Genomic DNA, 52,925 nt, shown 5'->3' with positions numbered 1-52,925 from the left:
CAAGCTGGTCAAGGTCAATGCCGACGACAACCCGGAGGTGAGCCAACGGTTCGAGGTCCAGTCGATCCCGACGCTGGTCCTCCTCGACCACGGCCAGGTGGTCGACAAGCAGATCGGCGCCCTCCCGGAGCATGTGCTGCGCTCATGGCTCGAGTCCAAGCTCCCGACGAGGACGTGATGACTCCCAACCCGACGCGCGTCGGCGCCGACCCGCACCTCGGAATCATCCGACCCGTGCCGCCACCCGCCCGGCGCGTGTGCCCGGAGTGCGTGCAGCTCGCCACGCCATGGGTGCACCTGCGGCAGTGCCTGACCTGTGGCCAGGTTGGCTGCTGCGACTCCTCACCGATGCGACACGCGCGCGCTCACGCCGCCGCGACGAGCCACGTCATCGTGCGTTCGATCGAGCCGGGGGAGAACTGGAGGTGGTGCTATGTCGACGAGCAGTTCGTCTGAGCTCGAGCTCGAGGACCGACCTGAGACCCCCGACACCACCGGCGCCTACCCCCGCCTCACCGACACGCAGATCATGCTGCTCTCGCGGTACGGCGTGCGGAAGTCGCTGACCAGGGGCAGCACGCTGTTCTGCGCGGGGGACCGCGACTGCGGCCTGTTCGTCGTGTTGGACGGCAGGGTCCGGGTCGTCCAGGAGGAAGGCCCCGAGGGAGAGTCGCGAGTGCTCGCCGTCCACGGCCGGGGTCGCTTCGTGGGTGACCTGTCCATGCTGACCGGCCAGGCGGTCTACGTCACCGCCGTCGCGCAGACCGACGTCGAGGTCCTCGAAGTGCTCTACGACCGGCTCAAGGAGGCGATCACCCAGGACCAGGCGCTCGGGGACCTGATCCTGCGGGCCTTCATCCTCAGGCGCAACATTGATGCCGACCTCGGCGCCGGCCTCCGGATCATCGGCTCCCGCTACTCAGCCGACACCCGCCGGCTGAGGGACTTCGCGAGCCGCAACCGCATCCCCTGCCACTGGGAGGACCTGGAGGAGGATCCCGAGGCAGAGGTCACCCTCCGGGCCTTCGACATCCCACCCGACCAGACACCGGTCGTGATCTGGAAGGGACAGACGGTCCTGCGCAATCCCAGCACCACTGAGCTGGCCGACCTCCTCGGCCTACGGGCGGCGCCGGACCGGGCGGCGTACGACCTCGTCGTGGTCGGCGCAGGCCCGGGCGGACTGGCCGCGGCGGTCTACGCCGCCTCCGAGGGGCTCTCGACGGTCGTCCTGGACGCGCTCGCCACCGGCGGGCAGGCGGCCACGTCGTCTCAGATAGAGAACTACCTGGGGTTCCCGGCCGGTATCACCGGGGCGGAGCTGGCCGACCGCGCAGTGGTGCAGGCCCGCAAGTTCGGCGCCGTCTTCAGCATCCCCGGCGAGGCGACCTCTCTCACGCAGGCAGACGGCTATCACGTGGTGGGGCTGGCAGAGGGGGACGACCTGATCGCACACGCCGTGCTCGTCGCCACCGGCGTGCGCTACCGACGTCTCGACCTCCCGGGGACGGACCGCCTCGAGGGCAGCAGCGTCTACTACGCCGCGACGGAGTTCGAGGCCCGGCTGTGCCGACAGGACCCCGTCACCGTTGTCGGCGGTGGAAACTCGGCGGGCCAGGCCGCCTGCTTCTTGGCCCGTCAGTCGCCGGTGGTCAACCTGGTCATCCGACACAACGACCTGGGGCGGGACATGTCCCGGTACCTGGCCGACCGCGTTGAGCGGTCGCCACGCATCAAGGTCTGGCGCCACACCGAGGTGTGCGAGCTCATCGGGGATGAGGCGCTCGAAGAGGTCACGTTGCACGACCTCCACACCGACCAGACGCAGCGCGTCGCTACGACAGCCCTGTTCGTGCTGATCGGTGCGGCTCCCCACACCAGCTGGCTCCAGGGAGAGATCCCGCTGGACGCGAAGGGCTTCATACTCACCGGGCCTGCCGCCGACTGCTCCGAAGCGTTGTTCGAGACCCGCCGCCAGGGCGTGTTCGCCGTGGGCGACGTACGCAGTGGTTCGGTCAAGCACGTCGCCTCTGCCGTCGGGGAGGGCTCGGTCGCGATCCGCCAGGTCCACGAGTTCCTGCAGACCGAGGGACGCCGGTGAGCAGGGACAGGCCCACGAGGTTCGCCGCCACATGAAGGAGCGAGAGCTCGAGGCCAAGGTCATGCGGTTCGTCCGCGAGATCGGCATCGCCCCCGAGGGCAAGGTTCGAACAGTGGGATTCGACCTCACGAGAGGCGTGGTCGTCGTCAACACCGGCGAGGCCACCTACGCGGCGCCCGCCGCGGGCTTGTGGTCTGACTACGCCGACAACGTCGCGCGGATCAGGCCCCGCCATGCCCTGCTGATCAAGTACTCAGATGGACCAACCGAGCCGGGCGCCCTCGCCTCCGGGACTGATCCCGACTGACGCGACGTTCAACAGCGCCGGCCGAACAGCCCCGGATCCACGGATCAGCCGCCGAGCGAACCGACCGCACGCGCGACCAGCAGCAGGGACACCAGGAGTGCGGCGGTCGCCTGGATGGCCATGAGCACCTTCGCGCGGCTGGTGAGCGGCATCGTGTCGGTCGGGCTGAAGGCACTCGAATTGGTCACGGACAGGTAGAGGAAGTCGATGAACACGGGGACCCACCCGGAGAGCTCACTCGACGAACGACTGACTTCCGGGACCGTGTCCTGGTTCTCGTCGTTCGAGAAGCGCCAGTCGGCGGCAGGCATCGTTTCGCGTGGCATGGTCCGACGCGCAACAGGTCCGCCACGGTCCATCTCCCAGAAGAGCAGCGCGAACCCGATGACGTTGGTGACCCAGATCTGCATGGCGCCCACCAGCAGGTTCTCGCCGCTGGGCGCGTTGCTCGAGAGCTCGGTTATGAGCAGGCCGAGTGACAGCAGGTTCGAGACGATGACGAGGAAGGCCAGACCGATCGAGACCGTTCTCGACCATGACGTCTGACGGGTGATCCGGCGTGGATTCGTGACGATCAGGGCCACCAGCAACAAGGCCTCGACGCCGGGGATGACGAACGGTCCGAGGAGCTGCAGCGAGGACGGTAGCAGCGCGTAGACAACCAAGGCGGCCACCACAGCGAGGGCCGGCGGGATCCGGTCCTCTCCCTTGGCCGTCCGCCGTCGAGACAGTTCGTCCTGCACCCCTTGTGACGTCACATCTCAAGCACAGCACGCTCATTGTCATGGGACCCGTCGCCCCGCCATCGGGTGTACCGACGATCTGACAGACGTAGATCGCCAGGTAGCAGATGAGCACCCCAGAGGTGAGAGTCAATGCCGCGCGGCCCTCGACTGCCCAGCAGCGCGGACGCGCCTCTGCCGCTCGGAGAGAGCCACGGGGGTACTGCAGGGCCATGAAGCCCCTCAATGTCGGTCTGGTGGCCGACCCGGCAGCGCCCACGGACGTCGCCCGGCGGATGGGCCTGGACCCGACGAACGGTGAAGGTCACGACCCGTGGGACGTCGAGCTGGTCAGCGAGGCCTTCACCACCGGTTCGGAGGACGTGGACGCCGCGGTGGCAAGGCTCCGGGACCACGCTCGCGAGCACGACTGGGACATTGTGGTCGGCCTGACCGAGCTCCCGCTCCGGGACGACGACGGCCGCTACCTGCTCGTCGAGGCGGACACCCAAGGACGGACGGCGGTGCTTTCGTTGCCCGCCCTCGGTGGGATCCGGACGCATGCGAGGGCCCGGCGAGCGGTGCACGCTCTCCTCAGGGGCCTGGCCGACCCCAGCTCGCAGGACCCGCATCGCAAGCCACTCCCTCGGCGCAGCGGCCGCTGGCGGTTGCTGGTGGGGATGGTGCTCGCCAACCGACCTTGGCTCCTCGTTCCCGGGCTGAAGTCCGCACTGGTGGCGGCGTTGACGACGGGGGCCATCGCCACGATCAACTCGACCGTGTGGCTGCTGGCCGGCTCGTTGTCCATCTGGCGGCTCGTGGTGGCGATGATCGCCTCACTGGCGCTGATCGTGGGGTGGCTCGTGATCGACGGCGAGCTGTGGGACCGCCCAGATGACGACTCGCCGGAGGCTCGACAGAGGTCTCGTCTCTACAACACCTCGACGGTGCTGACCCTGACCGCGGGAGCGCTCATCTGCTACCTCGCTCTCTACGTTGTGAACCTGGCCTGGGGCCTGTTCGTCCTCGACCCGTCCATCATGGGGGGCTACCTCCAGGTGTCGATGACCTACCGCGACCTGTTCCTCCTGGCCTGGTTCGTCGCGTCGGCGGCTACCGTCGGCGGCGCGCTCGGGAGCGGCTTCGAGTCCGACGAGGCGATCCGCGCCGCGGCGTACTCGAAGCGCGAGGAGGAGCGCCGGAGCCGGCTGGCCGACGAACGGAGCTAGCCGCTCCTCGGGGGTCGCCCCCGAGAGGCCGCGGGGCGGCAGGGCGGTGCCGAAGACTCCGACCCTAGGGATGAGGTCCCACTACCGCCCGATCTATGCCGCCCTGCTGGTGGAGCCCTAGCGTGCGGCAGTCGGATAACCCTTCGAGGGTCGTTGCCGGGGGTCCCCGCAGATACCAAAATTCGTGCCCGAACGTGCCCTAACGTGCCCAAAGAACGTGGCATTTCTGGACTGCGCTGGACAACAGTGGACGTGGCACGGTTAGTATTTCCGCAGGTCAGACGCCTATTCACGGTCTGACCTGCACGAATGCTCGAAGCGATTTTCCGCATGGCATGCAGAGGGTCAGGGGTTCGAGTCCCCTCAGCTCCACTCATCTCTGCAGGTCAGACGGGGTCTTCGGCCCCGTCTGATGTCATCTCGGGCTCTCCTGACGCTTCCGTGGGTGGGCGATCAACCGCCGCCTGGCCCAGCGTGGTTGACCACCCACCGCCACCGGCCCAGACCGGTTGAAAGATCACCGCTGCCCGGAGTGGTCCTGGCTCCGTCCGAGGATCAGTCAGGGAAGCCTCCCGCTCGAAGCAGAGCGCCCGGCAGTGGCTTGCTCAATCGGTGCTCCAGCCATGCCACCGTGTCGGTGATTGCGGCGAGGGCCAGGCCGGTGGGGATCCCCATCCGGTCGAACAGGTAGACCAGGTCTTCGGTTGCGACGTTGCCGGTCGCGTTGGGGGCGAACGGGCATCCGCCCGCGCCACCGATGCTGGCGTCGAGGGTGCACACACCGGACTCGACGGCCGCGACAGCGTTGGCCACGCCGGTGTGCCGGGTGTCGTGCAGGTGCAGCCGGAGCGGCGTCTCGAGCCCCACCAGCTCCCGGGTCATCTCGAGGCGCTCCTTCACCTCCGAGGGCACTGCGACCCCGATGGTGTCGGCGAGGGCGACCTCGTCCGGCCCGGCGTCGACCACACGGCGCACGACGTCGCGCAGGCGGTCGAGCGGTACCTCCCCCTCGAACGGGCAGCCGAAGGACGCCCCGATGGTGATGGTGGTGAACACGCCTGCTGCCTTGGCCTCGAGCACCAGTTCGGCCGCGGTGTCGCAGGCCTCCGCCGTGCTCATCGCCTGGTTGCGGCGGCAGAACGTGTCCGTCGCCACGACCACCACGTCGATCTCGTCGACCCGACCGGCCAGCGCGCGGTCGAGCCCGCGACGGTTCATGACCAGCCCGGCGTACGTCACGCCCTCGTGCCGCGGGAGGGCTGCCATCAGGTCGTCGGCGTCCGCCAGCTGCGGCACCCGCGACGGGTTGACGAAGCTGGTCACCTCGATCCGTCGCGCGCCGGAGCGAACCGCGCGCTCGACCAGCTCGACCTTGTCCTCGGTCGACAGGACCCGGTCCTCGTTCTGCAGTCCGTCACGCGGCGAGACCTCGAGGATCTCGACTGACGGGCTCATCGCTGCTCCTCCAGGTAGGTCACGGCAGTGGCCTCGTCGACGACCTCGGCGTACTTCGCCTGGAGGTCGAACAGGTTCGCGTCGTGGGCCTGCGCCGTCCGGTCCCCGACCGCATCGCGCACCACGAGCGGGACGAACCCGTGCTGTACGGCGTCCACGCCGGTCGCGCGGATGCAGCCGCTGGTGCTGACACCCACGACGACGACGGTGTCGACGCCCTGAGCAACGAGGGTGGGGGCGAGCGAGGTGCCGAAGAAGGCGCTGGCGTACTGCTTGATGATCACCAGCTCGTCGTCCTGCGGTGCGACCTCCGGCATGAGCTGACTCATCGGGCCGCCGCCGAACAGCTGCTGCAGCGCGGGCACCTTCTGGACGAAGACACCGCCGTCGCTGCCGTCCTTCGCGAACTCGACCCGAGTGTGGAGGACCGGGACGCCGTTGCTGCGTGCGGCCGCCAGCACCCGTGCCGCCGAGGCGAGGCAGTCCCGGGTCGGCAGGCACAGGGGGCTCGTCGGGTCGAAGTAGGCGCGCATCATGTCGACGGCGAGGACCGCCGGGCGACGGCCCGGGCGGAGCGGGCCCGCGAAGCCCTCGTCGAAGCCGGCCCCGGTGCCCGGGGGGTCGGTCATCGAACGAGGGGCGGCTTCGGCGCGGGCAGGCCCGTTTCCTCCTGGCACCGTTCCAGGATCTCCTGCAGCGGCGGACCCATGTCGAAGGTGGGCAGCGGCTCGGGGCGTCCCTCCTTCAGCTTGCCGCGCAGCTGCTCCGTGCCCTCGGTGTCGACCCGGCCGTCCTCGCTGCACACCACGCCGTACCGGCGGGCGCCGGCGGCCGTGACCAGCCCACGGCGCACCTCGAGGCCGACCAGTTCCGGGTCGCGGGCGAGCGGGTCGCCCCATCCGCCGCCACCCCAGGTGATGAAGTGCAGCAGGTCTCCCACCTCGACGGGGAAGTCATGGACCTTGCTGGGAAGCACCTCGGTGGTGCCGTCGGCCCGCTCGATGACCTTGCGCCCGCGGGTGCCTGGCTCGCCGCCGTTGACCCCCCACGGGTAGGTCAGCCACCGGTCGTCGTGGATCGCGATGGTGCCCGGCTCGAGGAAGCGGTAGGCGACGTCCACGCCGTTGCCGCCGCGGTGCACCCCCGCGCCGCCGGTGTCGGGGATGGTCTCCCAGCGCTCGATCCGCAGCGGGTAGTAGGACTCGAGGTACTCGCAGGGGATGTTCACGAAGGACGGCCACAGCGAGTGCCCATCCGGGCCGTCTCCGATCGGACGGCCTGGGATGCCCCCGAAGCCGATGGAGTAGAGCTGGAACCACTCGCCCTTGCGGTCGCCGGAGCTGTAGTTGCCGGAGTACATGAAGTGTGGCGAGGACGAGAACCCGGCGGCGTTGAGCAGGTCGGGGTTGGTCTGGCCGAGCAGGCCGCCGAACAGGTCGAAGACGCGGCCGATGCCGTGGTTGCGGGCGTTGAGGGCGGCGGGGTACTTCGGCCTCCAGAAGGACTCCTCGGGGATCTCCACGTCCACCAGTGGGTAGAAGCCGTCGTTCCAGAGGATCTGCGGGTCGGCGACGGTGATCATGTAGATCCCGAAGAACATCCGGACCAGGTTCTCGTTGATGAAGTAGTTGACCGGACCCTGCGCCTGCGGGCTGCTCCCGGTGAAGTCCAGCAGCACCTTGTCGCCGGTGCGGGTCAGGCTGAGGGTGAGCTCGTACGGGCCGAAGCCGACGCCGTCGTCGCAGATGTAGTCGGTGAACGAGAGCGTCTTGCCCTCCTCGAACACCATCGCCAGCAGCGTCTTCATCGCCCGGTAGTTGCGGTCCAGCAGGGCATCCAGCGCCGAGGTGTAGGTGTCCACGCCGAAGCGCGCGCACATCTCCTGCACCCGACGTGACGCCGTACGGCACGCGGCGACGATGCCGTTGAGGTCGGCGCGGTTCCAGTCGGGCTTACGGACCTGATTGAGGATGATCCGCAGCGCGTCGTCGTCCAGGACGCCCTTCTTGTAGAGCCGGAAGGGCGGGATGACCACGCCCTCCTCGAAGATCGTCTTCGCATCCGTCGGCATCGACGCCGGCGTCTTGCCGCCGACGTCGGACATGTGGCCGAACATCGACGACCAGCCGACGATGCGTCCCTCGAAGTAGATCGGCATGACGACCAGCCAGTCGTTGGCGTGGCTGATCGCGGCCCCACAGGAGTACGGGTCGGAGGTGAGGAGGACGTCGCCCTCCTCGATGTCTCCGTCGAAGTTCTCCAGGAAGTCGGGGATCGAGAGGCCGAACTGGCCGACGACCATCTTGCCCTCCCGGTCCCCGATCAGCGGGAACTCGTCGTGCTGCTCACGGATGCCGGGCGACAGGGCGGTCCGGAACAGCACCTCGTCCATCTCGTAGCGCGCGTTGCGCAGTGCGTTCTCGACCAGGTCCAGCGTCACCACGTCGACGTCGACGCTGCGAAGGGGCTCGGTCGCGGTCTCGATGAGGCGGGCCATGGCTCAGTGCTCCGTGTTCTGGTCGAGGGGGCGGATGAGGAGGCTGCCGCCCGGGTGCACCGTGGCGGCGTGCCCGGGGAGGATCAGCGTGGTCGAGTCCATCTCGGTGACGATGGCGGGGCCGCGGACGATGTTGCCGGCCCGGAGTCGTCCGCGGTCGTAGACGTTGGCCTCGACCTCGCCGCCCTCTACCCAGATCGGGTGGGTGGTCCGGAACGCGTCGGCCGGGTCCTCGCTGCCCTGCTCGAGCTCGGTCGGGGTCAGGTCCGGGCGGGGCCCGTTGGCCGTGGCCCGGACCGTCACGACTTCGTGCTCGGCGTCGAGGACGAACGAGAACAGCTGGTCGTGCTGGGCGTCGAAGGCCGTGCGCAGGCTCTCGATGCCACCGCCGCTGCCGTCGAAGGCGTCGATGTCGATCGTCACCGGGATCTCGAAGCCCTGGCCGTGGTAGCGCAGGTCGGCCGAGTAGGCCACGCGCTGCTGATCCTGGGGGACGCCCTCGCGGGTGAGGGTCGCCTTCGCCTCGTCGGCCAGCTCGGTGAGGATCCCGGACAGCGAGCCGTCGTCGAGATCGCTGAACCGGCGTACGAGCGTGCGGACCGCCTCGTCGCGCATCACGGTGGTGGCGTCGCCGTAGGCGTTGAGCACGCCGGGCGACGGCGGGATGATCACCGGCCAGGCGCCGGTGAGCCTGCCGAGGGCGTTGGCGTGCAGGGGGCCCGCGCCGCCGAACGCGACGAGAGCGAAGTCACGCGGGTCGAATCCCTGCTGCACCGAGACCAGGCGCAGCGCGCCGAGCATGTTCTCGTTGACGATGTCGATGATGCCCGCGGCCGCGGCCTCCACCGACTCGAGGCCGGTGGCGTCGGCGATCGACTTCACCGCGGCGTGAGCCGCCTCGCGGTCGAGGGTGATCTCCCCGCCGGCGAGCTGCGTCGGGAGGTAGCCGAGGACGACATTGGCGTCGGTGACCGTCGGCTCGGTGCCCCCGGCGGAGTACGACGCCGGTCCGGGTACGGCGCCCGCGGACTGCGGCCCGACGCGCAGGGCCTGCGTGAGCGGGGGGACGTGGGCGATGGAGCCGCCGCCGGCCCCGACGGTGCGCACGTCGACCGAGGTGGCGCGGACCTTCAGGTCACCGACGGTGGTCTCCCGGCCGATCCGCGGGGTGAGCCCCTGCACGAGGGCGACATCGGTCGAGGTGCCTCCCATGTCGAAGGTGAGGAAGTCCTCGAATCCTGCCTGCTCGGCGGCCCAGGTGGCGCCGGTGACGCCGCCGGCCGGGCCGGACATCAGCATGCTGACCGGGTTCGCGGCCGCCACGCCCGCGGACACGAGGCCGCCGTCGCTGCGGAGGATGCACAACCGACCGTGGATGCCGGCAGAGGTCAGCTTCTCCTCGAGGTTCGCCACGTAGCTGGCCACGTGCGGCTGCACGGCGGCGTTGGCGACCGTGGTGATGGTGCGCTCGTACTCACGCAGCTCGGGGAGCACCGAAGAGGAGAGCGAGAGCGGGATGTCGGGGAGCTCCTCGCGGGCGATCTCCCCGACCCGACGTTCGTGGTCGGGATTGGCGTAGGCGTTGATGAGGCTGATGCTCAGCGCCTCGATGCCCTGCTGCGACAGCTGCCGCAGCCTGGCACGTGCATCGTCCTCGTCGAGCGGGGTGACCACGGACCCGTCGGAGGCGATCCGACCCCGGACCTCGACGGTGTCCTCGAGGGCGGCCAGCGGCTCGGGCTTGGGCCAGATGATCCAGCCCGCGAGCCCGCCGGGCACGAAGGAGCGGGCGATCTGCAGGACCTGCCGGAAACCGTCGGTGGTGACCAGGCCGACGCGCGCCCCCTTGCCCTCCAGGATCGCGTTGGTCGCGACCGTGGTGCCGTGGAAGACCTCGCCGATGTCGCCGACGGTGACGCCCGCCGTCTCGCAGGCACGCTCGATGCCCCGCAGCACCCCGACGGACTGGTCCTCGGGTGTGGAGGCGGTCTTGGCGCGGAAGGTGGCGCCGGACCCCTCATCCATGAGCAGGATGTCGGTGAAGGTGCCGCCGACGTCTACGCCCAACCGGTAAGCCATGCTTCCTCCTCAGATGACGCCGGCTGAGCGCAGCGACGACATCGCGTCGTCGTCGAGTCCCAGCAGGCCGCGATAGATCTCTTCGTTGTGCTCACCGAGCTCGGGTCCGACATGGCGGATGCGGCCGGGGGTCTCAGACAGCTTCGGCGCCACGTTGTGCATGGCGAACTCCCCGAGGTCGGGGTGAGCGAGCCGGACGATCGCCTCGCGTGCCGCGAACTGGGGGTCGGCGAACATGTCCTTCGCCCGGAAGATCCGCCCGGCCGGCACACCATTGTCGTGGAGCGCCTCCAGCAGATCATCGGCCCCCAGGGTCGAGCTCCACTCGGCGATCGTGGTGTCGAGCTCCTCCATGTGCTGGCCACGGGCGCTGTGCGTCGCGTAGCGCTCGTCGGTCGCGAGCTCCGGGCGTTCCATAACCTCGGCGAGGCGACGGAAGACGGTGTCCTGGTTGGCGGCGATCAGCACCATCTCGCCGTCCGCCGTCGGGTAGGCGTTGCTCGGGGACACGTTGGGCAGCGTCGTGCCGGTGCGCTCGCGCTGGTAGCCGGCGATCTGCCACTCGGGCAGCAGCGACTCCATCATGGCCAGCACCGCTTCGTAGATCGCCGAGTCGACCACCTGCCCGCGGCCCGTGCGTCCACGTTGGTGCAGGGCCACCAGGGTCCCGAGCGCGGCGAACGTGGCCGCGAGGGAGTCACCGAGAGAGACCCCTGCCCGCGCTGGCGGCCGATCCGGCTCGCCGGTGACGTAGCGGATGCCACCCATCGCCTCGCCGATCGAGCCGTAGCCCGCGCGGGCGGCGTACGGGCCGGTCTGGCCGAAGCCGGTGACCCGGGTGACGACCAGCCCCGGATTGACCTCCCACAGCTGCTCCGGGGCAAGGCCCCACCGCTCGAGGGTGCCCGGCCGGAAGTTCTCGACCAGCACGTCGGCACGGGCGATGAGTCGGCGCACCAGGTCCTGGCCCTCGGCGGTCCGGAGGTCAGCGGTCACCGAGCGCTTGTTGCGGGCCACGACCGGCCACCACAGCGACTTGCCATAGGGCTTCTCTCGACCCCACTGCCGCATCGGGTCCCCCCGCGCGGGGTCCTCCACCTTGATCACGTCGGCACCGAAGTCGCCGAGGAGCTGCCCGCAGAACGGTCCGGCAAGAAGCTGACCGAGCTCGACGACCCGCAGGTCGTCCAGAGGCAGCTGAGTCTCCATGGGATCCCATCGTCGTGTTGCATACAACCTGACGCTTCGATGTGAGCCGCACAACACTCACGCCTGTGGAATCTAGAGTCAACCCCAGGGAACCGTCAATGGCTTGTTCAGATATTGCATACAACTTTGGCCACTGCTAGGTTCCGCACACCATGAGCGAGACAGCGGTCCCGACCGAGCCCGACCCCGGCCATGCGTCAGACCACGCCTACCGCCTGATCCGCGCGCAGATCCTCTCCGGAGCCCGGGCCGGCGGCGACTGGCTGCGCGAGGGCGACCTCGCCGACTCGATCGGCGTCAGCCGGACGCCGGTGCGCGAGGCACTGAGGCGGCTCACCGCCGAGGGGCTCGTGCACTACGAGCGCAACCGCGGGGTGCAGGTGGCCGCCTGGACCACCGCGGACCTCGACGAGATCTTCAGTCTCCGCTCCGTGCTCGAGCCGTGGGCCTCCCGACTGGCCGCCACCGCGGCCTGCGTGGACCTCGACATGCTGGACCGGCTGGCCCACGACATGGACGCCGCCGCGGGAGCCTCCGAGGCCGACGTCGACCGGATCACCGAGCTGAACAACCGCTTCCACCGACTGATCCTCGAGGGGTCGAAGAACCGGCGCCTCGGCAGCGTCGTGGCCACCGTCGTCGAGGTCCCCCTGGTGTGGCAGACGTTCTCGCACTACAGCGAGACCGACCTGCGGCGCAGCCTCGCCCACCACCACGAGCTCGTGGCCGCACTCGAGGCCCGCGACCCCGACTGGGCGGAGTCGGTGATGCGCAGCCACATCAGGGCCGCCTGGAACTCCCTGCGCGCCGTCGGCGACGCCACAGACGACGCGCAAGCGACCGATCTCTAGACCATCAGGCGATGAGCGCCTCGTCGTGATGCGGGAGAGATCCCGTAGTCATGGGACGTGACCGCGGACCAGGGGATCTGCCGGGGCCGGCTTCAACGCGCCAGAGGGCTTTCAGCACTCGGTCCCCTGCATCAAGACGGCTACGGACGCGGCGGCTCGGCGGCGGGACTGGTCGCAGCGCGGACCCGGGGCAGCGTCCCAAATCCGCCGAGTTGCACGACGATGCGGCTCGAGGGCGGGACAATCACGTCCATGGCCAAGCGCGTGAAGATCATCATGACCGACGACATCGACGGCGGTGAAGCCACGCAGACGGTGAGGTTCGGGCTCGACGGTCGCGAGATGGAGATCGACCTCACCGACGAGAACGCCATCAAGCTCCGCAAGGCCCTCCTGCCCTACATCTCGGCGGGACGTCGTGTCAGGAGCGCGACGTCCTCGAGGCCGCCTACCTGGCGGCCGGCGGCCGAGGGGGAAGCGGCGAGAAGGACCACTCGATGACCGACCGGTACGTGTCGCCTGCAGCGAGGAGCGCCGAGGGCCAGTCGGGGTGGTTGGGGGAGTCCGGGAAGAGCTGCGGCTCCAACGCGACGCCGGCGTAGCGCGGCAACGGCGTGCCGTCGACGCCCGGTCGGCTGCCGTCGAACGTGCCGCTGGTGAACAGCTGCAGTCCCGGCTGGTCGGCGAGGAGCTCGAGGCGCAGGCCCGTGCGCGACGACTCCAGGGCGGCCACCGGCCGCCGCCCCACGCCCGCGACCACAAGGTTGTGGTCGTAGCCGCCCGGCAGCTCGGCGAGCCGCTCGGACAGCAGGGCGGGCTCGCGGAGGTCGAACGGCGTGCCGTCCACCGGCTCGTGCGTGCCCGTCGGGATCGCCGCGTCGTCGACCGGGGTCCACCGGTCGGCCGGCACCCACAGGCGGTGGCCGTCGATCGTCCCGCCACCGTCGAGGTTGACGTAGGCGTGACTCGTCAGGTTGACGACCGTCGGGGCATCGGTCGACGCGGCGAGCGTGAGCCGGACCGTGCTGTCGGTGACCTCGTAGGTCGCGGTGGCCTCGACCCTTCCGGGGAAGCCCATGTCGCCGTCGGGGCTGACCAGCCGGAGGACGGCCCGGTCGAGCTGATGCTCCCGCACCTCCCACAGCCGGCGGTCGAAGCCGTCCGGACCGCCGTGGAGCGCATGACCTCGATCGTTGACGGGCACCCTGACCTCCTGCCCGCCCATCACGAACCGGCCTGCCCGGATCCGGTTGGCGTAGCGGCCGATGACCGCGCCCAGGTAGTAGGGAGAGGCGAGGTACGTCGGCAGGTCGGGGTGGCCGAGCACGACGTCGTACCGCCGCCCATCGCCGGCGGTGACCTCGAGCCGGTGCAGCGTCGCCCCGAGCGTCAGTAGGTGCACCTCGGGACGAGGATCCCCGCCGATGACCAGCCGCTGGACCGGCCGACCGTCGCTCAGGACGCCGAAGAGCCCCTGGCCCGGGTCTGACGGCGTGATATCTCCGCCATACGTGTCAGGTCGATGCACCGGACAAACGTTACATCGTTGTGAACCGGATCTTTGCCACGTAGTAGATCTCGGTTCGTTGTCGCCAAGCGGGCCACCACCCCAGGACTCGCTCGATCTGAGGAGCATGGTGATGAGCTCTCCGGGTCCGGTCCCTCCGGGCGCTGGTGCCGCGCTCGTGGTCGCGGCGACGGCCCTGAGCCTCATGCTTATTTGCGGCGAATCGCATCATTCACAAAATCATTTACTACGTCGTAAGAATGTCTTTACGACGTAGTAAATCAGGGTTAGCCTGACGCTCGCGAGCCACCCCCCGGCTCCAGCTCGTTCTCGGAGGAGGAGTGATGAGAGTGTTGGAAGTGAGAAGGCAGCGGGCGGGTCGTCGCCTGCGGCGGTTCCCGGCCCTGGCCGCGGTGCTGGCGCTGACCGCCGCGATGGGCGTCAGCCTGTCGACGGTGTCGGCGCAGGCCGCCGACGTCGACCTGACTCCGGGCCCGACAGTGGTCGCGGACCCGAACTCGCCGACCGGCTACACCGGTCACTTCGTGTACTACAACCCGGACGCCACCAGCGTACGGTTCGTCGCGGACATCCTGCTCCGCAACTGGGCCGACCCGAGTGACCCGACGGTCTACCAGCCGCAGCAGTACAAGCCCGGGCTCATGCGCGGAGGCGGGGCCTACGACGTCGAGATGACCGAGGTCGCCGACGGCTACTGGGTGACCGACGTGCCGCTGGCCGCCGGGGCGAACCAGTACTGGTTCTACGTCAACAACAACACCAACCTGTGGGTGACCGACCCGGCCAACCCGCCCATCTACGCTCCGGACGGGCTCACCGGCACTGCCCGGCGCGCATTCAACAAGGTCAACGTGCCCTACGACGCCGCGAAGCAGGACTACGCCCCGCTCGGTGCCCGGGTCATCGAGAACCCCCGCGCGGACATCCCTCACGGCACCTGGAGCTACGTGCCCTTCCAGGTCGGCACCACCACGCGGACGATGGGCGTCTACCTGCCTCCGGGCTACGACCCCGACCGCGCGAGGCCGTACAAGACGATCTACATGCAGCACGGTGGCGGCCAGGACCAGTCGGACTGGCTGAACATGGGTGACGTCCCGGTCATCATGGACAACCTGATCCAAGACGGCCTCACCGAGCCGGCAGTCGTCATCACGCCCAACAGCAACTACCTGGGCAGCGCGGCGCAGGGGTACCCCAACCTGCGCAACGTCGTGATCCCGTTCGTCGAGAGCAACTACAACGTCTCGACGCGCGCGATCGACCGTGCCTTCGCCGGTCTCTCGTTGGGCTCGTCGATCACGCAGGGCATCATCAACTTCGACGCCACCGAGTTCGGGTACTACGGACCGTGGAGCGGCGGGGCCTCGGTGCGGGCGACGACCCCGAACGTCGACAAGCCCTACATGCTGTTCGGCGGCGGGCGATGGGACTTCGGTCTGCCCAACGCCACCACGGTGAACAACCTCGACCAGACGACGTTCACCGAGAACGTCGTGGTGGCCGGAGCGCACGACTTCAACACCTGGAACCAGATGTTCACGACCTTCGCGCGTGACTACCTCTGGCACCCGGAGGCCTTCATGGCCGACAAGTTCCAGGCTCTGACAAGCTCCGTGGCGGCCACAAGCCTCAACGGCGGTAACAAGAACGCCCTCACCGTGAAGCTCAGCCAGGCGGAGAAGCTGGTCACCAAGGGCGCCAACGACGAGGCTGTTGAGGTCCTCGACGGCTACATCGCCCAGGTGCAGAGCTTCAACGGCTCCGGCAACCTGACCGACGAGCAGGCCGCGGGTCTGCTCGCCAACGCCGAGAGGATCAGGTCGAACCTGGCCTTCTGGCTGCAGTGATCAGCTGTCCCTGAGCACGTGCCGCCGGCGGACGCATCCCCGCCGGCGGCACGTCACTGCGTGGACCGAGTCGGTTCCGGCTGCAATTGCGTGCCGCACGGGCTCAGGAGGACAGCTCGACCTCGGGGGTCACCGAGTTCGCGACCGACGCCGCGGCCGCTGTCGGCACGGGTCCCGCGACCTGTTCGCTGACTGGAGCGTTGCCCGTCGACTCGCGCGCGACGATGGAGAAGGCGGCCTTCACGGTACGCGGCGGCGCCTTCACACCCTTCTCGTTGATGCGCTGCACCAGCAGCTCGACGGCGGTCGCGGCGATCTCCTCGCGCCCGGGGTCGACCGTGGTGAGCGAGGGGACGGCGTACTGGCTCTCGTCGACGTTGTCGAAGCCCACTACGGCTACGTCCTCGGGCACCCGGCGGCCGGTCTCCTGAAGAGCGCGGAGTACGCCGAGGGCCAGTGCGTCGTTGAGCGCGAACACCGCGTCGAACGCGTGACCTTCGGCGACCATCTCGTGGATCGCCGCCGCGCCTCCGGCACGGTTCCAGTGCGAGGTGTGGCGGATGAGACGTTCGTCGACGGGGATCCCGGCCCGCTCCAGCGCCCGGCGGTAGCCGCGCGTCCGCAGGCTCCAGGAGCTGGCGTCGGAGTCGTCGTCGCCCTCGGCGCCGACCAGAGCGATGCGCCGGCGCCCGATGGAGAGCAGGTGCTCCACCGTGGCCACCGCCGAGGAGACGTTGTGCATGGTCACGTGGTCGGTGGGGCCGTTGAAGATGCGCTCGCCCAACAGCACGAGGGGGAAGGGAACCTCCAACAGGGAGGCATCGGCCTGGCCCATGCCGACGGGACTGAAGAGGATCCCGTCGGTGAAGTGCATGCGGGCGCCGGAGATGACCAGCAGCTCGGTGTCGCGATCGCCGTTGGTCTGCTCGACGAGCACGCCGAGCCCCTGCTTCTCGGCCGCCCGGATGACGGAGTCGGCCAGCTCGGCGAAGTAGTTCTCCCGGAGCTCCGGCACGGCCAGCCCGATGATGCCGGTCTTGCCCGAGCGCAGGCCCCGGGCCGTGAGGTTCGGGCGGTAGCCCAGCTCGGCGATCGCCGCGAGCACGCGGTTGCGAGTGGCCGGGCGCACGTGCGGGTAGTCGTTGATCACGTTGGACACGGTCTTGACCGAGACGCCCGCAATCAGTGCGACGTCTTGCATGGTCGCGCTCATGGAGGCTCCGTCCTTTTCCTGTTGTTCGTGTCCGCGACTGTGGATCCTAGCGGCTGCGGCGACGCCCGGAACGCGTCCTGCCCGGGCCGTGAGGGAGCCCTGCGCGAGGTATCGCCCCGAATCTACGACAACAACCCGGAAACTTTTGGATTCCGGTCCTTGACAGTTGCTTCTACAACGTTGAAAGTAGCTCGGAGTTGCAGTCCCGATCGGTCAGGCTCTGGTTGGCCGCACAGGTTGTCCAGGTCAGTCGCAGCGGTCTGCTTGCATCGTTGAAGATCTCCAGCCTCCGAAGGGAAAGTCCAGTGAAGACGAGATCAGTCATTGCTGCTGCTGCCTCGACGTGCGTCGCGCTCGTGGCCACGCTCGCGGGATGCGGAGGCGACGGGAACGACTCCGCCAGCGGCGCCGGGGGCGGTGGCAAGGCCGCCAACTGCACCAACAAGATCCAGAACAAGGACGCCCCGGTCGTCACGATGTGGGCGTGGTACCCGAACATGGAGAAGGTCGTCGACAACTTCAACTCCCAGCACGACGACGTCCAGGTCTGCTGGACCAACGCCGGAGCCGGCGGCGACGAGTACGACAAGTTCCAGACGGCCGTCAGCGCCGGGTCGGGAGCCCCGGACGTCGTGATGCTGGAGGCCGACCGGATCCCGACCTTCCAGGTGCAAGACGCGCTGGTCGACCTGAAGGACCTGGGCTACGAGGACGTCAAGGCCAACTTCAGCGACGGCGCCTGGAAGGACGTCTCGGTGGGCGACGGCGTCTACGGCGCCCCGGTCGACGGGGGGCCGATGGGGATGATCTACCGCAAGGACATCTTCGACAAGTACCAGATCACGCCGCCCACGACGTGGCAGGAGTACGAGCAGGCCGCGCAGAAGGTCAAGGACGCCGGCGGTCCCCTGTTCGGCGACTTCCCCGCCAACCAGCCGGCCTACGTGACTGCTCTGCTGTACCAGAACGGCGCCCAGCCGTTCGACTACTCGGCCTCCGACGGCGGCACGATCGGCATCGACCTCAACAGCGACCAGGTCAAGCAGGTGCTCGACTACTGGCAGGGGCTGACCTCCAAGGGTCTGGTCGGCAAGCAGGACCAGTTCACCCCCGAATACATCTCCGGGGTCATCGGCGGTGACTACGCGACCTACCTCTCGGCCGCCTGGGCTCCCGGCTACCTCCAGGGCGCCGGCGTCGGCGAGGGAGCGGACAAGGGCGTGTGGGCGACAGCTCCGATGCCGCAGTGGGACCCGGGCAACCCCGTCCAGGTCAACTGGGGCGGATCGGCGTTCTCGGTCACCAAGCAGGCCGACGACCCGAAGCTCGCTGCCGAGGTGGCCTTCGGCGTCTACGCCGACGACGCATCCCTCAAGGACGGCTGGCAGAACCAGATCATCTTCCCGCTCAACCTCAAGGTGCTGCAGGACCAGGCGTTCGTCGACTACGAGGTCCCGTTCTTCAGCGGGCAGCAGGCCAACAAGGAGGTCTACGTCCCGGCGGCCAACGGCTACCAGGGCATGACCTACACCCCGATCGGCCAGTACTTCTACACGGCCTTCACCAAGCAGATCGCCGCCATCAACGACGGCAAGGCGAGCGGTGACCAGGCGGCCGACGCGCTGCAGAAGGATGTCGAGGGCTACGCCAAGGAGCAAGGGTTCACCGTCGAGTAGCGAAACGACCCCCACGGCTGGCCGGTCCGGGAGTCACGGATCGGCCAGCCGTCGTCCATGTCAGATGTGGAGACACCATGACCGTCTCGTCCACCCGGCCCCCCGGCACCGCTGAGAAGGTACGTCCCCCGCGTCGGTCCTCCCCGGCCCGTCGCCAGAACATCGCCGGCTGGCTCTTCGTCGCGCCGTTCGGGCTCGTCTTCCTGACCATGCTGATTCTGCCGCTGGGCTATGCGGCGTACCTGAGCCTGTTCCAGAAGGCGCTCATCGGCGGCACCCGGTTCGTCTGGTTCCACAACTACGTCAAGGCATTCCACGACCCGTCGTTCCGCGACGGTGTCTGGTTCGTGATCAGGTTCTCGCTGGTGCTCATCCCCGTCCAGATGGCGATCTCGCTGGCGATGGCATTGATCTTGGACCTCATGGTGAATCGGTTGGCGAAGTTCTCGCGATTGATGATCTTTATGCCCTATGCAATTCCGGCGGTTATCGGCGCCTTGATGTGGGGCTTTCTCTACAGCAAGAACTTCGGCCCTCTCGCGGATATCTTTTCCACATTCGGCGCGCATGCGCCCGACCTGTTGAGCTCGAACCTGATCTTCTGGGGCCTCTTCAACGTCGTCACCTGGCAGTGGGCCGGCTACTACATGATCATCTTGTTCGCCGCGCTTCAGGGCATCGATCCGACGTTGTACGAGGCGGCCCGCATCGACGGGGCGTCGCAGTGGCAGATAGCCCTGCGCATCAAGATCCCGCTGGTCGCCCCCGCGCTGCTGCTGATCCTGGTCTTCGCGCTGATCGGGACGCTGCAGTTCTTCAACGAGCCGAAGATCCTGCAGAGCCTGGCTGCCGGCGCCATTCCGGAGGACTTCACCCCGAACATGTACGCCTACCAGCAGGCGTTCAGCCTGGCGAACTACAACTACGGCTCGGCCATCTCCTTCTCGCTCGGCGCCGTCGTCTTCGTCTGCGTCTACATCTTCTTGTTCGCCACTCGCAAGCGAGGGAGCTTCCTGCGATGAGCGCCGACGACGCCGCGAGGGGGAGCTCGAGGAACCGCCGGCCGCGATACCTGCCGCTGCAGATCCTGCTGGGATTCCTCGTCGTCTACTTCCTGATTCCCTTCTGGTGGCTGATCATCAACAGCTCCAAGAGCTCCGTCGGATTGTTCGGAGGCGGGAACGCGCTCTGGTTCTCCGACGACATCAACTACGTGGAGAACATCCGGCAGCTGTTCACCTACGGGGGCGGGATCTACGGCCGGTGGCTGCTCAACTCCGCCCTCTACGCCTTCGTGGGTGGCGTGGGCGCGACCGTCCTGGCCGTGCTGGCCGGCTACGGGTTCGCCAAGTACCGGTTTGCGGGTCGCCGGCTCGCGTTCGCGATCCTGCTCGGCGCCGTCATGGTGCCGACCACCGCTCTGGTGATCCCGACCTTCGTCCTGTTCGCCAAGATCGGCCTGACCAACACCATCTGGGCGGTCATCCTGCCGACCTTGCTCAACCCGTTCGGCGTCTACCTGATGCACGTCTACGCCCGCGACGCGGTGCCTGATGAGCTCTTGGACGCCGCGCGGGTGGACGGCGCCGGGGAGCTGAGGACGTTCCTGCGGATCGCCCTTCCACTCATGCGCCCGGCGATCGTCACGGTGCTGCTGTTGTCGGTCGTGGCGTCGTGGAACAACTACTTCCTGCCGCTGGCGATGCTCTCGGACAACCGGCTCTTCCCCGTGACCGTCGGCATCGGCCTGTGGCAGTCGACGGCCTCGACCTACGGCGCCGCGGGTGGACAGAGCCTCTGGAGCATCATCATCCTGGGCTCCCTCGTCTCGGTCGTGCCGTTGATCATCGCGTTCCTCACGCTTCAGCGATACTGGCAGGGCGGCCTGTCCATCGGAAGCCTGAAGTAGAGCGCTCGTCCGCCCCTTCACCACTACCGACCGAGGACCCATGATCCGCGCTCATCTGACCATCGACCCGCACTTCGTCGTGGGGGACATCCACCCTCGCCTCTTCGGCTCCTTCGTCGAGCACCTGGGGCGAGGGGTCTACGGCGGCCTCTACGAGCCTTCCCATCCCACCGCGGACGAGGACGGCTACCGCAAGGATGTGGTGGCGCTCGTCCGCGAGCTGGGGGTCACCGCCATTCGGTATCCCGGCGGCAACTTCGTCTCCGGCTACCGCTGGGAGGACGGCGTCGGGCCGCGCGAGCAGCGCCCGCGCCGGCTCGACCTCGCCTGGCACTCCACCGAGACCAACGAGGTCGGCCTCAACGAGTTCGCCACCTGGCTGAAGAAGGTGGGCTGCGAGATGGTGTACGCCGTCAACCTGGGCACGCGCGGCGTGCAGGAGGCCCTCGACGTCCTGGAGTACGCCAACATCCGCTCGGGGACCGCCCTGTCGGACCTGCGGATCGAGCACGGCGACAGCGAGCCGCACGCCATCCGCATGTGGTGCCTGGGCAACGAGATGGACGGGCCCTGGCAGCTGGGGCACGGCACCGCGGAGAGCTACGCCCAGCTGGCCTCGAAGACCGCCCGGGCGATGCGGCAGGTGGACCCCGACCTCGAGCTGGTCGTGTGCGGCAGCTCTGGAGCCGGGATGCCCACGTTCGGCGAGTGGGAGCGCGTCGTGCTGGAGGAGACCTACGACGACGTCGACTTCATCTCCTGCCACGCCTACTACGAGCCGCTCGACGGCGACTTCGGCAGCTTCCTCGCCTCCGCCGTGGACATGGACCGCTTCATCGAGTCGGTCGTCGCGACGGCCGACCACGTGAAGGCGCTCAAGCGCAGTGAGAAGACCATGTACATCGCCTTCGACGAGTGGAACGTGTGGTACCAGTCCCGCTACGACGAGGTGGACAAGATCACCGATGTCGAGTCGTGGCCGGTGGCCCCGCGCATCCTCGAGGACGCCTACACCGTCATGGACGCCGTGGTCTTCGGCAGCCTGCTCATCTCGCTGCTGCGTCACACCGATCGCGTGAAGTCGGCGAGCCTGGCCCAGCTGGTGAACGTCATCGCTCCGATCATGACCGAGCCCGGGGGCGACGCCTGGCGCCAGACGACCTTCTTCCCCTTCGCCCAGGTCTCCTCGCTCGCCCGGGGGACCACGCTGGAGCTCAAGCTCGACTGCCCGACCTACCGCACGGAGCGCTACGGCGACGTGCCGGTGGTCGACGCCGTTGCGACCCACGACGCGCAGGCAGGCTCCACGGCGGTCTTCCTGGTGAACCGCAGCCTGACCGACGAGGTCAGCGTGGACGTCGACGTCTCACACCTCGGGGGGGTGCGGATCGCGCAGGCGCGCAGCCTCCACGACGAGGACATCCATGCTGCCAACGTGCGCGATGACCAGGAGAGGGTCACGGTCGTGGACAACGCGAGCGCCCATCTCGACGGCTCGGTGGTCCGACTGACCCTGCCGCCGGTGTCGTGGACAGCGGTGACTCTCGAGGCCACTGCGACCCGTGTGGCCCCGCAATGACGCTGGTGCGGGTCGAGGGGTCCCGGCTGGTCGCCGACGGCGCGCCGGTGGTCCTGCGCGGGTTCGGGCTGGGCGGCTGGATGAACATGGAGAACTTCATCACCGGCTACGCCGGTTCGGAGTCGCAGATGCGTCGCGCGCTGACGCGGGTGCTCGGGACGGCCGGCGCCACGGCGTACTTCGACCGCTTCCTGGAGGTGTTCTTCACCGATGCGGACGCCGCCCTTCTGCGCTCGCTCGGGGTGAACTCCCTGCGCATCCCCTTCAACTACCGGCACTTCGAGGACGACGCCCGACCCTTCGAGATCAACGACCGGGGCTTCGTCCTGCTCGACGCGGTGGTCGACGCGTGCGCCCGGCACGGCATCTACACGATCCTCGACCTCCACGCCCTGCCGGGTGCCCAGAACCAGCACTGGCACTCCGACAACCCGACGCAGTGGGCGCACTTCTGGGAGCAGCGCCAGTTCCAGGACCGGGTGGTCGCCCTGTGGGAGCGGATCGCCGACCACTACCGCGCCCATGAGTGGGTCGCCGGCTACAACCCCGTCAACGAGCCGGGCGACGTGCACGGCGAGACCCTCGGGCCTTTCTACCGGCGTCTGGAGGCCGCCATCCGGGCGGTCGACCCGGACCATGTCCTGTTCCTGGACGGCAACCGGTACTCGACGCAGTTCGACCAGCTCGGCGACCCGCTGCCCAACTGCGTGTACACCGCGCACGACTATGCACTCCCCGGGTTCGTCGACGGTGGTCCCTACCCCGGGGAGACCCGAGGTGAGTACGTCGACCGGGACCGCCTCGAGGAGACGTTCCTGTCCCGCACGGCCTACATGCGCGAGACCGGCACGCCGATCTGGGTGGGGGAGTTCGGCCCGGTCTACACCGGCGACCCGGACCGGGACGAGCAGAGGTACCGGCTGCTCCAGGACCAGCTCGACATCTACGCCCGTCACGGGGCCAGCTGGTCGCTGTGGACCTACAAGGACATCGGGCTGCAAGGACTGGTGCACGCCGATCCGGACTCGGCGTACATGCGGCGGATCGCGGGAGTGCTCGAGAAGAAGGCGCGTCTGGGGGTCGACGCCTGGGGGTCGACGGACGCGGGCGTGCGCGAGGTCCTGGAGCCGGTCGAGCAGCTCTTCGCCCGGGAGTTCCCGGGCTTCCAGCCGTACCCCTGGGGAGTGCGCCGGTGGATCCACGGCCACGTCCGGCACGTGATGCTCGCCGAGGCGATGGTCGACGAGTACGCCGCCGCCTTCGCCGGACTCACGCCGGAGGAGGCCGCCGGTCTCGCCGATGCCTTCGCCCTCCCGAACGCCCGCACCCGCTCGCGGCTGGCCGACATCATCGGAGGGACCGCGCCGTGACCGACGACATGACCGGCGGGACGACCGGGCCGGATCCGGGTGTGGACGACGCGGTTGCCGTCGTGCGTGCCGACGTCGCCGCGCTGCACGCGGAGCTGGTCCGCTACGGGCTCGTGGTGTGGACCGGCGGCAACGTCTCGGGCAGGGTCCCGGGCGCCGACCTGTTCGTGATCAAGCCCTCGGGGGTCTCCTACGACGACCTGGCGCCGGAGAACATGGTCGTGTGCGACCTGGACGGGCGCGTCGTGGACGGGACGGCCGGCAGCGAGCGCACCCCGTCCAGCGACACCGCCGCCCACGCCTACGTCTACCGGCATCTCTCGGACGTGGGCGGCATCGTGCACACCCACTCGACCTACGCCGTGGCCTGGGCGGCGCGCGGCGAGGAGATCCCGTGCGTCATCACCGCGATGGCCGACGAGTTCGGCGGGCCGATCCCGGTCGGCCCCTTCGCGGTCATCGGCGACGACTCGATCGGACGGGGGATCGTGGAGACCCTGCGCGAGCACCGGTCGCGCGCCGTGATCATGCGCAACCACGGTCCCTTCACGATCGGGAGCACGCCGCTCGAGGCGGTGAAGGCGGCGGTGATGCTCGAGGACGTCGCTCGCACCGTGCACCTGGCGCGGCAGCTCGGAGAGCTGGTGCCGATCCCGCAGGAGGCCGTCGACCGGCTCTTCGACCGGTACCAGAACGTCTACGGCCAGAGGGCGTCGTCGTGACCCTCGGGAGCGTCGTCGAAGGGGTCCGGGCCGGCGACGTCGTCCTCGGGATCGAGCTGGGGTCCACCCGCATCAAGGCCTGCCTCGTCGCCGCCGACGACGTGACCACAGTGTTGGCCACCGGCGGCCACTCCTGGGAGAACGAGCTTCTCGAGGGGCGGTGGACCTATTCACTGACCTCGGTGTGGTCCGGCCTCCAGGACGCGTACGCCGACCTGGCCGCCGACCTGGACCGCCGCCACGGAGTGCCCCTCGAGGGAGTCCGCGCGATCGGCGTCTCAGCGATGATGCACGGCTACCTCGCGTTCGACCGGTCCGGTGAGCTGCTCGTGCCGTTCCGCACGTGGCGCAACACCAGCACCGGTCCCGCGGCTGCCGCCCTGACCGAGCTCTTCGGCGTGAACATCCCGCTGCGCTGGTCGGTCGCGCACCTCTACCAGGCCGTGCTCGACGACGAGCCGCACGTGCCCGACGTTCGCTCCATCACCACGCTCGCCGGCTACGTGCACGGCGCGCTGACCGGACGTCGGGTGCTCGGCGTGGGTGACGCGAGCGGCATGTTCCCCATCGACGCCGCGACGCATGAGTACGACGCGGAGCTGGCCGCCCGCTTCGACAGGCTGACCGCGGACGCGCTGCCGCCGGTGCGAGAGCTGCTGCCGGAGGTCCTTCTCGCCGGCGAGCACGCCGGAACCCTGACCGCCGAGGGGGCTGCTCTCCTCGACCCGTCCGGCGTGCTGCGGCCTGGTGCGCTGCTGTGTCCGCCGGAGGGCGATGCCGGCACCGGCATGGTGGCGACCAACGCCGTCGCGCCCCGCACGGGCAACGTCAGCGTCGGCACGAGCGTCTTCGCGATGATCGTGCTGGACCGAGAGCTGGAGAACGTTCACGAGGAGCTCGACCTCGTGACCACCCCGGCCGGGGACCCTGTCGCGATGGTGCACTGCAACAACGGGGCCGCCGACCTGGAGGCCTGGGTGGGGCAGTTCGCGCGCTTCGCGCAGGCCGCGGGGAATCCGATGGACGTCGACGCCGTCTTCGAGACGCTGCTGCTGGAGGCCCTGGACGGCGAACCCGACGCGGGCGGCGTGCTCGCCTACAACCACCTGGCCGGCGAACCGGTTGCGGGGCTCGCGGCGGGCCGGCCGCTGGTCGTCCGGGGCCCGGGAAGCCGCTTCACGTTGGCCAACCTCATGCGCGCGCACGTCTATGGGGTCTTCGCCACCCTTGCGATCGGTATGCGCGCCCTCGGGGACGAGAAGGTCGCGATCGACCGTCTGGTCGCGCACGGCGGGGTGTTTCGCACCGCCCACGTCGCGCAGCGCCTGCTGGCCGCCGCCCTCGACGTACCCGTCGCGGTCGGCGACCATGCCTCCGAGGGCGGTGCCTGGGGCGTCGCCGTCCTGGCGTCGTACGCCGCCGACGGGCACGGCCCCCTGCACGAGCATCTGGGCCGCCAGGTCTTCGCGCGGTCGGCCTTCACGCCGCTCGATCCCTCGCCCCCCGACGTCGCCGGCTTCGCCACCTATCTCGACACCTACCGCGCCGGGCTCGCCGTCGAGGCCGCGGCGGTCGACCACCTGTGAAGGACGCGCCATGACCCGCACGCCGCTGACCAGCCCCTTCGACCGCAGCGAGATCTGGTTCGTCACCGGCAGCCAGACGCTCTACGGCGAGGACACCCTGCGCCAGGTCGCGGACCAGTCGCAAGCCGTAGCGGCGGGTCTGGGCGGCCTCCCGCTGAAGGTCGTGTGGAAGCCGGTGCTGAAGGACTCCGACAGCATCCGGCGGCTGGCTCTCGACGCGAACGCGCGCGACGACGTCGTCGGCGTCATCGCCTGGATGCACACCTTCAGCCCGGCGAAGATGTGGATCGCTGGGCTCGAGGCCCTGCGGAAGCCGCTGCTGCACCTGCACACGCAGGCCAACGTCGAGCTGCCGTGGGCCGAGATCGACTTCGACTTCATGAACCTCAACCAAGCGGCGCACGGTGACCGAGAGTTCGGCTACATCGAGACCCGCCTCGGGGTGGCCCGCAAGACCGTCGTCGGCCACGTGTCGAACCCGTCGGTCGTGCGGCAGGTCGAGGACTGGCAGCGCGCGTGCGCGGGCTGGGCGGCCGCGCGATCGCTGAGGCTCGCCAGGTTCGGCGACAACATGCGCCACGTCGCCGTCACCGAGGGCGACAAGACCGAGGCCCAGCTCCGGTTCGGCGTCGAGGTCAACACCTGGGGGGTCAACGACCTCGCCGCGGCCGTGGACGCCGCCTCCTCCGAGGAGGTCGACTCGCTGGTCGAGGAGTACGTCGACCAATACGACGTGAGCGAGGAGCTGCGACCCGACGGGGCGCGGCACCAGTCGCTGCGGGACGGCGCCGCTATCGAGGTCGGCCTCCGCACGTTCCTCGAGGAGGGAGGGTTCGGCGCGTTCACCACGACGTTCGAGGACCTCGGGTCGCTGCGGCAGCTGCCCGGTCTGGCGGTCCAGCGGCTGATGGCCGAGGGCTACGGCTTCGGTGCGGAGGGTGACTGGAAGACAGCGGTGTTGGTGCGCGTCGCCAACGTCATGGGCACGGGTCTTCCCGGTGGAGCCAGCCTCATGGAGGACTACACCTACGACCTCGTCCCGGGCGAGGAGAAGATCCTCGGTGCGCACATGCTGGAGGTCGCCCCGTCGCTGACCACGGCCAGGCCGCGGCTCGAGGTCCACCCGTTGGGCATCGGCGGGAGGGACGACCCGGTCAGGCTCGTCTTCACCGCCGACGCCGGACCCGCGTTGGTGGTGGCCATGAGCGACATGCGCGACCGGTTCCGCCTCGTGGCCAACGTGGTCGAGGTGGTCGAGGCTCCGGAGCTGCCGCGGCTCCCCGTCGGGCGCGCGGTCTGGAAGCCCGAGCCCGACTTCACGACCAGCGCCGCGTGCTGGCTCACCGCCGGCGCCGCGCACCACACCGTGATGACGACCGCCGTCGGGGCCGAGGTGTTCCGCGACTTCGCCGAGATCGCGCGGACCGAGCTCCTGGTGATCGACGAGGCCACGACCCTGCGCGACTTCCAGCGCGAGTTGAGGTGGAACCAGGCCTACTACCGCCTGGCCCAGGGCTTCTGAACTCCTGCTCGCGCGGGACTATCGTGCTTCATCGATGGTCGTCATCATCGGTACCCAGCAAAGGAGAGCCTGATGAGCGCGGTGGACCCGGACAAGGACGGCGGGCTCGACGAGTCCGTGCTGAGCGGCCGCGCCGTATGACCGTGCTGTCCGACCTCGTCGATGCCCTCGCGGACGGAAGAGTCGAAGTGGTCGACCTCACGGCACCTCTCTCCGCGGAGACACCGATCCTCGAGCTGCCGCCGGAGTTCGGGCAGACCGCACGCTTCCAACTGGAGGAGATCAGCCGGTACGACGACCGCGGACCGGCGTGGTACTGGAACAACTTCCGCACCGGCGAACACACCGGCACCCATTTCGACGCCCCGAACCACTGGGTGACCGGCAAGGACATGGCCGACGTCGGGTCGGTGCCGCCGGCAGCCTTCCTGGCTCCAGCAGTCGTGCTCGACGTCGCAGACCGGGTGTCCGATGACCCCAACTTCCTGATCGAGGTCGAGCACATCCGGGCCTTCGAGGCCGAACACGGTGCCCTGCCGGCGGGCGGTTGGCTGCTGTGCCGCACCGGCTGGTCGGCCCGGGTCACCCAGGCGGACATGATCAACAACACCGAGACCGGCCCCACCAGCCCTGGGATGTCGGCGGAGTGCGCGCGTTGGGTGGCCGAGGAGTCGGCCCTGCAGGGCATCGGAGTCGAGACCGTCGGCACTGACGCCGGTGCCGCGCACTCCTTCGACCCGGCGTTCCCCTGCCACTCCTTCCTGATGGGCAACGGCAAGTACGGTCTGGCGCAGCTGCAGAACCTCGACCGGCTGCCGCCGACGGGCGCGGTGGTGGTGGCCCCACCCCTGCGGATCGTCGGTGGATCCGGCTCGCCGGTGCGCGTGCTGGCCCTCGTGGAGCATTGACCGACGGCCATGAAGGTCTCGCAGGCCGTGGGCGGCGCCCTGGTCGCAGCGGGGGTGGACCACGTCTTCGGCGTCGTCGGCTCCGGCAACTTCCTCGTGACCGGCGCGATGGTCGACGCCGGGGCTCGCTTCGTCGCCAGTCGTCATGAGGGCGGTGCAGCCACGATGGCGGACGCCTATGCCCGGACGGCGGACACGGCCGCAGCCCTGACCGTGCACCAGGGCTGCGGCCTGACGAACGCGATGACCGGGATCGCAGAAGCCGCCAAGTCCCGCACGCCGCTGCTGGTGCTGGCCGCGGAGGTGTCCCAGCCGCGGTCGAACTTCTACGTCGACCAGGAGGCACTGCCACGCTCGGTCGGCGCCGTCCCGATGCGGATCACGTCCGCGGCCACGGCCGCCCAGGAGGCGGTCGACGCGGTGGCCGCCGCGCTGCACGGGCGGCGCACCGTCGTACTCAACCTGCCTCTGGAGGTCCAGGCGGAGGAAGCCGTGGCCGTGGCACCACCCCGCCTGCCGGACGCCCCCGCGCCGATCGAGCCGTCCGCGAAGGACGTGGCCCGACTCGTCGAGGCACTGCGTGGGGCCCGGCGGCCCGTGTTCGTGGCCGGTCGCGGTGCGCGGTCGGATGCCGCTCGCGACGCACTCGGCGCGCTTGCACAGGCGCACGGCGCACTGCTGGCAACCTCGGCGGTGGCCAAGGGCCTGTTCCATGGCGAGGAGTGGTCGCTCGACGTGTCCGGCGGCTTCGCCTCACCGCTGGCCGCAGAACTGATCCGCGGTGCCGACCTGATCGTCGGTTGGGGATGCGCGCTCAACATGTGGACCATGCGCCATGGCGCGCTCATCTCGCCCGGTGCGACAGTCGTCCAGGTCGACGACACGAAGGAGGCACTAGGGGCTCACCGGGAGCTCTCGTTCGGCGTCGTCGGGGACACGGCCGCCACGGCACGGGCCGTGCATCAGGCATCGGACGTCGAGCGGGAGGGCTACCGCACCGAGGACGTGCGCGCCCGGATCTCGGAGTCGCTGCAGTGGCGGCAGGTGCCCTTCGAGGACCTGTCCGGTGAGGGGCGCATCGATCCCCGCGCCGTGACCATCGCGCTGGACGACCTGCTCCCCGCCGACCGGGTCGTCGCCGTCGATTCGGGCAACTTCATGGGCTACCCGAGCATGTTCCTCGCGGTGCCGGACGAGCGCGGCTTCTGCTTCACCCAGGCCTTCCAGTCCATCGGCCTCGGACTGGCCACCGCGATCGGTGCGGCTCTGGCCCAACCGGACCGGTTCCCGGTAGCGGCGCTGGGGGATGGCGGCGCGTTGATGGGCGCCGCGGAGCTCGACACCGTACGGCGGCTGGGTCTCCCCATGGTGGTGGTGGTCTACAACGACGCCGCGTACGGCGCCGAGGTCCATCACTTCTCCCCGGACGGGCACGACCTCGCCACGGTGACCTTCCCGGACACCGATATCGCCGCCGTCGCCCGGGGCTACGGCTTCACCGGGGTGACGGTCCGCCAGCGGCACGACCTCGCCCAGGTACGCGACTGGCTCGACGGGCCACGCGACACTCCACTGCTCATCGACATCAAGGTAGTGGCCGACCAGCCCTCGTGGTGGCTCGAGGAGGCGTTCCGGGGGCACTAGATGACCGATTCCAAGGGCTCGCACGCTACGCGAGGCTCAGCATCCACACTGGCGGCGTTGCGGACGCTCGAGCGGATCGTCCGTGGCGTTTCTCCCGCGAAGTCCGAGACCGACGGCGGAACGGATCAGGGGAGGGGAGGTCGTTGACGCGGTGCCGCTCGTGGAGCACAGTGGCGGGTGACCGCCAGTCGGACAGTTGTCCGATAGCGTGCGAGAGGCTGTGATCCAGGTGGCGACAAGGGATGGCTGAGCGTCATGTCCCCGTGCTCGTCGTCGGGGGCAGCCTGGTCGGGCTGACCACCTCGGCGCTGCTCGCCGACCAGGGCGTGCCGCATGTGCTGGTCGAGAGCCACCACGGCACCGCCATCCACCCGCGCGCCGCGTCGTTCCACCAGCGCACCATGGAGGTGTTCCGCTCGATCGGCCTGCAGGGCGCCGTCGAGGAGGCGGCGGCCGCGGAGTTCGTGCAGAACGGCGCGATCATGGCCGTGGAGAGCCTCGGCGGCAAGGAGATCCAGTACTTCTTCCACTCCTACAACGAGGGCGTGGAGGAGCTCAGCCCCACCGACCGCCTCTTCATCACCCAGGTCGGTCTCGAGCCCGTGCTCCGCGACCGTGCTGCCGAGCTCGGCGCCGAGCACCGGTACGCCACGACGCTGGTCTCGTTCGGGGAGGGAGACGACCAGGTCCGCTCGGTGATCCGCCCCCGCGACGGTGGGCCGGACGAGGTGATCACCTCCGACTACCTCGTCGCCGCCGACGGCGCACACAGCGGCGTCCGCGAGCGGCTCGGGGTCGCCATGACCGGCCGGGGGAGCTTCGCGGACTGCGTGACGATCTACTTCAAGGCGGACGTGACCGGGCTCCTGGGGGACCGGAACCTGAGCGTGGTCTACGTCAACCACCCCACGCTGCTCGGGTTCTTCCGGTTCTCGATCACCGGCGACTCCGGGTTCCTCGCGGTCTTCTCCACCATCGGTCCGGACGGCGAGCGCAACACCCGGGTCGGCGACGACGTCTCGACCGAGCGGTGCGTGGCGATGGTGCGCACCGCCCTCGGCGCGCCCGAGCAGCTCCCCATCGAGATCGAGAACGTCCAGGAGTGGAGTGCGAGCGCGGCCACCGCGGAGACCTTCTCCCGCGGCCGGGTCTTCCTCGCCGGCGACTCCGCGCACGTCATGCCTCCCACCGGCGGGTTCGGCGGCAACACCGGGGTGGCCGACGCGCACAACCTCGCGTGGAAGCTGGCCCTGGTCAGCAAGGGACTCGCGGGCCCGGGCCTGCTCGCGTCGTACTCCGAGGAGCGCCGCCCCATCTCCGCGCTCACCGTGGAGCAGGCCTACACCCGCTACGTGCTGCGGGTCGACCCGTCGCTGCCTCGCGAGGACCTGCAGCCACCGCTCGACGACGCGTCGATCGAGCTCGGGGCGACCTACCGCTCGAGCGCGGTGGTCGGCGGGGACGCTCCGGACCAGCCGCTGGACGACCCGCGCTCGCAGAGCTGGCTGCCCGGCACCCGCGCGCCGCACCGGTGGGTCGACGGGCGGTCGACGGTGGACGTGGCGGGCCACGGCTTCGCGCTGATGGTCACCGAGGACGTCGACGGCTGGACCGAGGCTGCCGATGAGGCCCAGCGGCTGGTGGGCGTGCCGGTGGCCGTCCAGCAGCTCGACGACCCCGGCACGCTGCACGGGGCAGCGCTGGTCCGGCCCGACGGCGTGGTGGCCTGGCGCTCGACCGACGAGGGGGCCACGGCCCAGCTGCGCCCCGCGCTCGCCGGGATCCTCGACCGGGCCGCTGCGCCGTGAGCCCGGCGTTCACCCGTTGCGGGTGAGGAGCGGGGGACCCGGGCCAACGACCGTGTGCGCATGAGTTTCTGGGACATCATCTGGTTCATCATCGTCAGCTTCGCCTTCGTGGCCTACCTGATGGTGATGTTCAACATCATCGCCGACCTGTTCCGCGACAAGGGCACGTCAGGGGGCATGAAAGCCCTCTGGATCTTCTGCCTCCTGTTCTTCCCCTTCATCACCGCGATCGTCTACCTGATCACGCGCGGCAACGACATGGCGTCGCGGCAGGCCGCGCAGTTCGCCGAGTCACGCGCCGCCCAGGACGAGTACATCCGCTCGGTCGCGGGAGGCGGCGGCGGCGCCTCGGCCGCGGACCAGATCAGCCAGGCCAAGGCCCTGCTGGATGCGGGCTCCATCACCCAGGCGGAGTTCGAGACCCTGAAGGCGAAGGCCCTCGCGAGCTGAGGCACACCTGAGGCACACCTGGAGCAACCGCCTCGTGCCGGCCGGTCACCCGAATCGGGTGTGCCGGCGGTGCACCGCGCCCGCGCAGGGTCGGGGCACCGCAGTCGTGGTCGCGGCTGGGGCTCCGCGAGCGCAAGGACGAGACCATGACCGATGAGTTCAAGGGAGTGATCCAGCTCGACGTCCGGGACTCGGTCCCCGACTGGGGTCCCTACGAGCTGACCCGGGCGCCGGAGGGTGCGCCCAACATCCTGGTGATCCTCTACGACGACACCGGGCTCGCCGCCTGGTCGCCGTACGGTGGGCGGATCGAGATGCCGACCCTCCAGCGGCTCGCGGACAACGGGCTCACCTACACCCAGTGGCACACGACCGCGCTGTGCTCGCCGACCCGCTCGGTGTTCCTGACCGGTCGCAACCACCATGTGAACCGCTGCGCCTGCATCATGGAGGGGACCGACGGCTTCCCGGGCGCGGCGGGTCGGCTGCCCGCGGAGTGCGCGACCATCGGGCAGGTCCTGCAGGACAACGGCTACAGCACCTTCTGGGTCGGCAAGAACCACAACGTTCCCGAGGAGGACCTCGCCAGCGGTGGCAGCCGCTCGGAGTGGCCCCTGGCCAAGGGCTTCGACCGCTTCTACGGCTTCCTCGGCGGCGAGACCAACAACTGGTACCCCGACCTCGTCGAGGACAACCGGTACATCGAGCAGCCCGCGCGCCCGGAGGAGGGCTACCACCTCTCCAAGGACCTCGCCGACCAGGCGATCCGGATGCTGCGCGACCAGCAGTCCGCCAACCGCTCCAAGCCGTGGTTCATGTGGTACTGCCCCGGCGCCAACCACGCGCCGCACCACAGCCCGCCGGAGTACGCCGAGAAGTACCGCGGCATGTTCGACGACGGCTACGAGGCCTACCGCGAATGGGTGCTGGCGCGGATGGTGGAGAAGGGGGTCATGCCCGAGGGCACCCAGCTGACGCCGATCAACCCGATGCCCGACGACGTCGCGAACCCCGCTGACGCCGTGCGCCCGTGGGACAGCCTCGACGCGGACGAGAAACGGCTCTTCTCGCGGATGGCCGAGGTGTTCGCCGGCTTCTCGGAGTACACCGACGTGCAGACCGGCCGGATCATCGACCATCTCGAGCGCACCGGTCAGCTGGACAACACCCTGATCTTCTACTGCGCGGACAACGGCGCGTCGGGGGAGGGGACGCCGCACGGCTCGGTCAACGAGAACAAGTTCTTCAACGGCTACCCCGACGACCTCGCCGAGAACCTCAGCCGCATCGATGACCTCGGCAGCCCGGACACCTACAACCACTACCCGACCGGCTGGGCGGTGGCCTTCAGTACGCCGTTCCAGATGTTCAAGCGCTACTCGCAGTTCGCCGGTGGCACGTGCGACCCGATGGTCGTCCACTGGCCGGCCGGCATCCGGGCCCGCGGCGAGATGCGGCACCAGTACCACCACGCCACCGACATCGTGCCGACGATCCTCGACGTTGTCGGTGTGGAGATGCCGACCACCTACCGAGGGGTCGAGCAGCACCCGTTGAACGGCACGTCGATGCGCTACAGCTTCGACGACGGTGCGGCGCCGACCACGAAGGAGCGGCAGTACTACGCGATGCTGGGGACGCGCGGCATCTGGCAGGACGGCTGGAAGGCTGCGGCCATCCACGCGCCGATCAGCGGCCTCGGGCGGTTCGACGAGGACCGGTGGGAGCTCTACCACGTCGACGAGGACCGTTCCGAGTGCCACGACCTGGCGGCCGAGCACCCGGAGAAGCTGCAGGAGCTCATCGGCACGTGGTTCGAGGAGGCCGAGCGCAACCTCGTGCTCCCGCTGGACGACCGGACCGCGATGGAGCTGATCACCGTCGAGCGCCCGCAGGCCGAGCCGGCGCGGGACCGCTACGTCTACTACCCGCACACCGCGCCGGTGCCCGAGGCCGTGGCGGTCAACGTGCGGGGCCGGTCGTTCAAGATCGTCGCCGACGTCGAGGTCACCGCCGGGTCCGAGGGCGTGATCTTCGCCCACGGGTCGCGGTTCGGCGGCCACGCGATGTTCCTCAAGGACCGCAAGCTGCACTACGTCTACAACTTCCTCGGCATACCACCCGAGCAGGCGTTCGTCTCCGGCGAGCTCGAGCCGGGCAACCACGTCCTCGGCATGGAGTTCGTCCGAGAGGGCGCCGGCGAGCACGGCGAGTCAGTGGGCACAACTCGGCTCAGCGTCGACGAGACGGTGGTCGCGGAGGGACCGATGCGCGCGCAGATCGGGAAGTTCACGCTCTGCGGCGACGGCCTGTGTGTGGGCTTCGACAGCGGGGACCGGGTGAGCCGGCACTACGACGCGCCGTTCACCTTCACCGGCGGCACCATCCTCGGCGTGGCCGTCGACGTCAGCGGCGAGAGCTACATCGACCTCGAGCGCGAGGCCGCCGCGGCCATGGCGAGGGAGTGACGCGGGACGGACGGACGAGTTGCACGCCACGACCGGCCGATGGTGCCGGTGCCCGGTGCTGCGACGCGCATGGGAAGCAGGCACTTCTACTCCGAGGAGACCCCCGAGGTCGACGTCGTGGTGGCTGACGTCGTCTGGATGACTCACCCGGTCACCAACGCCGAGTTCGCGGGGTTCGTCGAGCGGACCGGCCACGTGACCGTCGCGGAGCGCGCCCCGGACCCGGCGGACTTCCCCGGCGCCGACCCCGAGCTCCTGGTGCCGGGGTCGCAGGTGTTCACCCAGACCGACGGCCCGGTGTCCTTCGACGACTGGACGCAGTGGTGGCGCTGGTGCCCGGGCGCGTCGTGGCGGGCCCCCGAGGGCCCGGGGTCCGACTGGCGGGACGTGGCCGAGCACCCGGTGGTGCACATCGGATGGGAGGACGCGGCGGCGTACGCCGCATGGGCCGGTCTCCAGCTGCCGAGCGAGGCAGAGTTCGAGCACGCCGCCCGTGGAGGTCTGGCGGGCGGCGCCGACTACGCGTGGGGTGATGAGCTCCACCCCGACGGAGCGGTGCTCGCCAACATCTGGCAGGGCGACTTCCCGTGGCGCTCGGACGACGCGAGAGGGCACCACCGCACCTCACCGGTGGCGGCCTACCCCGCCAACGGCTACGGGCTCTTCGACATGGTGGGCAACGTCTGGGAGTGGACCCGGACGCGGTGGACACCGACCCACCTCTCCGCGGGTGCCGAAGTGGCGGCCGCGACGGCGCTGCCGGTGCCCACCTGCTGCGGTGGGCCGGTGCGCCCTCTCCTCGCCGAGCAGGACCGGATGGTGACCAAGGGCGGCTCGCACCTCTGCTCCCCGCAGTACTGCCGGCGGTACCGCCCGGCGGCCCGTCAGGGCCACGGCGTCCGCGACACCACCTCTCACCTCGGGTTCCGCTGCGTCTTGCGTTCCTGAGCCTGGCTGGCCTGGCGTCGCAGGTGTGCGCTCACCGTTCCGGCGGCGGCGGCCACGAAGACCACGTCGAACAGCATCTGCAGCAGGACCAGGACTCGCGCGAACTGGCCAGTGGCGTGCACGTCGCCGTAGCCGACGGTCAGCATCGTCGAGGCCGTGAAGTAGAGCGAGTCGACCTTGGTGTCCAACCCCGAGACCTGGCCGGGCTGGTGGTCGGCGAGCCCGTAGAACGAGAGGGCGAAGACGACCCAGACGCAGACGATGGCGGTGACGAGGCCGTCGAGCCGGCGACTCTCGTCGGCCAGCGAGAGCCGGATCTGGATCACCAGCGAGGCAGCCAGGCCCGTGAACACGAGCACCGCCAGGACGGCCCGCAGGACGATGCCGCCCTCGGGCTCGGACTCGATCGGCGCCAGGAAGTAGAACGCGAGGACCAGGACAGTGATGACGACCAGCCTGGCCCAGCGGTAAGTGTGCACTCCTCACCTCCGGTCGGGTCCCGGACAGGATCGGGTCCTCGGACGGGTGGCTGCTTCACCCGTCCTGGGTGAGCGTCACCCGGCAGGTGCGGTCGTCGGGCCGGCGGCACCCGTGGATCGGCGGTGCCGGTCCGAGCGCAGCACGAGCGCGGAGGCCACCGCGATGCCGCCGATCGCGAACAGCCACACGCAGATGACGACCACCAGCACCCCCAGCGACAGCTTCGGGTTCACCAGCAGGAAGCCGCCGGCGAGGATGCTGATCGCGCCCGTGACGAGGTCCCACACCCGGCGCTCGTGGACGGGCGACACCAGCGCTCCCACGACGTCGATGACCCCGGAGATGACCCACCACACCCCGAGCAGGATGCCGATGACCAGCAGGGTCTGCACCGGGTCGCGCAGGAAGAGCAGGCCGACGATGATGGCCAGGCCGCCGATGAGCCCGTGCAGCGCCCGGACGCCGCCGTCGAGGCCCCGGGCGCCGACGGCCACCACGATCCGCAGCACGCCGGACACCAGGATCTGGATCGCGATCAGGACGGCACACACGACCAGCGTCTCGTCGGGCCACACCGCGAGCACCAGCCCGAGGCCGATGCTGACCAGCCCGTAGGCGAGGATCACGCCCCAGTGGTCGGCGAGCCGGTCGGCACCGGGGACCGGCGGCGGAGAAGAGGAGGACATGCCGGTCATCCTCACCCATCAGAGCAGGTGCTGGCTCCGGGCGACCGCGAGCGCCTCGCTGCGCCGGGAGACGGCGAGCTTCCCGTAGAGGCTCGACACGTGGGTCTTGACCGTGTTCTCGGAGACGAAGAGTGAGGCCGCGATGTCCGCGTAGGTCGACCCGCGAGCCAGCTCGGCGAGCACCTCGCGCTCGCGGGGTGAGAGCACCGGCCGGACGACCGCAGGGAGCACCGCCTCGCGCTCGCGAGGGGTCGCGGTCACCGGGGCGAAGACGCTGGTGATGTCGGGTCGGTCGGCGGTGGCGGCGGCCAGCTCGTGGACCCACGGCGAGGTGGAGACCCCGTCCAGGCGCTGCAGCAGGGACGCGACCGGCGTCCCCTGGCGGCACCAGCCCAGGAAGGGCACCGCGTTGCGGCGTACCTCGGTGGCGGTCGCGGCCTCCGCCATGACCTCGAGTGCCTCGTCCTGCTGGCCGAGCGCGTCGAGGAGCTGCGCCCGGCAGACCAGCGCCAGCGCGCGGCTCGGTGGTTGGGAGTACGTCGCGTCCGCGGCAGCGGCCTCGAAGGCATCCGCCGCGGCCCGGCGGTCCCCAGCGAGGTCGGCGCGCAGCCCGCCCACCAGCTCGGTCTCACCGGCGGCGCCCAGCGCGGCGAGCTCCGACTCGAGGGCCCTGAGCGCGTGCCGGTCCGCCGAGAGTGCGGCCAGGAAGGAGCGCTCGAGGAGCAGTGCGGCGCGGAGGTGGTCGGGAAGGTGCGCGTCGGCCAGTAGCGGATGCTCCAGCGGTGTGGCGAGCACGCGCTCGGCGAGCGCGACGGACCCCGCGGTCAGGGCCAGCCGGGCGTCGCGCATGCGCAGCCAGAATCGGGTGCACAGGTCGGCACCGTGGACCGTGGTCCCGGTCCCGGCACCGAGCGGCTCGATCGGCTCGGTCGGCCACGGCAGGTCGACCAGCCCGCTGAGGAGAAGGGCCAGCGCGGCACGGGACGGCGAGTTGCGCGCGCGGAACGCGTCCGCCGATTCGAGCCTGCCGAGGGCCTCGGTGGCGACCTCGGCACAGGTGCGCTCCCGGCCCGCCATCAGCTCGGTGAAGGCGAGGTGTGACAGAGCCGAGACGACCATGGCCGGCTGCCCCTGTGCCCGCGCGAGCCCGACGGCGACGGACAGACTGGCCTCGGCCTCGGCCAGCTCGCCGAGCCAGTTCTGGGCCACGCCGAGCTCGCTGGCCAGGATCGGCAGCACGGCGGCGCTCCCGTCGTCGGAGGACGGCTTGGTGCGCGAGGCGATCATCACTCGCTTGGCGTTGCCCACTGCGGCGTACACCGGCTCCAGACCCAGCCGGGCCCTCCACAGCCGGACGCACGCGAGCACCTCGTCGGGGTGGCCGGCCTCGTCGCCACCCGGCCGGTGCTCCACGATCCTGTCGATCCAGTGCCGCGCCTGCTCCAGGTCGTCGCACACCCACCGGTCCAGGGCGACGGCGAACCACGTGTCCGGGCGTGCGTCGACGGTGTCGGGATGCCGGCGTACGAAGTCCAGCACCTCGGGTGCGCTGCGGCGGCTGAGCGCCATCCGCACTCCCTCGCGGGCGAGCAGGTCCGCGGCCTCCTCCTGGGCGTTGACGCCGACCAGCCGCTCGAACGCGCCCTCGGCCAGGCCGCGCGCGAGGTCCAGGTGCACCGCCCGGACCACGCTCGCCCGAGCCTGCGCGACGTCGACGCCGCCGGCGACGAGCCGGCGCCGGATCACCTCGACGAGCAGCGGGTGGATGCGGTACCGGGTCGACAGGGGGTCATCGCTCGAGCTGTCCGACGGGACCCGGCTGACCAGCAGTCCGGTGTTCTCCAGGTCCACCAGGATGTCCACGGCCAGCGGGTCATGGGCGAGATGGACGGCGAAGCCCGCCGACACGACGCCCTCGGCGGCCACGCACAGGAGCAGGTGGCGCTGTCGTGGGGTGAGCGCGGTGAAGACCTCGCTGGCCACCCGGTCCGCGATGGAGATGTTCCCCGAGGCCAGCCGCTGCGCGGCCGCCAGCGGGTCAGGCGCCGCTCCCACCGCCCGAGCGGCGAGGACCACCACCGCACACCAGCCCTGCGCGTGGTTGGTCACCGCCCGCACCACCTCGGGGTCCGTCGTCTGGGCGTGCTCGGAGACCAGCGCGGCGCACTCCGCGTCGCCCATCCGCAGGAGGTCACCGCGGAGCACGGTGAGGTTCCCGAGCAGCTCGGGCAGCAGCCGGGTCAGCGGCAGGTCCCACCGGCTGACGAGGAGCACGCGCAGCCGCTCGGGCGCCTCGGTGAGCCGCTCGTCCACCAACCGCACGGTTGCGGTGGGCAGCGCGTGTGCGTCGTCGACCACGACCAGCCGCGGATCCGTCTGAACGTCGTCCGGTGTCGCGACGGCCGCGTCGAGGACGGCACCGAGGCGATCGGGCGTCCACGTGGCGTCTGCGTGGATCCACGTCGCACCGGCGGCCTGGGGCGCGGCCGTGTGGTGCAGCCAGCCGCCGACACCGAGCGTCTTGCCGGCGCCGACCGGCGCCACGAGCAGCGTCACGGCGGACCCGGTGGCGTGGTCCAGCCGCTCCCAGAGCCGGCTCCGAGGCACATAGACCCGGGGCAGGCGCGGGCCTCCGTGCGGCGGGTCGGCGGCCGGCTCCGCGCGTGAGACCTCGTCAGGTCCGGGCTGCGCTGCACCGGGCGAGGTGTGAGCCCGAGCCATGGGGTCTCCTGCCTCGACGGAGCAGAGCCCAGGTCCCCCCGGGTCTCTCAGGCCTCGGCCACGCCGAACTGTCGGTCCGGTGCTTCGCGCCGGAGGTCGGTGTGGAACGGACGCGACCCCGTCCACGTCCCGCTCCAGCATAGGCCCGCGGCCCTCTGGTGCCGCCACCCACCTGGCCGTGTTCACGTGGCCCGCGCGGGGTCCTCAGGCCGGATCGTCGCCCGGCGACGCGTCCTCGACCAGGGCATGGAGCGCCTCCGGCGCATCATCGGAGAGCCACGCGTGCATGAGCCGTACGTCGCCGCGGGCCAGGCCGCGCTCGACGAACGGGCGGACGATGTCGAGGTCGGCGTCGCCCGCGAGCACGAGGAGGGCCGAGGTTCCAGGCGAGAGGCTGCTCCTGAGCTCCTCGAGGAAGCCGTCGTCGATGCCGCTGCCGCGCACCTTCTGTGCGAGCCCGGCGATGCCGGCGCCCGCCGCGGCGCCGACGACCGGCGCCAGGAACAGGGCGCCCACCAGCGCGCCGAGCGCCGACCCTTTCGCTGCCGCACCCGCCGTGCTGTGCCGCAGGTGGCCGACCCGCGGTTCGTCGGCGCCGGGGACCCAGGTGATGGTCACGGCGTCGAGCACCGAGACCGCCTTCTGCTGCTGGAGGTCCTTGAGCCGGACTTCGCCGGCCGCGGCGCCCATCGCGGTGTCGTAGAGCCACACCGTCAGGCTCGTCCTGCGCGCCATCGAGGCCTCCCCGCACTCGCTTCGGACCGCGCCGAGCGCACGGTCACCGGGAGCACCCACGCTCGTCCCACCGGTGGGAGGGAGCCTCACCCGTTTGTGGTGAACGGACCGTTGGCCACGCCGGTGGCGGGCCTCGCCCGATTCCGGTGAGGTCACGCCCACGGCGGACGCCCTAGCGTCGGGTGGAGTCGGCGGGGCGCGCGGCCGGGTGAGGTGGCGCAGCGGGAACCAGGAGCAGGTGAGCTGGTGGGTGACGTGGCCAGGATGCTGATCCGGGTGGACGCGGAGATGACCGATGAGCTCACGAGCGCGTTCCCGCACCTGACGGCTCGCCACCACCGGGCCTCCACGACACTGACCGGCCAGATCTCCGACCAGGAGGAGCTGCAGGGGGTCCTCAACCTGCTCAGCTCGCTTGGGCTCGATGTGGTCGAGGTGCTGACGATCCCGGAGGACTGAGACCCGGGCCGGCACGCCTCAGGGGTCGGTCCGGTTGGTGACGAGCGGGCGCAGCCAGCTGCTGGCGGGGTCGGCGTCCAGCAGGACCGCGCGCACCAGCAGGGAGAGCGGGATCGCGAGGATCGCCCCCAGCGGCCCGATCACCCAGGTCCAGAACACGAGGGACACGAACGTCAGCGTCGTCGAGAGGCCCACCGAGTCGCCGACCACGCGCGGCTGGATGCCCGACTGGATGACCAGGTTGAGGATGCAATAGACCGCGACCACGGCCAGCATGTCCGTCCAGCCGCCGTCGAGCAGTGCGAGCAGCGCCGGTGGGACCAGGCCGATCACGAACCCGATGTTCGGGATGTAGTTGGTGAGGAAGGCGAGCAGCCCCCAGAGAAGTGGCGCGGGGACGTCCAGGAGCGCCAGCGCCACGGTGTCGAGGACGGCGACGATCAACCCGAACACCGTCGAGACGACCAGATAGCGCCTGGTGCCGTGGGCGAAGTCGGTCAGCGCCTCCACCAGGTGCGGCCGGAGGTCGGCCGCGGCCGCGAGGTGGCGCGGGAACATCGCGCTGTCCATGGCCATGAAGAGCACCAGCGCGAGGACGAGGACCAGCGCCGAGGTGACCCCCAGCAGGTCACTGAGTGCGGACGAGATCACGCCGGTCAGCCGGGAGAGGTCGAACCCCTCCTTCAGGTTGTCCACCTGGGCAGTCGAGATGCCGAGGCGGTGCAGCCCTCCGGTGAAACTGCTGACGAGGTCGTCCAGGTCGTCCTGGTAGTCGGGCAGCAGGGACGCCAGCCTGGCCGCGGACACCAGGAGCGTGACGGCCAGCAGGATCGCCAGCGCGTAGATCACGACCAGGCAGAGCGTGGTCGCCACCCACGACGGAAGCCGGCGCGCGAGCCACTCCCGCAGCGGATGCGCGGTGATCACCACCACCAGGGCGAGGAACGTCGGGCCGACCAGGGACTCGGCGGCCTTCATGCCGGCGACGACCACGACGGCCGCGGCCAGGCCCATGAGCAGCACGACGCCACGCGGCACTCGCCGGGCCGGCGAGGGCCCCTGGACGTGCGACGGAGACGCCGTGGCCACCCGACCGCCTTTCTCCGCTGGTACGCCGTGGTCATGCTGCGGCGCGGGTGGCCACACCGCGTCACCCGAGTTGGGTGACCCGGCTCAGCCACAGTGGTCGCGTCGTCGCGACTTCACCCGGCACGGGGGAGGCAGCCGGCATCCCCGAGGCGGTCGGCTGGGGCGCCGGAACAGGTGGCACGCCCCAGGGACGGACAGACGAGACGGACAGAGAGGCGGGTCGCGCATTGGTGTCTGACCCCACCGCCATCAGAGGTGCCCCGCGATGGGGGGTCCGCGGCACCGACGTGGCACGGCTGCTCGCGGCCTGGGCGGTCAGCGCGCTTGCCCTGGCTGTGGCCGCCTGGCTCCTGAAGGGTCTCTCCTTCGACTCGTGGTGGCCGATCCTGGCGGGGTCCGCCCTCACCGGGGCGCTGGGCCTCGTGGTTCGTCCGGTGCTGGTGGCGGTCGTCGCACGGGTCGGCTGGCTCGCCGTGGCCCTGGCGGCGCTGTTCGGGCAGGCGCTGATCATGCTGGCCGCGCTCTCGGTCGTCCCCGGGGTGCGGTTCGACTCGTTCTGGACCGTCTTCGCCGCGGCCTGGCTCGCCGCCATGGTCGGCACCGCGATCACGTGGCTGCTCAGCGCTGGGACCGACGAGGGGTTCGCCGCCTCGCTGCTGCACCGTGCCACGTCCGGGTCGGGGACCGAAACCGGGCAGCCGGCCGGGGTCGTCTTCGTCCAGCTCGACGGGGTGTCGTACCCCGTCCTGAGCTGGGCGCTGCAGGCCGGGCTGATGCCCGTCGTGCGGGGGTGGGTGGAGGCGGGCACGCATGCCGCGCACGAGTGGATCGTGCAGATGCCGTGCACGACCCCGGCGAGCCAGCAGGCGATCCTGCACGGCACCGCGGCCGGCGTCCCAGCCTTCCGCTGGTACGACCGCGAGCTCGGCCGGGTCCTCGTCGCCAATCGGCCGGCGGACGCCGCGGTCATCGAGAAGCGGGCCAGCACCGGACGGGGGCTGCTGGCGGACGGTGGAGTGTCGATCTCCAACATCTTCACCGGCGACGCGCCCCGCGCGGCCCTCACCATGAGCAGGGTCGAGGTCACGCGTGGAGCCCGGCCGACCCGGGCAGCCGTCGCCCGCTACCTGGTCCGTCCCGACGGCCTGGCCCGGAGCCTCGCCCGCACCATCGGCGAGGTCGTCCGGGAGCGGTTCCAGGGGGCCCGCCAGCACCGGCTCGGCATCCGGCCGCGGATCCATCGGTCCTGGACCTTCGCCGCGATGCGGGCGGTCAGCAACGGCCTGCTCCGCGACCTCAACACCGCCCTCGTGGTGGAGGAGATGCAGCGCGGGACGCCGAGCATCTATGTCGACTACGTGGACTACGACGAGGTCGCGCACCACGCGGGCGCCACCCGCCTGGAGTCGCTGGCCACGCTGACCTCACTCGACCGTGTGCTGGGCACGATCGCGATGGCGGCTACATCGGTGCCGCGCCACTACCACGTGGTGGTCCTCTCCGACCACGGCCAGTCCCAGGGCGAGCCGTTCGCGAGCCGGTACGGCGTCGACCTGGCCGGCATCTGCGCCGAGCTGGCCCAGGCGTCGGTCACCGGCGTCGAGCAGTCGGTCGAGGGGTGGGGGAGGGTCGGCACCCTCGCCGACGACCTGGCCGCGACGCAGGGGGCGACGGAGCGGCTGGCCCGCTCGGTGGCCGGCCGCGTGGAGGCACACCTCGAGACCGAGGCCGAGACCGGCACGGAGTTCGTGGTGCTCGGCAGCGGCAACCTCGGACTGGTCTTCGTGCCCGGGCCGGTGCGGATGCTCCGCGAGGAGCTGGAGGAGCGGTGGCCACTTCTCCTGTCCGGCCTCGCAGCCCATCCGGGCGTCGCGTTCGTGTCGGTGCTGTCCCGGACCGGTCCCGTGGCGATCGGGGCCGATGGCACCCGGGACCTGGTGACCGGGGAGGTGGACGGGGACGACCCGCTGCAGGGCTTCGGGGCGCACGCGGCCGCCATGCTCCGCGACGCCACGCTGCTGCCCGAGGCCCCCGAGGTCTACGTCAACAGCGCGGTCGACCCCGGCACCGACGAGGTGGCCGCCTTCGAGCCGCTCGTCGGCTGCCACGGCGGGCTGGGCGGCTGGCAGGACCGGGGCTTCGTGCTCGCCCCGCCCCAGCTGCTCACCGTCGAGGAGCCGATCCTCGGGGGAGTCGCCCTGCACCGGCTCCTGGTCTCCGTCCTCGAGTCCCTGGGCCACCGCGGCAGTCTCTGAACCGCGTCGGATGACACCGGCCGGTCACTGGACAACCGCGCCGCCCCCGCCCGCCGGATAGTCCCCTAGGAGGCGTCGTCGGCGGCGGCTGCGAACCCGTTCCGGATCGCCCAGCCCACCGCCTGGGACCGGTTGGCCGCGCCGATCTTGCCGTAGGCGTTGCGGACGTAGGTCTTGACCGAGTTGATGCTGAGGAAGAGCCGGTCGGCGATCTGCTTGTTGGTCAGCCCCTGGACGATGAGGGCGAGCACGTCGGACTCGCGCGCCGAGAGGCCGAACCTCTCACCCAGCCGTCCGCTCCTGGCGACCGACACCGGGGCCCGCGTCGTCTCGCGGGCCGCTCTCGGACCAGCCGCGGCCTGCACTGCTTCGACCAGCTCCTTCTCGTCGGCCCCGAGCGCCACCGACCCGTCCACTCCAGCCGCGAGTGCCCGGCTGGTCAGGTCAGGACGGAGCTCCCGTCCGACGGCAACGACGCGGGCGCTGGTCTGCCTGAGCAGGTCGGCCAGCTCGTCGTCGCCGCTCCGGAGGGCGTAGACGTCGTAGAGGACGACGCCGGGATCCTCGCGGTCGGGACCGTCAGGTGCAGGGACGACCCGGAACCGCTCGGGATGGCGTCTGAGCAGAGCCTTGAGGCCGGTCCGGACGACCGGGTGCGGGCTGCACACGGCCACCGGGAGCGGTTGGACAGCTGACATGCAAGCAACCTTAATCCGTGCCTCTGCGCAAAGAGCAGAGATTCGGCCGTTGGTGCGCGCCGGGTTTGCGGACGTCGAACGTCCGGAAGCCGTTCTAGGGTCTGGCCGTGGCCGATCGGCGTGAGCACGACCTGAGCGGTGAGGTGCTTCGCGACGTGGTGGTGCGTGGCGCCGACCTGCGCGGTGGTGGCATCGCTGACTGCCGGCTCCGCGGCGTCGACCTCTGGAACCTCGAGATCCACGGCGAGCTGCAGAACGTGGTGATCAACGGAGTCGACATCGCTCCGCTCGTCGAGGCCGAGCTGAACCGTCGTGACCCCGAGCGCACTGCGATGCGGCCCGAGACGCCGGACGGGTTCCGCCGGGCCTGGGAGATCCTCGAGCGGCGCTGGGCCGAGACCCTGCAGCGTGCCCGTGCGATGACGGAGGCCCGGCTGCACGAGCCGGTGGGGGACGAGTGGTCGTTCATCCAGACCCTGCGCCACCTCTGCTTCGCCACCGACGCGTGGGTGGGTCGGATGGTCCTCGGCGACCCGTCGCCCTGGCACCCGCTCGACCTGCCGTGGGACGAGGCCCCCGGCTGGGAAGGCATCCCCTGGGACCGGGACGCGCGACCGAGCCTGGACGAGGTGCTCGTGCTGCGCGCGGGACGACAGGCCATGGTCCGCGAGGTGGTCGAGCGGCTCACGCAGGAACAGCTCGACGACACGGTCACCCGGACGGAGCCGGGCTGGCCGCAACTGGAGGACTTCCCGGTCCGGGAGTGCCTGCTGATCGTGCTGAACGAGGAGTGGGAACACCGCTCGTACGCCGAGCGCGACCTGGCCGCGCTGGACGACTGACCGGTTGCCAGGCAGTCAGCCGTCAGCGGCGCAGTGTCGGAATCACGACTCGTCCTCGTCGGGCAGCCCCTCGCCGACCAGTCCGTCGATCGACTCGCGGATCAGGTCGGCGTGGCCGGTGTGCCGCGCGTACTCCTCCACCATGTCAACGAGCATCCGGCGCAGGTTCGGCGGCTCGTTCCACTCGGTCCAGCGCACGGGCGAGTCGGCCGAGCCCTCGACGAGGAATGCCACGGTCGCCGCCCGTGAGCGGCCGACCGCCGCCTCCCACAGCGCCTGGAGCTCCTCGGCGGAGTCGTCGGCAGCGCTGTGCCACTCCCAGTCGGGATCGGCGTCGAAGTCCACGTCCCGCCACGGCTGCGGCATCACCTCGCCGAGCCCGAGGGAGAAGTAGTAGTCCTCGACCAGCGCCACGTGCTTGGCCAGTCCGGCCAGGGTCATCGTCGACGGACCCAGGGTGCGGCGCATCGCCTCCGCCGGGAGACCGAACACCTTCCAGGCGAAGGTCCGCCGGTTGCGGTCGAGCGCACCCAGCAGCGTGTCGATCTCGGAGCCGGCCACCGGCAGCTCGACGGGGCCCGGGACATCAGCAGTCGTGGTCATGCCGCCGACCGTAGGGCCGGTTCCGGACGGTTGACTTCCGGTAGCTGGGCTACCGTGCCGGGCGTGTACGACGACAGCAGCCCGACCTCCCGGGCCCTGATGGCTCTCGAGCTGCTCCAGGGCCACCCCGGGATCACCGCCGAACGGCTGGGGGACCGGCTCGGCGTCTCCGAGCGCGCGGCCCGCAGGTACGTCGCGATCCTGCGCGAGGCCGACGTCCCCATCGAGTCGGTCCGTGGTCCCTACGGCGGCTACCGGGTCGGCCGCGGGCTGCGGCTGCCGCCGCTGATGTTCACCGCGTCCGAGGCGCTCGGCCTGGTCATGGCCGTGCTCGAGGCGCACGGCGGCACCGAGGGCGACGACCCGGTTGCGACCGCGGTCGGGAAGATGGTCCGGGTCCTGCCCGAGAACGTCGCGCGGCCGCTCGAGGCGCTTCGGGGCGTGAGCGCCCGGCGTACCGATCCCGACCCGCCGCACCCCGAGACCACCGCGACCCTCGTGCGCGCCAGCGCCGACCGGCGCCGGGTCCGGATCGGCTACGCGCTCGGGCCGCATCGCGAACGCACCCTGCAGGTCGACCCGTGGGCGGTCGTGGTCCGGCACGGCCGCTGGTACGTGCTGGGCTGGTCGCACGCCGCCGACGCCCGGCGGATGTACCGCATCGACCGGGTCACCTCGGTCGAGGTGCTGGCGGACCCGTTCACGCCGCCGGACGACCTCGACCCGTTCCGGGCCCTCGAGGAGCAGATGTCCCAGGGCTGGCCCTACCAGGTCGACGTCGTGATCCACGCACCCCACGACGAGGTGCGCCGCTGTGTCCGGCGCAGCCTGGGCTCGCTCGAGCCGGTGGGCGCCGACCGGTGCCGGCTGACCGGCACCACCGAGAACCTGCACTGGTATGCGACCGAGATCGCCGAGCTGCCCGCGCCTTACACGGTCGTCGGCGGCCCCGAGCTCCGTTCGGCCGTGCGCGACGTCGCCCAGCGGATGCTGGACTCGCTGGCCTGAGGGGTGGGAACCCTCAGCTCCGAATGACGAACTCGTTGCCATCGGGGTCGGCGAGCACGCCGTCGGCGACCCGCGCGGCACCGAGGGCGACCAGCCGCTCGACCTCGCTCGGCGTGGCCTCGACCTCGAACCTCATCCGGCGACCGGTCTTCGGTGCGACCGGCGGCCCGCCCCACGAGATCTTGGTGCCGCCGAGCGGTGACTGGACGGAGGTCTCCTCGTCCTGGTCCCAGTTGAGCCGCCAGTCGAGCGCAGCGCTCCAGAACAGGCCGACCTCGCGGGTCCCGTCGCAGGCGAGCTCGCCGAGGAAGCCGGTTCCGGCGAGGAACCGGTTGCCGGCCTCGATGACGCAGAGCTCGTTGCCCTCGGGGTCGGCGAGCACGATGTGGCCCTCGTCGGGCAGCTGTACGACGTCGAGGTGGGTGGCGCCGAGGGCCAGCGCCCGCTCGACCGTCCGCTCCTGGTCCTCGTCGCGGGCGCTGGTCAGGTGGAAGTGGATCCAGTTCGGCCGGCTCTTGTCGGTCGCGCCGGGCACGAACCGCAGCTCGAACGCCGGCTCGTCACCACCGCGGACGACCGGGCCGTGCACCGGTCGACCGAGCAGCCCGCCCCAGAACGCCGCCTGGGCCTCCGGGTCGTGCGCGTCGACGGACAGAGCCAGGAGTCGGACCGACATGGCTCCTGACCCTAGACACGGCCGAGGAACTCCAGCACCCGCTTTTGGAGGAGGGCGGTCGCGTCCGGGTCGTACGACGCCAGCGAGCCGTCGGCGAACAGGTGCTTGTCGCCGGGGTAGGTGAACAGCTCGGCGTCCGGCACGGTCGCGACGATCTCGCGGGCCGCGTCGATGTCGCCCTCGCCGGCGAAGAACGGGTCGGCGTCCATCCCGTGGATCTGGACCGGGACGCCCTCCGGCCACGGACCGAACGCCCAGTCGCCGGTCAGCGGGATGCACGACTCGAACAGCAGCGCCCCGGCCGCGCCCGGCCGGGTCTGGGCCAGCCGCTGGGCCTGGGCCTCCCCCATCGAGAAGCCGGCGTAGACAAGGGACTCGGGGAGCCCGGCCGCGATCTCGTCGGCCAGCTTGTCGACGTCCGGGGCGCCGTCGCCCTGTGCGTAGGCCAGCCCGGCCTCGATCGAGTCGAAGGTGCGACCGTCGAACAGGTCCGGGGTGTGCACGGTGTGCCCTGCCTCCCGCAACGAGTCCGCGAACGCGACGATGCCGGGCGTCAGCCCCTGGACGTGGTGGAAGAGGAGTACTTCTGCCATGGCTACGACGCTACGGCCGGATCCGGACGACCCGCTTCCGCAACCCACGATCGTGTGGATTTCGCTGAGCAGAACGACCCGCTTGGCGCGGTTGAGCGTTGGCGTACGTTCGCACCATGGCAGCAAGGACGCTCCCGCCGTTCCGTGCCGACCACGTGGGGAGCCTCCTCCGCCCGCCGGGCCTCCTCGACGCCCGCGCCCGGCACCGGGCCGGCGACCTCGACGACGCGGAGCTCCGCGCGGTCGAGGACGCCGCCATCCGCGACGTGGTCGCGCTCCAGCGCGAGGCCGGGCTTCGCACCGCGACCGACGGCGAGTTCCGACGTACGTCGTGGCACATGGACTTCATCTACCAGCTCGCGGGCGTGGACCCGACCGACCAGAAGCTCGCGGTGCACTTCCACAACAGGAGCGGCGACCTCGACTTCGAGGCGGCCGCGCTCAGCGTCCACGACCGGGTCGGCCTGGGGCACACGATCTTCGGTGAGGCGTTCTCCTACCTGAAGTCCCAGGTCGACGATGACCAGGTCGCGAAGCTGACCATCCCGTCGCCGAACATGGTCCACTACCGCGGCGGGCGGGCCGCGATCGACGCGTCGGTCTATCCCGAGCTCGACGAGTTCTGGACCGACCTGACCGCGGCGTACGCCGAGCAGGTGCGCCGCGTGGCCGAGCTCGGCTGCACCTACCTCCAGCTCGACGACACCAGCCTGGCCTACCTCAACGACCCCGAACAGCGGGCGATGGTCGCAGCCCAGGGCGGCGACCCGGACCACCTCCACGAGCAGTACGTCAAGAACGTCAACGACGCGATCGCCGGACGGCCGGACTCGCTGCGCGTCACGACGCACATGTGCCGCGGCAACTTCCGGTCGTCGTGGGCGGCGGAGGGCGGGTACGACTTCGTCGCCGAGGTGCTGTTCAGCGAGCTCGACGTGGACGGCTTCTTCCTCGAGTACGACGACGAGCGCTCCGGCAGCTTCGAGCCGCTCCGCTTCGTACCCGAGGGCAAGCCGGTCGTGCTCGGCCTGGTCACCACCAAGTCCGGCGAGCTCGAGGACAAGGACGACCTGAAGCGGCGCATCGACGAGGCGTCGAAGTACGTGCCCCTCGAGCAGCTCTGCCTCTCGCCGCAGTGCGGGTTCTCGTCCACAGTTGAGGGCAACGAGCTGAGCGTGGAGCAGGAGAAGGCCAAGCTGCGGCTCGTGGTCGAGACCGCCGAGGAAGTGTGGGGGTAGTAGTCATGGCACTGCTGGAGGACGTCGCCTGGGAGGGCAAGGTCTACAAGGGCGGCGAGTGGGCCGACGGTCGCGGCGGGACCTACCCCGTCGTGGAGCCGGCGACCGGCGACGAGCTCGCGACGATGGGCAACGCGGACGCCGAGGACGTCGCGGAGGCCGCGGCCGCGGCGGCCGAGGCACAGAAGGAGTGGGCTGCGCAGCCGCACACGGTGCGCGCCGCGGTGCTCCGCAAGGCCGGCGACCTGTGGGCCGAGCACGCCGACGAGATCCGCAACTGGAACGTCCGCGAGGTCGGCGCGATCTCTCCGTTGGCCGACTTCGCCATGCACGTGGCCGCCGAGGAGTGCTACCAGGCGGCGGCGCTGCCCGGCCAGCCGATCGGACAGGTGTTGCCGAGCGAGGAGCCCCGGCTCTCGATGGCGCGCCAGGTGCCGGCCGGCGTGGTTGCGGTGATCTCGCCGTTCAACGTGCCGATCATCCTGGGCATCCGGTCCGTGGCACCGGCTCTGGCGCTGGGCAACGCGGTGATCCTGAAGCCGGACCCGCGCACCGCGGTGACCGGGGGCACGATCATGGCTCGCATCTTCGAGGAGGCCGGGCTGCCTCCCGGCGTGCTCCAGATGCTGCCCGGCGGCAAGGACGTCGGCGAGGCGATGGTGACCGACCCGCACGTGCGCGTCATCTCCTTCACCGGGTCGACCGCGGTGGGCAGGTCGATCGGCGAGCTGGCCGGGCGGCACCTCAAGCGGGTCCACCTCGAGCTCGGCGGCAACTCCGCGCTGCTCGTCCTCGACGACGCCGACGTAGAGAAGGCGGTCGGGCTGACCGGCTGGGCGTCCTTCCTGCACCAGGGCCAGATCTGCATGACGACCGGGCGCTACTTCGTCGCCGACGGCATCTACGACGACTTCGTCGACCAGCTCTCCGTCAAGGCCGGCCACCTGCCGGTCGGCGACCCCGCCAAGGAGCAGGTCGCGCTCGGACCGGTCATCGACGAGCCGGCCCGCGACAAGATCCACGGCCTGGTCACCTCCAGCGTCGACCAGGGCGCCCGGCTGACCGCGGGCGGCGAGTACGACCGGCTCTTCTACCAGCCGACGGTGCTGGCCGACGTACCCCTCACCTCACCGGCGTTCACGACCGAGATCTTCGGGCCGGTCGCCCCCGTGACCCGCGTCTCGGGCGTTGACGAGGCCGTGCGGCTGGCCGCGGAGAGCGACTACGGGCTCTCGCTCGGCATCGTCACCCGCGACGTGATGCGCGGCCTCGCCCTGGCCGAGCAGATCCCGACGGGGATCGTGCACATCAACGACCAGACCGTGAACGACGAGGCGAACGCGCCGTTCGGCGGCGTGGGCGCCTCGGGCACCGGCCGGATCGGTGGCGCGGCGGCCAACATCGAGGCCTTCACCGAGACACGCTGGATCACCATGCGCGGGGAGCCGGCGAGCTACCCGTTCTGAGTCTTCCCCCCTGTGGATCGTCCCAACGGACTGTCGGCGCTCTGTCCTAGACTGTTCACCAACAGAGGACAAAATGTTCGGAGGTACTGGGCGTGCGGGATCTCGGGAGCGACGCCGCGACGACGGCAGGCGCCTCAACCCTGTCTGCGCCGTCGGTGGCGGAGATCGAGTCCTTCACCCGCCGGCTCGCCTTGGACACGGTGGGGCTGGAGGACGCCGAGATGATCGACCGGCTCGCGGCGTTGGAGACCCTGCGGTGTGCCACCGAGGCCGCGCAGTGCGAGACCGTGGCGGACTTCGTGATCTCCCAGCGTCGCGCGGCGGCCGGACGTGGGGTGCCCGCTGCGCGGCGGGACCGGGGGGTGGCCAGCCAGGTGGCGCTGGCGATGCGGCAGTCCCCGACCCGCGGGCAGCGGCAGGTCGGGTTGGCGATGACCCTGCGCACCGAGCTGGCCTCCACCCGGGCGGCGTTCCGGGCCGGCCACCTCGACGGGTACAAGGCCACCCTTATCGCCCGCGAGACCGCCTGCCTGACCGCAGTGGACCGGGCCAGGGTCGACGAGCAGCTCTGCGCCAACCCCACGGTGGTCGAGCGGCTCTCCCCGCGCCGGCTGGTCGGCCGGCTCCAGCGGGCGGCCGCCCAGCTCGACCCCGCCGCCGTGGTCAAGCGGCGCCGCCGCGCCGAGGCCGACCGCCACGTCTCCCTGCGACCCGCGCCCGAGACGATGACCACCCTGAGCGCCCTGCTGCCGCTCAAGGCCGGGGTCGCGGTCCACGCCACCCTGTCCCGGGCCGCCCGGGCAGCCAAGGCCGGCGGCGACCCGCGCAGCATCGGCCAGCTGATGGCCGACATCCTCACCCACCGCGTGGTCCACCCCGGACTCGCCGAGACCACCACCGGCACCGGCACCGGCGGGCGGGAGGCGGAGACCAGCTGGGCCGCCGCCACCGCCCCGGCGGTGGCCGCGGCCGTCCCGGCCGGGACGGCCAGCGCGGTCCCGGTGATGGTCAACCTGATCGTCCGCGACAGCGTGCTCCTCGGCGACGAGGACGGCGCGGGCTGGGTCGACGGCTACGGCCCCGTGCCCGGTGAGCTGATCCGCGGCTGGGTCGCCGACAACCTCGAGACCGGCCTCGCCGCGTGGGTGCGCCGGGTCTACGAACAACCCACCACCGGCAAGCTCGTGGCCATGGACTCCACCGCCGTCTTGTTCCAGGGCCGGCTCGCGGAGTTCATCCGGGTCCGCGACAAGGTCTGCCGCACCCCCGGCTGCGACGCCCCGATCCGGCACACCGACCACGTCGAGGCCCGAGCCCGCGGCGGCCCCACCACCGAGGACAACGGACAGGGACTCTGCGAGCTCTGCAACCACGCCAAACAAGCCGATGGCTGGACCGCGCGCACCGTCCCCGGCCCCACACACACCGTCGAGACCACCACCCCCACCGGGCACACCTACACCTCCACCGCCGAACCACTCTGACCCCGGTGCGGCCGGGGGGACGCCCGGTCACGCCCCAGGGCGATGAGACGAACTGAATGTCTACGTGTCACTAGCTAGATCGAGTCATTGCCTGACGGCCTTGGCGCAACGAAGGTGATTGGACGTCGTGGGATCCAGACTCAGCTGTGCGAGGTCCCAGCCGACCGGTGAGACATTCGAGAGTGCGTTCGGGTAACGGCACCATCTGCGGGGCTGGCAGAGAGCTTCACGACAGTGGACCCACGGATATCAGCCGCGCTT

46 protein-coding genes are annotated in these 52,925 nt (G+C 70.4%); 29 read left to right on the top strand and 17 right to left on the bottom strand.

Annotated features, from left to right (window positions below):
• Positions 1-4 precede the first annotated feature (4 nt).
• From VFV89_RS09115 to VFV89_RS09100, 4 genes are read left to right on the top strand one after another with little or no spacing between them, the layout of a single operon-like run.
• Entirely contained in the window at positions 5-178 is a 174-nt protein-coding gene (locus tag VFV89_RS09115; protein WP_329705615.1) for a thioredoxin family protein, read from the top strand.
• A complete protein-coding gene (locus tag VFV89_RS09110) occupies positions 145-456 on the top strand; it encodes a UBP-type zinc finger domain-containing protein (protein ID WP_329705613.1) in 312 nt (103 codons plus the stop codon). The genes VFV89_RS09115 and VFV89_RS09110 overlap by 34 nt, the downstream gene beginning before the upstream one ends.
• Positions 434-2,101 carry an FAD-dependent oxidoreductase gene (locus VFV89_RS09105; RefSeq protein ID WP_329705612.1) on the top strand — a complete coding sequence of 556 codons (1,668 nt, stop codon included), beginning with the start codon at positions 434-436 and terminating at the stop codon, positions 2,099-2,101. Before VFV89_RS09110 ends, VFV89_RS09105 begins: the two co-directional genes overlap by 23 nt.
• 31 nt (positions 2,102-2,132) lie before the next feature.
• Entirely contained in the window at positions 2,133-2,408 is a 276-nt protein-coding gene (locus VFV89_RS09100) for a hypothetical protein (RefSeq protein ID WP_329705611.1), read from the top strand.
• Between the two features lie 44 nt (positions 2,409-2,452).
• Here the strand turns inward: VFV89_RS09100 and VFV89_RS09095 are convergent, their stop codons facing one another.
• On the bottom strand, positions 2,453-3,151 hold the full coding sequence (locus VFV89_RS09095) for a hypothetical protein (RefSeq protein WP_329705610.1): 699 nt from the start codon (positions 3,149-3,151) through the stop codon (positions 2,453-2,455).
• 212 nt (positions 3,152-3,363) lie between these two features.
• Here VFV89_RS09095 and VFV89_RS09090 point away from each other — a divergent pair, with 212 nt between their 5' ends.
• Positions 3,364-4,359 carry a hypothetical protein gene (locus VFV89_RS09090; RefSeq protein WP_329705609.1) on the top strand — a complete coding sequence of 332 codons (996 nt, stop codon included), beginning with the start codon at positions 3,364-3,366 and terminating at the stop codon, positions 4,357-4,359.
• Between the two features lie 555 nt (positions 4,360-4,914).
• On the opposite strand, the gene VFV89_RS09085 is transcribed toward VFV89_RS09090, so the two are convergent.
• The 5 genes from VFV89_RS09085 to VFV89_RS09065 are packed head-to-tail and all read right to left on the bottom strand — an operon-like array spanning position 4,915 to position 11,599.
• Positions 4,915-5,814, bottom strand: a complete 900-nt coding sequence (locus tag VFV89_RS09085) for a hydroxymethylglutaryl-CoA lyase (protein ID WP_329705608.1) — start codon at positions 5,812-5,814, stop codon at positions 4,915-4,917.
• On the bottom strand, positions 5,811-6,443 hold the full coding sequence (locus VFV89_RS09080) for an isochorismatase family protein (RefSeq protein ID WP_329705607.1): 633 nt from the start codon (positions 6,441-6,443) through the stop codon (positions 5,811-5,813). The genes VFV89_RS09085 and VFV89_RS09080 overlap by 4 nt, the downstream gene beginning before the upstream one ends.
• A complete protein-coding gene (locus VFV89_RS09075) occupies positions 6,440-8,311 on the bottom strand; it encodes a hydantoinase B/oxoprolinase family protein (RefSeq protein ID WP_329705606.1) in 1,872 nt (623 codons plus the stop codon). Before VFV89_RS09075 ends, VFV89_RS09080 begins: the two co-directional genes overlap by 4 nt.
• A gap of 3 nt (positions 8,312-8,314) precedes the next feature.
• Positions 8,315-10,390 (bottom strand): hydantoinase/oxoprolinase family protein, encoded by a 2,076-nt coding sequence (locus tag VFV89_RS09070; protein ID WP_329705605.1) that lies wholly within the window; start codon positions 10,388-10,390, stop codon positions 8,315-8,317.
• 9 nt (positions 10,391-10,399) lie between these two features.
• The gene (locus VFV89_RS09065) at positions 10,400-11,599 is read right to left on the bottom strand and encodes a CoA transferase (RefSeq protein ID WP_329705604.1); all 1,200 of its coding nucleotides are present in this window, start codon (positions 11,597-11,599) and stop codon (positions 10,400-10,402) included.
• Between the two features lie 152 nt (positions 11,600-11,751).
• Between VFV89_RS09065 and VFV89_RS09060 the strand changes: the two genes are divergently transcribed.
• Both VFV89_RS09060 and VFV89_RS09055 read left to right on the top strand, forming a co-directional pair.
• Positions 11,752-12,450, top strand: a complete 699-nt coding sequence (locus tag VFV89_RS09060; protein ID WP_329705603.1) for a GntR family transcriptional regulator — start codon at positions 11,752-11,754, stop codon at positions 12,448-12,450.
• Between the two features lie 252 nt (positions 12,451-12,702).
• Positions 12,703-12,951: an Lsr2 family protein gene (locus tag VFV89_RS09055; protein WP_329705602.1), complete on the top strand. Its 249-nt coding sequence runs from the start codon at positions 12,703-12,705 to the stop codon at positions 12,949-12,951.
• On the opposite strand, the gene VFV89_RS09050 is transcribed toward VFV89_RS09055, so the two are convergent.
• Positions 12,899-13,978, bottom strand: coding sequence for an aldose epimerase family protein (locus VFV89_RS09050; protein ID WP_329705601.1), 1,080 nt, complete (start codon positions 13,976-13,978; stop codon positions 12,899-12,901). The genes VFV89_RS09055 and VFV89_RS09050 overlap by 53 nt on opposite strands.
• A gap of 338 nt (positions 13,979-14,316) precedes the next feature.
• On the opposite strand from VFV89_RS09050, the gene VFV89_RS09045 reads away from it, so the two are divergent.
• The gene (locus VFV89_RS09045; RefSeq protein WP_329705600.1) at positions 14,317-15,828 is read left to right on the top strand and encodes an alpha/beta hydrolase; all 1,512 of its coding nucleotides are present in this window, start codon (positions 14,317-14,319) and stop codon (positions 15,826-15,828) included.
• 103 nt (positions 15,829-15,931) lie between these two features.
• On the opposite strand, the gene VFV89_RS09040 is transcribed toward VFV89_RS09045, so the two are convergent.
• Positions 15,932-17,041 carry a LacI family DNA-binding transcriptional regulator gene (locus VFV89_RS09040; protein ID WP_329705599.1) on the bottom strand — a complete coding sequence of 370 codons (1,110 nt, stop codon included), beginning with the start codon at positions 17,039-17,041 and terminating at the stop codon, positions 15,932-15,934.
• Positions 17,042-17,346: 305 nt separating this feature from the next.
• On the opposite strand from VFV89_RS09040, the gene VFV89_RS09035 reads away from it, so the two are divergent.
• The 14 genes from VFV89_RS09035 to VFV89_RS08970 all read left to right on the top strand — a co-directional run bounded on the left by VFV89_RS09035 (position 17,347) and on the right by VFV89_RS08970 (position 35,631).
• Positions 17,347-18,717: an ABC transporter substrate-binding protein gene (locus VFV89_RS09035; protein WP_329705598.1), complete on the top strand. Its 1,371-nt coding sequence runs from the start codon at positions 17,347-17,349 to the stop codon at positions 18,715-18,717.
• 77 nt (positions 18,718-18,794) lie between these two features.
• Positions 18,795-19,739 carry a sugar ABC transporter permease gene (locus tag VFV89_RS09030; RefSeq protein WP_329705597.1) on the top strand — a complete coding sequence of 315 codons (945 nt, stop codon included), beginning with the start codon at positions 18,795-18,797 and terminating at the stop codon, positions 19,737-19,739.
• Entirely contained in the window at positions 19,736-20,626 is an 891-nt protein-coding gene (locus VFV89_RS09025; protein WP_329705596.1) for a carbohydrate ABC transporter permease, read from the top strand. The genes VFV89_RS09030 and VFV89_RS09025 overlap by 4 nt, the downstream gene beginning before the upstream one ends.
• Before the next feature lie 40 nt (positions 20,627-20,666).
• Positions 20,667-22,205 carry an alpha-N-arabinofuranosidase gene (locus VFV89_RS09020; protein WP_329705595.1) on the top strand — a complete coding sequence of 513 codons (1,539 nt, stop codon included), beginning with the start codon at positions 20,667-20,669 and terminating at the stop codon, positions 22,203-22,205.
• The gene (locus VFV89_RS09015) at positions 22,202-23,575 is read left to right on the top strand and encodes a glycoside hydrolase family 5 protein (protein WP_329705594.1); all 1,374 of its coding nucleotides are present in this window, start codon (positions 22,202-22,204) and stop codon (positions 23,573-23,575) included. Before VFV89_RS09020 ends, VFV89_RS09015 begins: the two co-directional genes overlap by 4 nt.
• 8 nt (positions 23,576-23,583) lie before the next feature.
• Positions 23,584-24,297, top strand: coding sequence for an L-ribulose-5-phosphate 4-epimerase (locus VFV89_RS09010; RefSeq protein WP_329705614.1), 714 nt, complete (start codon positions 23,584-23,586; stop codon positions 24,295-24,297).
• Positions 24,294-25,883 carry a xylulokinase gene (locus tag VFV89_RS09005; protein ID WP_329705593.1) on the top strand — a complete coding sequence of 530 codons (1,590 nt, stop codon included), beginning with the start codon at positions 24,294-24,296 and terminating at the stop codon, positions 25,881-25,883. Before VFV89_RS09010 ends, VFV89_RS09005 begins: the two co-directional genes overlap by 4 nt.
• Positions 25,884-25,893: 10 nt before the next feature.
• Positions 25,894-27,405: an L-arabinose isomerase gene (gene araA / locus VFV89_RS09000; RefSeq protein WP_329705592.1), complete on the top strand. Its 1,512-nt coding sequence runs from the start codon at positions 25,894-25,896 to the stop codon at positions 27,403-27,405.
• A 137-nt stretch (positions 27,406-27,542) separates the two neighbouring features.
• Complete coding sequence (locus tag VFV89_RS08995; protein WP_329705591.1) at positions 27,543-28,313, top strand: cyclase family protein; 771 nt, start codon at positions 27,543-27,545, stop codon at positions 28,311-28,313.
• A 9-nt stretch (positions 28,314-28,322) separates the two neighbouring features.
• Entirely contained in the window at positions 28,323-29,957 is a 1,635-nt protein-coding gene (locus VFV89_RS08990) for a thiamine pyrophosphate-binding protein (RefSeq protein ID WP_329705590.1), read from the top strand.
• 242 nt (positions 29,958-30,199) lie between these two features.
• Positions 30,200-31,765: an FAD-dependent monooxygenase gene (locus tag VFV89_RS08985; RefSeq protein ID WP_329705589.1), complete on the top strand. Its 1,566-nt coding sequence runs from the start codon at positions 30,200-30,202 to the stop codon at positions 31,763-31,765.
• A 60-nt stretch (positions 31,766-31,825) separates the two neighbouring features.
• Positions 31,826-32,215, top strand: coding sequence for an SHOCT domain-containing protein (locus VFV89_RS08980; RefSeq protein WP_329705588.1), 390 nt, complete (start codon positions 31,826-31,828; stop codon positions 32,213-32,215).
• Positions 32,216-32,361: 146 nt separating this feature from the next.
• The gene (locus VFV89_RS08975) at positions 32,362-34,683 is read left to right on the top strand and encodes an arylsulfatase (protein ID WP_329705587.1); all 2,322 of its coding nucleotides are present in this window, start codon (positions 32,362-32,364) and stop codon (positions 34,681-34,683) included.
• A 69-nt stretch (positions 34,684-34,752) separates the two neighbouring features.
• On the top strand, positions 34,753-35,631 hold the full coding sequence (locus VFV89_RS08970; protein WP_329705586.1) for an SUMF1/EgtB/PvdO family nonheme iron enzyme: 879 nt from the start codon (positions 34,753-34,755) through the stop codon (positions 35,629-35,631).
• Here VFV89_RS08970 and VFV89_RS08965 read toward each other — a convergent pair.
• The 4 genes from VFV89_RS08965 to VFV89_RS08950 form a co-directional block, all read right to left on the bottom strand.
• On the bottom strand, positions 35,598-36,110 hold the full coding sequence (locus VFV89_RS08965; protein WP_329705585.1) for a potassium channel family protein: 513 nt from the start codon (positions 36,108-36,110) through the stop codon (positions 35,598-35,600). The genes VFV89_RS08970 and VFV89_RS08965 overlap by 34 nt on opposite strands.
• Positions 36,111-36,185: 75 nt before the next feature.
• Positions 36,186-36,797, bottom strand: coding sequence for an HdeD family acid-resistance protein (locus VFV89_RS08960; RefSeq protein ID WP_329705584.1), 612 nt, complete (start codon positions 36,795-36,797; stop codon positions 36,186-36,188).
• A gap of 18 nt (positions 36,798-36,815) precedes the next feature.
• Positions 36,816-39,518, bottom strand: a complete 2,703-nt coding sequence (locus tag VFV89_RS08955; protein WP_329705583.1) for a LuxR C-terminal-related transcriptional regulator — start codon at positions 39,516-39,518, stop codon at positions 36,816-36,818.
• Between the two features lie 204 nt (positions 39,519-39,722).
• Positions 39,723-40,253: a DUF1269 domain-containing protein gene (locus VFV89_RS08950; protein WP_329705582.1), complete on the bottom strand. Its 531-nt coding sequence runs from the start codon at positions 40,251-40,253 to the stop codon at positions 39,723-39,725.
• Positions 40,254-40,499: 246 nt separating this feature from the next.
• Between VFV89_RS08950 and VFV89_RS08945 the strand changes: the two genes are divergently transcribed.
• Positions 40,500-40,712: a hypothetical protein gene (locus VFV89_RS08945; RefSeq protein WP_329705581.1), complete on the top strand. Its 213-nt coding sequence runs from the start codon at positions 40,500-40,502 to the stop codon at positions 40,710-40,712.
• Positions 40,713-40,730: 18 nt separating this feature from the next.
• Here VFV89_RS08945 and VFV89_RS08940 read toward each other — a convergent pair whose 3' ends face one another.
• Positions 40,731-41,801 (bottom strand): AI-2E family transporter, encoded by a 1,071-nt coding sequence (locus VFV89_RS08940; protein ID WP_329705580.1) that lies wholly within the window; start codon positions 41,799-41,801, stop codon positions 40,731-40,733.
• A 287-nt stretch (positions 41,802-42,088) separates the two neighbouring features.
• Between VFV89_RS08940 and VFV89_RS08935 the strand changes: the two genes are divergently transcribed.
• Positions 42,089-44,056 carry a phage holin family protein gene (locus tag VFV89_RS08935; RefSeq protein WP_329705579.1) on the top strand — a complete coding sequence of 656 codons (1,968 nt, stop codon included), beginning with the start codon at positions 42,089-42,091 and terminating at the stop codon, positions 44,054-44,056.
• A gap of 65 nt (positions 44,057-44,121) precedes the next feature.
• On the opposite strand, the gene VFV89_RS08930 is transcribed toward VFV89_RS08935, so the two are convergent.
• Positions 44,122-44,754, bottom strand: coding sequence for a response regulator transcription factor (locus tag VFV89_RS08930; protein WP_329705578.1), 633 nt, complete (start codon positions 44,752-44,754; stop codon positions 44,122-44,124).
• 107 nt (positions 44,755-44,861) lie between these two features.
• Here VFV89_RS08930 and VFV89_RS08925 point away from each other — a divergent pair, with 107 nt between their 5' ends.
• On the top strand, positions 44,862-45,596 hold the full coding sequence (locus VFV89_RS08925; RefSeq protein ID WP_329705577.1) for a DinB family protein: 735 nt from the start codon (positions 44,862-44,864) through the stop codon (positions 45,594-45,596).
• 42 nt (positions 45,597-45,638) lie between these two features.
• Here the strand turns inward: VFV89_RS08925 and VFV89_RS08920 are convergent, their stop codons facing one another.
• Positions 45,639-46,199, bottom strand: a complete 561-nt coding sequence (locus VFV89_RS08920) for a DinB family protein (protein WP_329705576.1) — start codon at positions 46,197-46,199, stop codon at positions 45,639-45,641.
• 63 nt (positions 46,200-46,262) lie between these two features.
• Here VFV89_RS08920 and VFV89_RS08915 point away from each other — a divergent pair, with 63 nt between their 5' ends.
• Positions 46,263-47,207, top strand: coding sequence for a YafY family protein (locus VFV89_RS08915; RefSeq protein ID WP_329705575.1), 945 nt, complete (start codon positions 46,263-46,265; stop codon positions 47,205-47,207).
• Positions 47,208-47,220: 13 nt separating this feature from the next.
• Here VFV89_RS08915 and VFV89_RS08910 read toward each other — a convergent pair whose 3' ends face one another.
• A complete protein-coding gene (locus VFV89_RS08910; protein WP_329705574.1) occupies positions 47,221-47,883 on the bottom strand; it encodes a VOC family protein in 663 nt (220 codons plus the stop codon).
• Between the two features lie 11 nt (positions 47,884-47,894).
• Positions 47,895-48,476, bottom strand: a complete 582-nt coding sequence (locus tag VFV89_RS08905) for a dienelactone hydrolase family protein (protein ID WP_329705573.1) — start codon at positions 48,474-48,476, stop codon at positions 47,895-47,897.
• A 116-nt stretch (positions 48,477-48,592) separates the two neighbouring features.
• Between VFV89_RS08905 and VFV89_RS08900 the strand changes: the two genes are divergently transcribed.
• From VFV89_RS08900 to VFV89_RS08890, 3 genes are all read left to right on the top strand, one after another.
• Positions 48,593-49,714: a 5-methyltetrahydropteroyltriglutamate--homocysteine S-methyltransferase gene (locus tag VFV89_RS08900; protein ID WP_329705572.1), complete on the top strand. Its 1,122-nt coding sequence runs from the start codon at positions 48,593-48,595 to the stop codon at positions 49,712-49,714.
• Positions 49,715-49,719: 5 nt separating this feature from the next.
• Entirely contained in the window at positions 49,720-51,180 is a 1,461-nt protein-coding gene (locus tag VFV89_RS08895; RefSeq protein ID WP_329705571.1) for an aldehyde dehydrogenase family protein, read from the top strand.
• Between the two features lie 92 nt (positions 51,181-51,272).
• A complete protein-coding gene (locus tag VFV89_RS08890; RefSeq protein ID WP_329705570.1) occupies positions 51,273-52,664 on the top strand; it encodes an HNH endonuclease in 1,392 nt (463 codons plus the stop codon).
• The last annotated feature ends 261 nt before the right edge of the window (positions 52,665-52,925 follow it).

The sequence above is a fragment of the Nocardioides sp. genome, assembly GCF_036274455.1.
Taxonomy (GTDB): domain Bacteria; phylum Actinomycetota; class Actinomycetes; order Propionibacteriales; family Nocardioidaceae; genus Nocardioides.
The sequence above is the reverse complement of the archived record's forward strand: the minus strand, read 5'-3'. Positions and strand labels throughout refer to the sequence as shown.

Bases quoted from the DNA above. Each gene is read 5' to 3' on its own strand.
- VFV89_RS09085 (WP_329705608.1), bottom strand. From the start codon at position 5,814: ATGAGCCCGTCAGTCGAGATCCTCGAGGTCTCGCCGCGTGACGGACTG.
- VFV89_RS08930 (WP_329705578.1), bottom strand. From the start codon at position 44,754: ATGTCAGCTGTCCAACCGCTCCCGGTGGCCGTGTGCAGCCCGCACCCG.
- VFV89_RS08895 (WP_329705571.1), top strand. From the start codon at position 49,720: ATGGCACTGCTGGAGGACGTCGCCTGGGAGGGCAAGGTCTACAAGGGC.
- VFV89_RS09065 (WP_329705604.1), bottom strand. From the start codon at position 11,599: ATGGAGACTCAGCTGCCTCTGGACGACCTGCGGGTCGTCGAGCTCGGT.
- VFV89_RS09030 (WP_329705597.1), top strand. From the start codon at position 18,795: ATGACCGTCTCGTCCACCCGGCCCCCCGGCACCGCTGAGAAGGTACGT.
- VFV89_RS08900 (WP_329705572.1), top strand. From the start codon at position 48,593: ATGGCAGCAAGGACGCTCCCGCCGTTCCGTGCCGACCACGTGGGGAGC.
- VFV89_RS08955 (WP_329705583.1), bottom strand. From the start codon at position 39,518: ATGGCTCGGGCTCACACCTCGCCCGGTGCAGCGCAGCCCGGACCTGAC.
- VFV89_RS08995 (WP_329705591.1), top strand. From the start codon at position 27,543: ATGACCGTGCTGTCCGACCTCGTCGATGCCCTCGCGGACGGAAGAGTC.
- VFV89_RS09100 (WP_329705611.1), top strand. From the start codon at position 2,133: ATGAAGGAGCGAGAGCTCGAGGCCAAGGTCATGCGGTTCGTCCGCGAG.
- VFV89_RS09090 (WP_329705609.1), top strand. From the start codon at position 3,364: ATGAAGCCCCTCAATGTCGGTCTGGTGGCCGACCCGGCAGCGCCCACG.
- VFV89_RS08920 (WP_329705576.1), bottom strand. From the start codon at position 46,199: ATGACCACGACTGCTGATGTCCCGGGCCCCGTCGAGCTGCCGGTGGCC.
- VFV89_RS09040 (WP_329705599.1), bottom strand. From the start codon at position 17,041: ATGAGCGCGACCATGCAAGACGTCGCACTGATTGCGGGCGTCTCGGTC.
- VFV89_RS08960 (WP_329705584.1), bottom strand. From the start codon at position 36,797: ATGTCCTCCTCTTCTCCGCCGCCGGTCCCCGGTGCCGACCGGCTCGCC.
- VFV89_RS09110 (WP_329705613.1), top strand. From the start codon at position 145: ATGGCTCGAGTCCAAGCTCCCGACGAGGACGTGATGACTCCCAACCCG.
- VFV89_RS09060 (WP_329705603.1), top strand. From the start codon at position 11,752: ATGAGCGAGACAGCGGTCCCGACCGAGCCCGACCCCGGCCATGCGTCA.
- VFV89_RS08990 (WP_329705590.1), top strand. From the start codon at position 28,323: ATGAAGGTCTCGCAGGCCGTGGGCGGCGCCCTGGTCGCAGCGGGGGTG.
- VFV89_RS08950 (WP_329705582.1), bottom strand. From the start codon at position 40,253: ATGGCGCGCAGGACGAGCCTGACGGTGTGGCTCTACGACACCGCGATG.
- VFV89_RS09075 (WP_329705606.1), bottom strand. From the start codon at position 8,311: ATGGCCCGCCTCATCGAGACCGCGACCGAGCCCCTTCGCAGCGTCGAC.
- VFV89_RS09020 (WP_329705595.1), top strand. From the start codon at position 20,667: ATGATCCGCGCTCATCTGACCATCGACCCGCACTTCGTCGTGGGGGAC.
- VFV89_RS08905 (WP_329705573.1), bottom strand. From the start codon at position 48,476: ATGGCAGAAGTACTCCTCTTCCACCACGTCCAGGGGCTGACGCCCGGC.
- VFV89_RS09055 (WP_329705602.1), top strand. From the start codon at position 12,703: ATGGCCAAGCGCGTGAAGATCATCATGACCGACGACATCGACGGCGGT.
- VFV89_RS09015 (WP_329705594.1), top strand. From the start codon at position 22,202: ATGACGCTGGTGCGGGTCGAGGGGTCCCGGCTGGTCGCCGACGGCGCG.
- VFV89_RS09070 (WP_329705605.1), bottom strand. From the start codon at position 10,390: ATGGCTTACCGGTTGGGCGTAGACGTCGGCGGCACCTTCACCGACATC.
- VFV89_RS09025 (WP_329705596.1), top strand. From the start codon at position 19,736: ATGAGCGCCGACGACGCCGCGAGGGGGAGCTCGAGGAACCGCCGGCCG.
- VFV89_RS08910 (WP_329705574.1), bottom strand. From the start codon at position 47,883: ATGTCGGTCCGACTCCTGGCTCTGTCCGTCGACGCGCACGACCCGGAG.
- VFV89_RS08985 (WP_329705589.1), top strand. From the start codon at position 30,200: ATGGCTGAGCGTCATGTCCCCGTGCTCGTCGTCGGGGGCAGCCTGGTC.
- VFV89_RS09105 (WP_329705612.1), top strand. From the start codon at position 434: ATGTCGACGAGCAGTTCGTCTGAGCTCGAGCTCGAGGACCGACCTGAG.
- VFV89_RS09080 (WP_329705607.1), bottom strand. From the start codon at position 6,443: ATGACCGACCCCCCGGGCACCGGGGCCGGCTTCGACGAGGGCTTCGCG.
- VFV89_RS08975 (WP_329705587.1), top strand. From the start codon at position 32,362: ATGACCGATGAGTTCAAGGGAGTGATCCAGCTCGACGTCCGGGACTCG.
- araA (WP_329705592.1), top strand. From the start codon at position 25,894: ATGACCCGCACGCCGCTGACCAGCCCCTTCGACCGCAGCGAGATCTGG.
- VFV89_RS08980 (WP_329705588.1), top strand. From the start codon at position 31,826: ATGAGTTTCTGGGACATCATCTGGTTCATCATCGTCAGCTTCGCCTTC.
- VFV89_RS08970 (WP_329705586.1), top strand. From the start codon at position 34,753: ATGGGAAGCAGGCACTTCTACTCCGAGGAGACCCCCGAGGTCGACGTC.
- VFV89_RS09010 (WP_329705614.1), top strand. From the start codon at position 23,584: ATGACCGGCGGGACGACCGGGCCGGATCCGGGTGTGGACGACGCGGTT.